Source organism: Ignisphaera sp. (assembly GCA_038735125.1).
GTDB lineage: Archaea > Thermoproteota > Thermoprotei_A > Sulfolobales > Ignisphaeraceae > Ignisphaera.
Genome location: JAVYNU010000003.1, coordinates 115,344 through 168,295 on the forward strand (window position 1 = coordinate 115,344; position 52,952 = coordinate 168,295).

Sequence of the window (52,952 nt, forward strand, 5' to 3'; positions counted from 1 at the left end):
CATCTTAGCATTTTAATCTTTTTCTCTCCTTCCATCACCCTCTTTAATGAGATGTCTACTTCTATCTTTGTAGGCTTCTTTTCTACTCTAATTACCTTGCCTACAACAACTTGTTTTTCTTTCAAAATCTCTCTGATATCTTTAACGTACTTTGTGCTTATCTCACTCCATGGAATAAAGGCTTCAAGATTTTCATACTCTAGCAGATCAGCGTAAGCCCCATAATCAAATACTTTCTTTACTTGGGCCACAACTAGCTCTCCTACCTCTGGCACACCTTTTCTTCTAAAAGGCAAGCTCATAAAGGTTCTGCCCTCTTTATAATGAAAATATATTACATGTGGCTATACAAAAACATTTTGTGCTTGGATTATCCTAAAATCCTGACTATCTCAGCATTAACCAATTTAGCTTTTCCTCCAGTAGGCTGAACTATCACTGAGCCACATACTAGGCATCTTACAGGAAAAGTTGCATGATCAAACACTGGTTGTTCGTTTCCACAAACATTACACTTTACTCTTATAAATTTACTCCGTGGTTCTGGAATTAGAATCCTCCTTTTTTTGGCCATGCGGTACCCTCACCCATGCTTCTCAGCTAGCTCTGCTCTTTTTAGTCTTATACCTTCTCTATGTATTGTGTATCCACATTTAGAACACTTAAGCTTTAGCACAACTTTTTTCGTGACCTTGGCGAATCGCTTTTGTTCCGGCTTTCTCTTTGAGCCATATCCTTCTTGCTTTCTAAGATACCTTCTTTGCCCCTGTGCCAATGTTCTTCTTTTACCATGCTTGTATATAGCAACACTATGTTCTGTGTGTGTCTTGCACTTCGGACAATATGTTATTATAACTTTTGGTATTTTCACTGTAATCACATCAACCCAGTTGTTTCTTCTATTACCCATTTTTTGCAGGATTTATAAGCAATGTTGTTAGAATAAGTCAATTACTTTCACAAAACCAAGTATTGAAAGAAGTACAGCCTCACCTATAGGTAGAGGTATTATGTAACCCGGTAACGCTAGCGAAAATCTGATTTGACACGGTTTTAATATTTTGCATAATACAGCCCCATCTGATAACAATAATGTGTTTTGCAAGATGTTATTAAAGCTATCTAGAGTTTCTTTCAACTTCTTTAAGAAAGAACCAAAAATGTCTGTATCTATCTGCAAATCACCTCCTACAGCATTAGTTACGGCCAATAAAGATGCTGTGGACAATATCATTGACACGTTTTTATCAAATTCAATACACAGATCTTTTAATTCTGCATATTGATTTTCATTGCACCATATCTTCATATCTAAAGTCAGTTTATTTATCGTTTCAAAAATGGCATAAATATCCTTAGAACTTATCTTCTCATTATTTAATATAGCATCAAAAATCTTTTTGATTTTCTCATATAATTCTGAGTACATAGCTCAGCTATCGCCTTATTGACACAAGTTCTGCTACATTTTTAAATACGAGATACGAGGCATATGGGTACTCCGTAACTATGATATCCCCTTTTCTTGCTTTAAATTCTCTATCTATTATTCTTAATTGAGGTAAATCCACTAATACCCGTAACTGAAGTAGCTCACTACCACTACTAATTGAAACATTATACGAATCCAGCTCAAACTCAGATACATTTCTAATCAAAAAAGCTTTCCAGCCTGTCTTTCCATTTACACTATTTGGAGCTCTAACAAGATGTGAAATATCTATGGTAACTTTAGAATCTATTGGAATATATAATTCATTAAGTATTTCCTCAATCCACTTTGATATAATTTCTGATACTTGTACTAGTTTAGAATAATCAATTTTTTCGCTATAGCCCATTAAAAAACTTTTTATGTTCTCGTCAGAAACCCTTTTCAATAGGTGTAATGCTATTCTTCTTCTTAAACCACCATCAGTAGCTCTTGGTAATATATATCCTAGCTCTTTTCGCTCTCTAGCACTACCCATATACATATTTACAACATATTTTCTATCAAAATCATTTAGCGTTATATATGAAACTATTTCTCTTCTCGCTTCTGAGTCCATTCTATCGAATGGCTGAGACAACTCAACAATTAGGTGGAATCCTCTATTTCCAGAAAAACTCGCTTTATAAGTTAAAAATCCAAAATCATTCTCAATAATGTCTATAAGCTTAAGCAGATAGCTATGTGCTTTTTCAACGCAAGTCCTGTCCACATGCTCAAATTTTTTAAGTTCTAGATGGCAATATGGACATTCTTTTTCATCACTTTTTGCTATATATCCACACCTAGGGCAGAATCTAAAATCTATAACATACTTACTGCAATCCGGAATATCGTTTGAATCTATATCGAATACTAAGTCACTACCAATCCATCCTTTTTCAGACATTTCATTATTACCTGGGTAGAGGTATTTTGCTGATGAATAATATAGATGACGGGGAACATTTACTAATATGTATTCTCTAAGTTGCGTTGACGAGTCAAATGATAAATGACGAACATAGTAATCTGCATCAAAAGGCTGTAAAGCAATCTCCCTGAATGGAAGGTCTTGGGGGAGTTCTAGAGAAGCCATCCTATAGTATTCTCTAATTTTTTCCTTAAAAAAATCCAGTACCACACCTCTTCTTTGACTCAATTAACATCACGTTTTTGTTTTATTACATTATTACTCCATTCTTGGAGCAATGAAAACCTTTAATATGGCTCCTCCAATCATGTCTAAATCTATCTCGCAAGGTATTTCAGGTGCTAATTTAATTGTAGTAGTTTCTGCAAGCTTCGTTAACTGTGTCAATGTTGAGATATATTCCATGGAATATGAATTAACAAATTCTTCAACATCTTCAGCTATTTGATAATCTATCAAAGTACCCGTAGACACATTAAATAGGAATTCTACCTCACCAAGCTCTGTAGAAGCCATTAATGCTAGACCATCTTTTAATGCTTTGATCTTCGCTACCTCACCCATATCCTCCAGTATTGATAAAGCCACTGAGAGTGCTGGGCCAAGGATTTTAGCAACAACTTTGAATTCTAGAGATAGTTCAGGTATTTCCTCATATGATGACGATATAAGTGGTAATATAAAGGTTCTTTGTGTGCCACCTTTAGAAATGAGAGAAAGGCTTAGTCTACTACCATCGCTATATAGCGCAAGCTTATCTGATTTAGATGCTCTTCTAAGTATTTTCGAAACACCCTCTAGATTTAGAAACAATACCTCATCTTTTTCAACGACATATTCTTCAAAGGCGGTGGGAGGAATGCTGAAATCCACAAGCATTACCCGACTTGGATCCATAGCCCTTATTCTAACACCCTCATTAGGACTGACCTTCATACCTACAACCTCTAAATAGTCTGCAAGTGTTCTTAAAACATACCTCCAAATCCTAGCATCTCCAAACACAAATCTAATGGTTGTAGCGCTACTCAATTTTTCCACCAATAATAAAGCTGAATACTTTTTAGACAAAATATAAATGATGCGCTTAAATGAGCGCCTTGAGTTATAGGCATTTTAAACCCTTTGTCTTTCCTAATTCAAGAGCTTTTTTATTGAGCACAATTTTGCATTTATACTCTCCATGTTCTTCATCTATACGTCTACAAGTAATAGCTATCAAATCATTTCCTATATCTGATATGATGTCTAACATGTTCTTTAAAGGGTTTACAGCTATACATATAACTGGGTTGTTGGATCCAGGACCTAGTATTTCAATTTTTTGCGTATCCTCATCAAATAATAGAATTAGCTTATCCCCTTCTTCAATATCTAGCAGTAGTCTTAAAGTGGATGGTATTGTTATCCTACCCTTTGAATCAACCTTTACAACATCAGCGTGCATCAAGTCACCGTTGTTCATGCTCTGGGCGCTATCCAGACCTCTACCCTGCCTCCACCAGTTATCTCAAAAGCTATCTTCAAAGGCTTGTCTGCCCCAAATGCAATACTGCATTCCTCTGCAAGAGTAAGAAGCTTTGCAACAGCCTTTAAATGTTCAACACTATACCTAGCAATACTGCTACCCACTGAAGATTCTAGGTATGTTAATGGTTGAAACTGTTTTAATATAGTTTCATATGACCCTAGATCACCATGAGCTGTAACTTTTATCCCATTTAGCTCTGACGAATATATAAACGAGGCCTCCTCACCCAAAATACTGATATCCTTTATAACGGATATTAGCTCATCTGCTGGAAGGTTTGCTGACACTTCAAGTTCTACATTCAATGATCCTATTCTCTCGAAATTAATCTCAGATAGAGGAACTGCATATTCTCTTTCTAAATTACTTCTAACGTTAAAAACCTTAACCTTTAGTTCTCTACCACCGGCCATATACTCAAACGATACCTTATCCCTTTTTGTAGCCCTTCTTAGCGATTTGACAAACTCATCTCTATCAGCAATAATTTTTATCTCTTCACTAACGCTATACTCTTCAAATGCTGATGACGGAATTGAAAATATGATCATGGATACCTTATCGGGTGAAAGCGCCTCAATCGAGAACTGGTCTAATGATACCACAATCGGTATTTGATCAACAATGCCTTTCAAAGCTTGCGCCACATTCTTTATTACCGCTCCAACAGGATATGTAATTCTTGCACTCATGGTGCTACCTCAAACAAAAATTTTACCTTTTCAAATCTATAAAATTATCGGCCTAAAATCTCTAAGGCGATTACATATGAAAATCAGGGTCTTTACAATACTTGGCGGATATACAGCATTAGAGATTGATGCAAATAAAGCACCAGAGTTGCTTAATAAACTTAGAGATGTGCTTGGTAAAGGAGGAGAAGATGTAGAGGATACTATAAGAATGATACAACACTTTGACACCTTCTACAATGTTATGCAAAAAAAGTTTAAAGATTTCCTAACACCTAAAAAAAATGTTAGCGAACTATTGAAAGGAAATGTACTAGTAGACAAAATAAAGCTTGTTAAAAAAGACAATAGCAAAACAATTGTAATAGTTTTTGATAGATCTATAAGCAGAGAAATGATTAAAAATGCCTTAAATAACCTTGGCTATGAATACGACGAATACTGAACTTTGCATACTTTTAACTCTGTAGCTACAAAATGTACAACAAATTCCAACACTGTTTATGCCTCCATAACCAAAAAATAAATGTATAAGATCTTATATCATATGCTCATTATACCTATTATCTTGATTAAAGACTTTTAGTATAGTTAAGCAGATGATTCACCTATTCTTTTCTTTTTCTTCTACCCCGCTTCTTAGTGGTCTCGACTTGCATTTGAGGTTGCTGGATAATTGCATCTATAATCTTTTTTGCATCCTCAAATGTGATCTCTCCCTTAACTAGCCTATCCCATGTTTCTGAACGAAGAATGAACATCTCTAGTTCTTGAGGTGAAAAAGCTACGTATTCTACCTCTTCACTTTCGGCATATATTTCGCTAGACTCTTCTTCGAGAGCTTCTCTTCCTTCCTGAGTTTCTGACGAAATTATTTCTTCTTCCATTTATACACCCTCATTAAGAGGTGACAAACTTATTCAAACATTTACATGTTAAAAGCTTTTATAGCAAAACTCTATATGAATAGTTAAGAGAGTTATAGAGCTAATCAATTTTGCGTTATATATTTACGCATTTTTATTCTAAGCTGTGCTACACTGCCTCAATATGATGAATAATGTAACTGAGGCAAGAATGACTATAACTATGAAAACATTTAGAATATCTGATGCTAACAATTTGGCTTCAATTGTTAATGCAAATAGGGTAAGCATAGCTAAGATGTTGAATATTAGTATTCTTCTTGATAAACTACTTTCGACACAGATTTTCATAGTACTACCCTCAGCCTAGCTGTTCCACCTATTGCCTTGGCCAGCCCTATTGAAATCGAAATAAGCAATGACATATACAAAGCTGCACCAATAATATCCACATATATGACACGAATCAGCTCATCAAAGATTCCAGGAAGATTATTATAATTCATGATCCTAGATTGAGCAATATAAATATAGCTTTCACTTGGTTCAAGCTTTTCATACGCACTCTGTTCTAAGTTTATCACTACCTTATGTAATCCCTCAGGAATATTTATCACATATGTCTTTCCAAATAAATCAAACCAATTCCACTTATACTTGATATATCTATCTACATCCTCAATGGCCTCTGAATCTATATTCAATGACTTTATGTTATAGGCATCAACTATAGAAATATACAAATCGAATTTTTGGTGAGAAACAAAATAAACCTCTACATAGTTTTCAGTAAAAATAGTTACATTTACATGATCTGGAAATGGTGCAACATGTAAAGCTACACCCTTTCTATAATCTATTAATCCTAGAACCCTTAAATTCAGTCTACATAAAAATGGTACAGAACCTTGACTTGAACTTCTGCATAGGCTAAATATTGAAACATTAGTTATATTTGTGTAGAACATGTGACCACATACATCAAAATATATAGTTACATTCCCTCTATAATCAGTTAATATTGCGTAAACACCAGAATATGTTGGTAGTGGTGCGATGTATTCACCATTATATTCTAAGCCTATGAAGCCTTGTGAAATAACATGGTCATCCATGTTAACTATAGAGCCATATACAATAAAATCACCTGGATTAGAAGATGCGGGAAATATTAATGTCTTAACAAACTGTAGGTATAGTGGTAGAGCAGAATTAAATACTAATGCAAATGCTATGAGAAAAGCTCCTGCTCCTCGAGCTACTCTAAATGGTATTGCCATTAGAGCTAAGCCCAATGACAATAGAACCCAAAAAGAATATTTAACAAAAACTGATAGGCTATACATAACTAATAACGTATAGAGCGAGGCCGTAATGCTATTGATGACCATTGAAATAAGCCTGGCCATCCCTGATAAAAACATTGTCTTAGCCAATAAATCTCTGAAGAGACCCAGCGTAAGCAAAACATATACTCTACCAACAATAGTTGCCTTTATGTACGATAAGAAGAAATCCCAATCTCCACCCAATACACTTTGGATAATACTAGCCAGCGCTGTTATTGAGGACAAACTAAACAGCAGCACCATTACATAAAGGGCGTCTGCAATTAGCCTTGGGGCCCATCGTTTCAAACCAGTTAGGGGTATAGGAAGGGCATAAATAAGCACACCAATATAAAATGTCAGAATTGATAAATAGTAAGCTACTAGCAACAGGTACAACGCATACCCCTACGTTTCTAGCTGAATACATTAAAATGGCTCCAAAAATAATTCATGGAAGCTGAGGTGATGGTGGAGGAGGAAGAGCGTTGCCTATATAAGACGCTATATACGTTATAAGCCAGAATATTGTTGTTCCTACTGCTACCCAAAACGCGCCCCATACAGCATCCTCAATAAGCCCCTGTCCAATTTTTCTGACTCTTCCCATGGGTATCGGAGCTCCTTTTATTGCCCATCCTATTAACCATGTAAGGAAAAATAAAAGCCAAGCTACCACAACGGTTTTGCTAATCAAATCTTTTATCAATGTTATAATGTCCATTTCTTATCCCGCTATATTTAGAAACCTTATAAAATGTTTCTTGAGAACTAATATGAGTCAATCCCAATACTTCCTTGTTCTTAAAAACCTCTCCTCATATTCCAAGATATTCTGTATAAGCGTATTCATGTCAAAAGCTTTTGATAACACTTTTTTCGAATTTTCAATCCCAATCCCAATACCTTGTAATGCTATTAAGAAGGCTAGGCCATATTCCATTAACATGTTGGCTATCTCAGCAGATTTTTCAAGTACCTTTCGTTCTTCAATATTCAGTTTATCTAATTCAGCAACATTTCTAGCCTTAGAGATCGCTTTTCTCAACACATTTACTTCATCATCATTCTCCACAACTGTTATAGCTTTAGAACCGCAAAAAGGACATGAGATGGGGCATTTAAAAGGGTTATCAGTTTTACATATGTTATCTAGATGTGCATTAATGTTAATTTCAAATAATTTGTTGCATATCATACAAAACGCTTTGACACTTTTGTTTAGAAGCCTTCGCTTTGCAAGTTCTAATATTAACTCTTTTGATAATGCAGAGCTTCTAATTATGTACCTTAATGAGCCAAGTTGCGTGATTTCCTGTAAAAAAGGAGATGGCTTTTTGACAACAATTATCCTAATTTTCAAGCCTCTTTTCATTGAGTCTATAAACTTTCCAACCTCTTCAATATCGATTTTCTCTACAAGTAATTCTCTAACAGTTTCATTAACAAGAATTGGCGTTGCCATTAGACTACTAACTATTCTTTTTATTTCCTTGATATCACTGTTCTTTGATATTATCCCCATCTTTCTTGCAACATTGATAAGATTTCTCTTGAATATAGAGGTTTTTTTCAGCTCTTCAACTATAAAATCCCTTATTAAACCCTTTTCATGAATATCAAGAAGTGTGCTCAAAACTCTTTTAACGTCATTGACATTAATAGGCGAATCTATGAGCACTACAGTACCAAGTTGATGTGATTTATATGTATTCCCTATTCTCAGATATTCTCTTAGGATTTTTGATATAAGTATCGAGAAAGCTTCTGAAGCTTTCGAGCCTAAGCATGTATAGATGGCTAGAAGAGTTTTGTTTTCATTAGGTATTCTCAGAAGTTCTATTGTAAGAACCCTATCATTTGGATAAACTTTGCAGATAGCTTCTCTATTTGCTAATAGGAATTCTTTAAGATCTTTGTCTACATTATATAAGCTTAAAAGATGTTCTATACAGCTAGGTTCATTACATGTACAGAAACGTCTAAGAAAAGAACAAACTTCTCTCGAGACCTTTCTATCAACTGGAATATTCTCTCCAACCCACCTAGGTAGTACAATCTCTGCAAGTTCTGTATATGGAGCTAGCCAAACAGTTTTCTCATCAAACTCTACACTGATAACTTTCCAAGGCCTGCCAGCCAACACTATAATGTCGCCCTCATTGCATGTTGCTATAAAATCTTCGTCTAATGATGCCACAACTTTGTGATCTATTATTGACTTTGCTAAATACCGTGTAGTATCTGGTATCATGTTGGTTGTAACATAGTATATGTAGCCCCTCTTCGTACTCTGGCAACGCATTGAATTACCATTGTCAGTGCATTTCACAAGACCAATTTCATTTAGAAACGATATAATTTCCTCTATATTATCCAGTGTTATATCCTCAAAGAGTGGTGATTTCTTAACAAGTCTGAAAAAATCGTCTATATCAATTGAATCTCTTTCTATAGCCATACCCACAAACTGGTGGGCCAAAACATCCAAGCTGTTGAAATGCATTTCTATACGTTCTAGATCCCCCCTTTGAAGCCTCTTCGCAATAATAAGAGATTCTACAATTTCTGAAATTATTGGTGGATTAAGTATTATCCCTTTAGATATGCCCTCTTCTCTATGCCCTGCACGACCAACACGTTGCATAAGCTTAGTAACTTGCCTGGGCGACAGATATTGTATCACATAGTCTACTGTTCCAATGTCTATTCCTAGTTCGAGACTTGATGTTGCAACAACAAGTTTTAGGGAACCACTCTTAAAATTCTTCTCTACATATTCTCTTTCAATCCTAGATAACGATCCATGATGCAACCCAACAACATTTTCACTGAGTTTCTTATTCATTCTAAGCATAAATCCTAGTTCTTCTGCAGCTGTCCTAGTATTTGTGAAAACCAATACTTGTCTATAGAGAGCTGAGTCGGCAACCTCAGCAATTTTATCAACTACTTTTTCTGTACTGAAGATCCCACCTTGGTAGCTCTTATCTGTTAGCCCAACTGTTACATCATAAATCTTTTGTGTTTTCGATAAAGCGACATCGAAAGATCTATGTGAAAAGATGATGTTGCCGATGTAATTTACATCAAACTCATTTATTGAGGCTGACAAGGCTATTCTTCTAATATGTCTACTTAGCATCTCATCTAATCTCTCAAGAGATAGGAAAAGTTCTACACCTCTTTCATCATTTATTATCTCTTGTAGTTCATCAACAATAACTGCGTAAAGATTTGCTAAATGTTTCTTCAAATCATTTTTTATAAGCAATATTTGAAAGCTTTCTGGTGTGGTGAGAAGAATATTTGGAGGATTCTTCATAATTCTTTTTCTAATTCCATATGATGTATCGCCATGCCACACATCTACGCTACATCCAAATACTGCACAAATATTTTCTAATCTCGATTTAATATCCCTATTCAAGGCTCTTAACGGTGTAATATAGATCATTGCAATAGATGAATTTCCATTCAAAAAACCTTTTCTAGATAGTTTAACTAGGAGAGGCACTATAACGGCTTCTGTTTTTCCTGATCCCGTAGGGGCAACCACTATTAAATCTCTGTCGTGTTCCATAATTTTGGAAAAAGTTTTTCTTTGAATATCTGTTGGATATGCAAAGCCTACTTGCGAAAACCAATAAAGCACATCCTCCACATTGTTTTTCATATTTATTGAAACCTTGGTTATATACTATATTTTTGTTCTGCAAACAGCATATATATTTTTGGTTAAAGCTTTAATAGTTGCTGAGTGTTGTATCATGAGAGAAGGGAATAATTCTAAACTCACATATTTTCATGTATACACAACAATTCTAGGTGTTGTACTCTTGCAACTCTATTCTATGCTATTAAACAATCCAAATTTAAGTATATTCACATATTTAGCTTTTCACGGCTTTAAAGTTGATAGCATACAAAATTACATCATCGACTCTTATTTAATTACTGCTAGTCGCTTTCAAAAAATACTTGTATTTGTTATTGCATCTATCATACTAATGTCTGTAGATGTAGTAAGGGTGCTCAAATATAACGGTCAACATCAGCTTCTGCTGGAGGTGCTCCTATACTTCATCTTCACAGGTGATGTTGTATCAACACTAGTGCTATTCATTATAGTTGCTTCACTATTGAGAATCTTAAAACCATTTTTTAACGCACATAGGATAGAAAAAGAAAGTGTCAACAACGTCAACAATAAATTATTATTGTCAGACCTATTCATAGCCGTTGGTACAACAATAATAATTTTGTGCCTAGAGATTTTGTTCTTCAGATTCATAACACTGCTTACAACAATAGTATATCTGACATTATTTACCATAATTGCTTTGGCGAAATTTTATCAGCTATCAATTTCATATTTTCTGGAGATTTTATTGATATCAATTCCGCCTTTTGGATTGGTGATTCTTATATAAATTCTAAGAGGTTCTGTTGTTACTTAACCTCTACGATCTCTATCTTATGCCATGAAGTGAGTGGAGCAAGCTCTTTTATCAATTCTTCTACGTGTTTCCTAATCTCTTCTATGTTAGCATAAACAATAAGATCTATATAGTAAAACCTTTCAATAATATTGCTATGACGAATGTTAAAACTACATACACCTCCTTTGCAAATATTATTCAATTTTTCTGAGATATAACTTAATTGATTCTCATCGTTAATTAATAAAAACATGTTTATTCTTTTTACAGCTTTTGATGACATTAATATGAATCCTCATAAGCTTTGTGATTCAGGTAGGGGGATCCTGTCATCATTTTTCAGTACTCGGCCGTTACATCATTTTAATCCGATCTCATAAACGCTATCGTGAAAGCCTTTCTATGATGTCAAGTGCTCTGTATTCTGGTGCTAACTTAATATAAGCCTTTTTATAACCGTCTCTATCAATTAAGGTATTTACCTTTACCACTTTTACATTAAGTGTTTTTTCAATGTATTCCTTTATTTCCTTTTTATTAGTATCTCTATATACTTTCACAGTTATATAATTGTATTTTTCAGCTAGTAAATATGCCTTTTCTGTTGTAACAACATCCATAATTATATTTTTCTTATTTATGTCCTGACTCATGGTTTCTCCGCCACATATAGTCTTGAAAGTGTATCCAATGCTCTCTGAGTTATAATAGCAAGCCTACCTGGCATTGCACCAGGCGCTAGCTTGCATATATCTAGGGTTTCTGGAGTAAGGTAATCTACTCCTGGCAGATTTCTAATGGCTTTAACAACAGGGGATTGAAGAGATGAAATTATGAACAATATGCTTTTGGGCTCCTTATATCTTCTCCCCCTCATTTTACCTCTCCCACTTCTGATCCTTATATTACCTTGCGCCTTTTCAATATTTTGCCAAAGACCGACTTTCATCAAGTATTCTCTAACTTCTTTAGATGAGCTAATATTTTCAAATTCGTTGACCACGATTATTGGTAGTGACTGTATTTGCTGAGGAATTGTATATCCTCTAGAAAAAACATAACTAGGATTTGCCAGCGCAGATAATGCTGAGATAATTGCAATTTTCATTTCTTTTTTATTTATCTCTTCGCGAATTCTCTTTAATGTTGTTGGTGCAAATTGTCTCCTTCCGCCAACAACATTAGGAGCGAAAACAGCTCTTCCATTATCTAATCTAGGAACTCTTGCTACACTGTGTCCTATACCCCACGATTCTCCAACTCTTCTCTTGCCAGCCAGAGGATCTCTACCCTTTGGTTGAAGTCTTGCTGTTAGAGATGATATAACTGCTCTTCTGATCAGATCTATTCTAGTAGGATAACTAAAGATCAGAGGAAGCTCAACTCTATCAACAACATTTCCATTCAGGTCTAATAGGGTACCATATCTCTTTTCAATGGGGTATACAATTACGAATTTACTTGCCATATCCCTCAACCCATAATCTTACTTTCTAGGCTTACATAAACAATTTTTGGTGGAGCAGAAGGAACCCATCTAGGTGGTCTAATGGGCCATCTTAGAATGAGAGGTCTCTTGGGAACACCTACACAGCTACCCCATATCATTATCCATTTCGATTTGACTACACCATAATGTGGAAAACCACCCGCAGGAGTTATAGCATAACCATCATCTCCCATAGCGATAATCCTCTTATTGAATTCCGTCCTACGGTGGAACCCCATTTGACCAGCTTGTGGCACCTCAGACATGGCACCAATAGTTGGGCTTCTACTTCCAATTCTTCTACTTCCTTTTCTATGTTTATGCCACTTTGGCAACTCTTTTACGCCAAATCTTTTAATAACCCCTTGGAACCCTTTGCCCTTTGTCACACCTATAATATCAATGAATTGCCCAGGACTAAAAACTGTATCAATACCAATGCTCTTTCCCAGCATGTCTATTGCATATGAGACCCTTTGATTAATGTCTCCTCCACCTATGGCAACCTCTATTAGATCAGGCGTCTTTTTACTCAAACCTCCAACAGACTTAACATCTGCTGCAAGAACAACTGATACTCGTTTTATTAAAGAGATGTTATTCTTTATCCACTCTATTCTTTCATTAACATTTGTTGATGGCCTATACGTTGGTATTCTTCGCCATATTTCTATTTCCTTGGGAGGTTCTATCCATACATCCTTTAAAAGCCCTAAACCGCCATATTCATTAACACCATATACTCTCATAGCTATTGGAACCATCTGTGGTGTTTCAATAATTGTTACTGGCACAAAGATTTCTTTACCTTGCGTAGGTGTTCCTGGTCTATCGTCCACTAGTATAACATGCGTCATTCCAACTTTATAACCTAGAAAACCCAAAAGTTTTGGTGTATCTGTTTGTAGTATTGGCCAGCTTTTCACTCTTGGAATAATCTCAGAGGCCCTTTTTCTAGGTCTTACACCAAGACTTCCGCGCTTAGGAGCGCTTGTTTTTCTATGTGCCACCCATTTTCACCTCTTCATAGATAGCATTACCCTTGCTTCTTTTCTTTTTCTTTCTTCGGCTTCTTACTCCTCTCCTCTTGCTGCGAACTACTAGATTTAACGATAAATAGCGTTGTCTTTTGCTTACCGCCCATTTTCATAAACCTCGCTGTTAAACCTGATAGCCTAGCTAATCATTGCAAGAAAAGCAATTTTAGGATCTCTGTTAATAAGTTTTTATTAAAGCAATAACACAATCACAGCACGGTCTGATATCTACTTATAAACTGTGTTTTAAATCACAAATTTACACTGACAGGGTGCTAAAATAATATGAGTAAGCAGTGCTGGGAGTTGCCTGTAGAATGGAAAAAATTTAGATATAGAGGAAGAAGTTTAGAGGAATTGATAGATATGCCTATGGACGATCTTGTAAAGATATTAAATGCTAGAGCTCGAAGAAGTTTATCAAGAGGTTTTTCACCTAGGCACAGAAGACTCCTTGAAAAAATTATTGAAGCTAGACAAAGACTCATTAACGAATGCAAAGAAACGGTTATCAAAACCCATGTGAGAGACATGATAATTTTGCCTATTATGGTTGGACTGACAATATCTGTTCATAATGGTAAGGAATTCGTTCCTGTTAAAATAACCCCTGAAATGATAGGACACTACCTGGGAGAATTTGCACCAACAACAAAACAAGTAAAGCATGGCGAGCCTGGCTTAAAAGCGACAAGAAGCACACTATTTGTTGCACTCAAGTAAATATTATCTATGAGTGGATTAAATAGGGTATGAGGCATGGGTAAAAGAATATTAGTTCAGAGAATGGGTAGAGGAACATCAACATTCAGAAGCCCAAAGCATATAAAACTAGCGCCAGTTAAATATCCACATATTCCTTTAACCAATACCGTGAAAGGCATTGTTGTTGATATTTTGCATGAGCCTGGTAGAAGTGCTCCTGTAGCATTGATAAAACTTGAAAACGGTGAAGAGTTCTATAATGTTGCTATAGAGGGTTTGAGAGTTGGGCAAATAATTGAAATAGGGCCTAACGCAAGTCCATCCAATGGCAATATTCTTCCGCTGAGAAACATACCAGAGGGTGCAAGAATATGTAATATAGAGTTAAGACCCTTTGACGGAGGCAAGCTTGTGAGGAGTGGTGGTTCTTACGCCATATTAACAGGCAAGACATCAACACATGCAATAATTACTCTACCAAGCGGGAAACAAAAATCAATTCTACTTGATGCAAGAGCAACAATAGGTGTTGTAGCTGGTGGTGGTAGACTTGAGAAGCCCCTATTAAAGGCAGGCAACGCTTATTACAAATGGAAGGTAAAAGCGAGGAAGTGGCCTCGTGTAAGAGGTGTTGCTATGAATGCTGTTGACCATCCACATGGTGGTGGCTCGCACCAAAGCGAGTCAAAGCCTACTACAGTATCGAGAAGAGCTCCACCAGGTAGAAAGGTTGGGCATATTGCGGCTAAAAGAACAGGTAGAAAGAAAGGAGCCCACTAGTTTTAAAGTCCATAGTATCTCTTAAGTATTCTCTCAATTGATTCATAACCACTACCCACATTTTCTAAAACTTTTATTCTATAGTCATATTCAGCCTCTATATCATCTCTAGCAAGACGTTTAGCAAGCCTTTTAATAATATAGCTCTTCAAAATAGAGTCACCTTTATCCATGTCATATATCTCTCTCCATTCATCACCCACCCTCTCATATATTTTCCAAATCCTCCTTTCAACATTGTATCCTTTACGAACTCTTGAGATGAATATCATTAGGGCTGTATTTAGTGAAAGCATAGTGTATAGATCTTCTGGTAGAAGGCCTCTTATTGCCAGTTCATATTCGTCTGGGGTAGAGGCGTGAAAAGTTGTTGCAGAGCCCGATCCAGAGGCAATGGCTCTTACAAGGGCAATTATTTCACGACCTCTAACCTCTCCTACAACTAGAATATCGGGCCTATAGCGTAGAGCTGTAAAGCATCTTTGCAGCAATTCATCTGAGTCCTCGCCATGGAACTGTATAAATCTAGGTCTTAGAGGAAGTTTAACTTCTGGAACATCTTGAACCACCACTATCTTCCAATTTGGATTTGATAATTGTAGAAAAGCGTTTAGCATTGTTGTTTTTCCACTGCCACTTCCACCAGCAATAACATAGAAAAGCTTAGCATCATTAATTAGCCATATTAATGATGCTATATTATAGTTTAAAACACCTTGTCTAACCAATTTCACAACATCTATTGGAACCTCAGGCAATTTTCTAATACTAAATGTTGGACTAGGACTGACAGGGTCACCTATAGTTGTAGCAATTCTAAAACCTTCTGGAAGTGTACCATGCAACTCTGGCTTTGCATACGAAATTGCTTTACCACATCTTATAGCAAGTTTATCTATATAGCTTTTAGCTTCTTCCTCGCTTTGGAATTGTATGTTAGTTACAAGTGCTTCATATGATAAAAAATCTCTATGCACAACAGTTATAGGTTTTCTCCAATCAGATAGCTCTACATCCTCAATATTATCATCTTTTAACACAACATCTAAAACGCCGTATCCCTTACTGTCCCTGATGATATAGTACATTAACGCATCATAATATTTTTGGACAATTTCGTTAAGACCGATCTGAGAGGCAGTTCTATTAACAGCTTTTCTAACATCTTCCAACGACTCTAAATTAAAATATGATGTGTATAGATATTCCATAATTCTATTATATGCATTGAAAAGAGCTTCATCAACAAAGGGCTCATTTATAAGATATCTTGCAACACCAGATTTATCAACGCATATTACAACCTCAGCCATCCCTACATTGTATTTCTTTAAAACCTCTAAGCAAAATTCATCAATGTTATCAATTCTCAGGTACCTAAGACTTTTTCTAATGGGACTAACTGATTTGTTCCAACTGAAAATATTATAAACCTTCTCCAAAAAATTCACGCGCTAACCCCTAAGAAAAAACAATCTAATTAAGTGAACTTGTATCTAAAGTTCATTAAACTAGAATTACGTAACAAAAACTTTATAACCCCATATCCATATATCAAAATCTATTGAGTAGCCGGGTCGTCTAGCGGCCAAGGATGCGGGGCTTTGGCCCCCGTGACCGGGGTTCGAATCCCCGCCCGGCTACCAATAAAAAGTAATGATGATCAGAGGGTCTTTTGAGTGTTCTCGATGAAGAAAGCCGGAAATGCTGAGCTATCTCAAAATTTCATTAACTAGCTATGAGGGTCTCAGACAAATTGTGGGTGCTCTATTAAATGTCAGTATCATCTAGGATCCCCCTTTTAAAAAGAATTGCAGAGAGAGTTGCTGGACCTGGTTTTGCAAATGCAATTTGGAAAAGGATTGAAATAATAGGGGATGTTGCAATAATTAGAAAGTCTTTCGAGGTCTCAACAGAGCTATATAAGGTAATTGGCGAAGAAATCTTGCGTGAAATCCCCTATGTGAAGAGTGTTTGGCTTGCCACATCACCTGTGCAAGGCTTTGAAAGAGTCAGAGAATACATCCATCTTGCTGGGGAGAGAAAAAGTGAAACCATGTATAGAGAACATGGATGTGTATTTAAAATAGACTTTACTAAGGTGTATATATCGCCAGTCCTAGGATTTGATCATATCAGAATTGCGAAAAAAGTCAAAGATGGTGAGAAAATATTGAATATGTTTGCTGGTTTTGGACCCTATAGCATAATAGTATCTAAGCATGCTAAACCAACTTATGTTATCTCAATAGATCTCAACGAATTTGCTGTACACTATGCTAGAATAAATATTGAGATAAATAAAGTTGGAGTATTTAATGAGATTATTCACGGTGATGCATTAACAATTACACCTTCGTTAAATGAAAAATTTGATAGAATTTTAATGCCTTATCCAGATGCATTCAAAGATGCATTCAAAGTCGCATTGAATGCTGTAAAAATCGATGGTTATCTACATCCACATCTATTTGTAGAGGCATCAAACAAGCGAGAGGCCTTGCACAGAGCCTATGACACTGTTTCTGTATATGCACAGTCCCTTGGAGCAATTGTAGAGTCCCTTGGAGGACATGTTATTAGAGGTGTTGCACCTAGGAAATATCATGTAACCGTGGACGTCGTTGTAAAGTCGAAACCTAAGAACGCTTTATAATGCCTAAAAAGCCGGTCAGCGGGGGCAGGAATAGATTCTCTTCATCCTTCTGCATTAATGCCGGCCCAGTTTCATCACCTGTTCTTTAATATTCATCATTATTATTAACTTATAAATGCTTAATATAATGAGATTTTTAATTGCTGGTAACGAAGTAATCTTGCAGAAAGATATTTCCCTAAAAATATGTATAAGTAGTTTAAATCAGGTGACTAGAGATGTGTTTACAAGCTTTAAATGACATTAATATGAATGTCAATATTGTTACTAGCGAATTCAAGAAGATGTTTAGTACAGAGCCCGAGGTTATCGTATCTGCCCCTGGTCGTTTAGATTTTCTAAATACGCATCAAGATTACAAAGGTTTGTCTGTAGTTTCTGTAGGGATAAATCTAAGAACATATGTCGCTGGGAAAAAAACTGATGAAAAATCCGTCGAGGTTTATTCAGGTAATTTGCTTGATGAAAATGCTGAATACTTTGATAAAATAGAGCTGACAAACCTTGAAATACTGCCAAAACAAAAATGGTTTGGAAACTACCTGAGAGCTGCTCTTATAGCGCTTACGCAAAGAGGATACAAAGTTGGTGGTTTTAAGGCTTGGATTAGAAGCTGGGTGCCGATCGCCTCTGGGCTAGGAAGTAGTGGAACTTTGCTCGTGGCATTTATAGGATTTTTAAATGAACTCTTTAATCTAGGTCTTACTATAAAAGAGGTTGCTGAGCTTGCATATGTTACAGAGCACGATGTTTTAGGTATTCCATGTGGAAGGCTCGACCAATATGGTGCTGCATTCGGCAATGTATCAATAATTGAAACTATCCCACCATATAATGTGGAGTCGATATCATTTAATGAAGGAGTCTTCGCTGTAATTGATAGTGGTATTAGACACAGCACAGCTGATATACATCCCAAAAGACAAAAAGAGATAGAGATAGGCCTAGAAAAGCTTATGTCTATAGCACCAGATGATTTAAGAAAATTGCTTGGGTATAAGTATTGGGAGCCAAAATGGAGCTCTTTAACTATTGAACAGCTTCAGCCCTATTTGTATGAATTAGATGAGAAGATAAGGAATAGAATACTATATACAATTAAAGCACATAATTCAACTATGTTAGCAGTAAAGGTTCTTAAAGGGTACAAACCCACCTCTACAGAAGTTGCGAAAGCACTTGAAATAGATTATGAAAGTGCAAAAAAACTTGCTGAAAAAGGTAAGATAGATATAATAGGCTATATAATGACCTATCAACACAACCTGCTTAGTAGCTTATACGATGTAAGCCTGCCAGAAATAGATAAAATTGTTGAAGAATTCATTAACAATGGTGCCTCGGGTGCAAAACTTTCTGGTGCTGGGCTTGGAGGTTGTGTAATAGCATTATTTAAAGATGTTGAAACAGCTCACAAAGCGTTGAGTAAAATGCTTTCCAAAGGTATTGGGACTAGAGGATGGGTTGTAAAGGTGGATAGAGGAGTTATACGACACAGGTGAGACCTTGTGCCCAGCAATGATGAGGAGCTCGTCATGGAACTTCGATGGGATCCCACATTAGGAGAGTGGGTAATGGTATCAAACATTAGAAGTGCAAGACCGTGGCAACCAACATCTTTTTGCCCTTTCTGTCCAGGAACCCCTGAAACTGGATATAACTGGAGGGCTCTCATATTAGAAAATAGATTTCCTATGCTGACTGAAAACCCTCCAAATCCTACAGAACATCGGTTCTACAAAACGGCTAAAGCAAATGGAAAATGCTATGTTGTTGTAGAAACACCACAACATGACTTAGATGATTTAAGTGATTTGCCCAAGGAACAAATAGAATATGTAATCAAGCTTGTCATTGAGAAACAAAAAGAGGAGATGAAAAAAGACTATGCAGAATATTTTCTATGGTTCAGAAACAAAGGTAGAGAAATAGGAGTGTCGCTAACACATCCACATAGCCAAATATATGTGACACCATTCGTACCCACGAGAGTGCTTAGAGAAATAGAAAATGCTAGGAAATATTGGGAGGGAAACAAAAGATGCTTGTTTTGCGATATACTAAGGACAGAGCTGGAAGACAATATGAGGATTATCTTGGAAAACCCCAGTTGGACTGCATTCATGCCATTCTATTCACATTGGCCATTCGAGATACATATATATCCGAGAAGACACCTACAGTTGTTAACACAACTATCACAAAATGAAATAGCAGACCTTGCAAATATCCTAAAGTATAGCTTATGTGGCTTGAAGAGGCTCTTCTTTAAACCAATGCCATATATTATGGTGGTCCATCAAAGCCCTCTAAAAGGAGAATACAGCTTTTATCATTTGCACATCGAGATATACGGGATGCTACGCGACGAAAACAAACTGAAATATGCAGCAGGAATGGAAACCGGAGGTGGAAACTTCACCTTCGATTCTGTGCCAGAGAGAAACGCATTAAAATTAAAGAAAAAGGTTTCAGAATGCTTCAAGATCTAAATCATAAGCAAATACATTTTTATAAAAAAATATTGGTTCACGTAATTTAATTGAGTTCTTCGCCTTTATGCTACAGCTCTTGCGAGCTCCTCCACAACACTTTCTGCTTCTTCTTTTGACTTAGCTTCTACAACATGTGTTCTATCAGGCAAGACAACAACTGTATAGTTCTTGAACTTGACTATGTATACAGGTCCCTTATCCAGAACCTCTGACAACTCCGCACCAAGCTGGGGATTCTTGAAGACTCTGAGTAGCTTTGCAACACTTGAATATCTAAGTGCCTTTATCCCTTTGCTCAAAAATGCTGTCTCATCTTTGACATGAATTACCTTGTCAACCCTAACCATAACCCTACACCTCAGAGTCTCTACACCTCTAAAGAGGGTTATAAACTTTACGGAATAATACATTTCTGAGCCCTCTACCCAAAGAAAAATTTATTCCAAAAATCGTGTATCATATGAATGCCCACATTTCATTTTCATACATGATTGCATGCAAATCACGTTCATAATATGTAAGATGTGGGTATGGGTTGAGGGTATGGTTCATGAATCGCTATCGTTATGGCGATTTAGTTTATTAAAGCGGTTTTAGTTTTGAGCCATTCAATTTATAAGGTAACAACAAATAACCATGTTTTTTGGTGCTTCTTTTGAATCCATCAATAGAAAAACTGTTTATAGATTACATCCATTCTGTACTTGGGTCAGAGATAGAGGAATTGATGTATATAAAACCCGGTGAGATAGTTCTGAGGAATAATAGGTACTGTAATTTATTTGAACATAAACATGTTGTTTATTGGCACAATTTCCTAATCAATGTTTTTCACTCAAAATATACATTGAAAAACTATGCTTTGATCTTGCCTTGTAGTAGTGTAAAGCCATATAGGGTGTCTCCCATCCATCGCATGGTAGATAAATATCTAAGTGCATATGGCATTCAAAATATGGTTCAGGTTTACATACTTTCAGAGCCTATGATATTGGTTCCTCGAGAGCTTGACATATATTACCCGTTTGCCAACTATGATTATCCACCCAAAGAACTTGGCTTTGAATATAGAGACAAGTTTGCGGATATTCTCTCCATTGTTTTAGAAAAACTGAAGAACCATAAATATATACTGGCATTTCTGCCTAAGCACCACAGGGGCATTCTTAACGACGCGCTAAAGAAATGCGGATATTGTATAAACATAGAGTTTTTTGACTATGGGAAGAAGGCGTTTCGACAAACCAGATATGTTATTGAATATCTTAATAACGTTATTCGAAAAGATTTTGATCTAAAACTAAAATGATTGGTTAGCGATTTGCTCTATAGGAACAGATGACCGCTACTAATCCTTCTTCTCAGTTTTGCTCTCTATCAAATCGCTGTAGTATTGCCTTAGAAGTCTTTTAATATCTACGACAGGCATGAATGTTTTGTATGTATTGTAAGCTATTTCGTAGTATCTATCCTTATCACTTTCATAGATATTTATTATTTTTTCCAATTTCTTCACAAAATCTGTATAGTCATCCTCATCTATTTTTCTAGCCTCTTCAGAGTCTATATCTATGAAATGCTGGAGTTCCTTTCCAAAGAACCAGCCATCGAAGTTGTCCTCTATAAGCTCTAGGCTAGCCCCATCTCTAGACGATAGCGTTGGCACCCCATTGATCCCTGCTTTCATCATGCTTGTGCCACTTGCTTCCCAACAACTAAATGGTGTGAATAGCAAAAGGTCTGATGACGATAAGGCATAGTATGCAAATTCTATTCCATAACTTGGATGGTAGAAGAAGTTGTTAGCAACTTTAGCGAATCTTGCAAAGGTTATTGCTATCTCTCTTCCCCATGTATCACTTGGATGCGGTTTTCCAGACACAACAATGAATATCCTGTCTTTGAGATCGCCATTTTCTTCCATAAGCCATTCGATGAAATATGGCCTCTTATATTTCGTTATCCGTCTAACCCATGATACAACCATTCTGTCCCCAACTGACTTACCTGAAAGGGCTTTTATAATGGATTTGAACCCCTCTTTGAATTGTTCATGTATTTTTGCAAGCCTCTCCACAGAATCTATTTCCTTTTCCACCCTCTGCCACCTCTCAATATCTATTGCATTGGTTACATAACTCATTTTGTTAATGTACTTCGGAAAGAACATTTTCGTCACCTCAAAATGTTTTCTAGAAACTGTAAAGACCTTTTCAGCCATCTCCATGGCTGCTTCTGTCATCGTCCTAACATTTGGGAGCGATATTCCAAGAATCTCTTCAGCCTCTTTACACAGCTTTGGATGGCCCCATGGACCTGGGGTATGAGTTACAAACCTTGTTTTAATCTCTTTTGGCAAAAGATATGGAAGCAACGCTAAATGAGCTTCTTGAACATCTACAACATGTATTTGAACATCCTTGGCTATCTTCTTTATTATCTCAGCAGAGATGGCAGCCGCAACAATGTAGTAGGTGCATTCATCAACGTGATGCCTATACAAGTATCTGAATAATCTAGCAGCTGACAGTGGCTTCTTAACTCTGTACAATATAGCCTTTGCAGAGCCGTAGACATATTCAAAGAGATCTGCCTCAGCCAGTAGCCTTCCATCGGTTCTCCTAGCCTCTATAGAGCCAATATATCTCAACTTAGACAAAAAAGACATACTATGTCTATGTCTAACCTCGACAAACAATCTAGTCCTATTCACAGAATCCCAATCAACATAACCACTAGGATAAAACGGTACAATAGAAATATATGGCAAGCCAAGTCTTGCAGCCCCATAGAATTTATCAGCTTCTAAAACACCCAAACCACCAGCATAGTTAGCTGAACCATCTAATGCAATCTCCATAGCAACACTTACAATAGTTCTTTGCATCTCGTAATACCCACCACAATCTTTGAATGGCCTAAGCTTAAAAGACGTGGATCTGATTAACGAATAGAGTATAGATTTAAAGCAATAAAATCTAAAAACCACATAAAACAAGTCGATAGAAGGGCCCGTAGCTTAGCTTGGATAAAGCGCCGGCCTGCGGAGCCGGAGACCCGGGGTTCAAATCCCCGCGGGCCCGCCACAACAACCTCGATCTTCTCTAACAGATCGATGTATTCATCGCCATAGTACCCTTAGTAAATTGCAACTAGTTACATTATAAAGCTTTTTATGTTTAATTATTTTAATAAAATATATATATTTTTTAGTGTTACTCTACATGGTGCTACCTTTGAACTACATTGAAGATTACGTAGATCTAGGTTACAGGTTTAAGATATTTTATCGTTGTGTAACCCCAGATAAACCAAGTGATATTCTTGTGGTTTGGCTTCATGGCTATACAGCGCATAGCGGTTCATATCTGCACGTAGCTAAAGAGCTAGCTACGTATGGATATAGTGTGTGTATGTATGATCAGAGAGGGCATGGAAAAACTGCACAAGACAATGAAAGAGGTTATGTAGAGTCCTTCGAAGATTTTCTTGCAGATCTAGAGCGATTTGCTTTCTTTGCTAAAGAGAGGTTTGGTGCAGAGAAAACCGTTTTAGTGGGGCATAGCATGGGCGGCTTAGTGGTGCTACTTTATTCAGGAAAGTATGGAAGAGTAGGTGATGCTGTCGTAGGTGTAGCTCCAGCTGTTTTAATCCCGGTAAAAATGAGCGCAAGAATAGTTGTTACTCTTATGTCTATTTTTACACCAAGGAAAAGAATCAAGCTACCTTTTACCCCTGAGCAAGTGGCAGAACTCTCTAAGAGATTAGATAAAGAGCTTGTCGAAATCATGACTAAAGATGAATTAGCACTTAGAGATACAACAGCCAGGCTTTTAAGTGAGATTTGGAGAGCATCTAGAGAATTCTGGAAATACGTTGACAGAATACGCATACCGGTTCTACTCATACATGGCAGCGAAGACGATGTAATACCCATTGAAGCCAGCAAACAAACATACAGCAAACTAAGAACAAACATCAAGGCGCTGAAGATATACGAAGGCAAAGGACATTCAATAGTACATGAAACTGGATGGAGAGACTGCATTAAAGATATTGCTGAATGGATAAGAACAACCTTAAAGCAAACCCGAAGCAGTTTTATCTAAGAGATACCAATGAATAAGGTTAAACTCCTTAAACCGATTTCCACCCCATAAAATCCCTACTACAGCCAATAAATAGCTAATAACAAGAACATTAGCATTCCTTGAATAACTATCTTCATCAATTAAATCATTGTATAACACTGATTTTGGTATAAAACTTAATTCTATGCTAGACATACAACAAATTCGTTGTATAGAATTTTACTATATTCAGAATTCAGATATTTTGAGGAGGTTTTCTTACTATGTTTAACCTAATTTAAAGAATATTCTTTTGATCATCTATTACAGAATTCCTGACAAAAAACTATGATATCAATTTCTTTTTAATTCGAATTCGCTATCATGAAGACAATTAAACTAAGCTTATTTTTATGTCAATCTCATTTTGTTAACGATGCCTATTGCTAGTGCTTAATAACAGGTTTTGTCCATCCACCTTTCCTAATCCATGCATAAGAAATCGTTCCTCCAAGTAATTCGGATAAAGCTATGGCTATCCAAATCCCGGTTACCCCCATCCCCAAGGCGACGGATAACAACCACCCAACACCTATCCTTATTACCCAAAACCTCATTATATTCACCACCGTAGGAACTACTGTATGCCCCGAGCCTCTTCCCACCGACATACCTAGAAAAGAGAGCATCATTAAGGGAAGTACCCACGATATTATTGTTATAAGTCTCTCCGTCTCAGTTGATACCATAGGATCTGTTGTGAAAATAGAGATTAGGTGGTTCCTAGCAAAGAATACCAGGGTGGCCCCCATGAAGATCACTGCCATCAGTGTATGAGCAGCTGTTAAAGCTACTCTACGGGCTCTTTTCGCGTCTCCTGCTCCAAGACATTGTCCTACCATAATGCTTATAGACATTGTAAACCCTCTAAACACAGAATTAGCGATATCCATAACCATGAACCCTATGGTAAAAGCTGTTGCAGCTATAGCCCCAAAGGTGTTAACCAAAGCTTGTTGAAAGGTGAATGCAAGTCCATCAGAGATGGTCATAATAATAACAGGTACCCCCACTTTAAAGCTAAGGGTGATCCACTCCTCATCTATGCTATACACAAGTCTTATCCTAGTCTCTGGATACCGTTTCCCTATAAGAGAAAACAAAAGCAGTCCACTAAAAAGCCTTGTTATGACAGTGGCTATTGCAGCGCCTTCGGCACCCATAGGTGGGATGATGCCTAGACCCACAATAAATAATGGATCGAGTACAGCATTTAAAAGAGCTCCAATTCCCATGACTATAGCTGGCGTACGTACATCTCCAAAAGATTGCACTATAGTCGATAGAGCTGCACTTACGCCAAAGCCTATGATATCTAACGCTATGACCTTAGTGTAGCCCAGCACATCCTGAAGCATCTCTGTTGGAACCTTCATTAGGTATACAAATATATTGTATCTCATAATTTCATAGACAATAAACAATAGAAAGGAAATGAATAAACATAGTGTAAAAAGTTTTGATGTTGTTTCGCTAACCTTGTTATAGAGTTTAGCTCCAACGTATTGCGATAGTATTGCTAGGTTAGCATTTGTAATACCTATTAATATAGAGACAAATACTAGGAAAATAGGCCAGGCCTGTCTAGGTGCTGCTAAAGCGTAGGTGCTGTACCTGCTAAGCCAATAAGCATCTGTCAAATTATATGCTAACATTATGATGTCGGTGAGCATTAGGGGAAGTCCTAGTTTTAGCATATTTTAGCATAGTAGATAGAATGGGGCCTGATACTATTACCTCTCTGTATCCCTCAATACTATATGATGCCATCTCCTTAAACCTTTTTAGATATGATGAGATAGACTAAGGGGTCAGAATAAAAGCTCTCTTAAGTTAGCAGTAAGCTGTAGTATCACCCACACCTGGATTTTGTTAAGAATATTTTATAGTCAAAGCCTATAATTCAGCGCTGTTGTACTCTTATGAGTAGATTCAAAAACAAAGTTTATGTTGTAACAGGTGGAGTAAGGGGTGTAGGAGTAGCTATAGCTTATAAGCTTAGGATATAAGAGCGCGATGTCGCTATATTTGATACGGTGGTATAAACTTAATCAGCCTCTAAAGGCGATTTAATTGCTCTTATACATCCACCTGCTGTTTCGCTTGTTAAATTCGATATAAGGGTTTTAGCTATGGCACCCAGCTGAATTGATACCTCAGCTTGATAGATACTTCTAACGATCAAAACAACTCCTTTACCTTTAGACTAGGCATTAACATCTTACAAGTAGAGTAAGAAGACTAGAGGATGGCATCTCTAGTAGCGTTTTAACATCCGATTAAGTATCGTGGCACGATAACCTTGATTTAAATGCTTATCCTATATCGATCTTCTTTCAAAGCTTTAAAATGATCTATTATAGCGTCTAGTGAATTTCTTTGCAATCTTCTAAGACCTATGACTGAAGCTACATAAAGTAACGCTCCTAGCACTTGTCTTACGCCAAAGGGTGCTTTTGCTACAAGGTGTTTTGATAAAGATTTGATCTTTTTGATGGCATCATATACTGCTAGGGCTATGAGCTCCAAATTTCTTGTACTAACTATTTTATGTGTTCCTGCCATATCCCTTGCTTTTCTTAGACTTCCAGAGGGTATGAATGGCAATGGGAATACAAAGACATTGTAATGCTCTAGCCTCTCTACAAGTCTCATATTCATTTCTATATCCTCTTCAGTCTCTTGCGGAAGATTCACTATTATTGTTGCACATATCCACCAGCCCGAGTCGTTTAATAGATTAACAGCTTCTTCCACTATCTTCGGCCACTCCTCATAATTGAAAGGCTTTGGCTTACCAGGAGCAATAATTTTTATTATTCTTGGGCTGCCACTCTCTATACCCATCTGAATTATTGCTGGGTTTCTGTCACTAAGCCCCAGCATACCACCAACAGTCTTCACTAATTTAGGGTTTGACAAGGCTGTTGATGCTGTTACAAAATCTATTGAAATGCTATCTATTTCCGGTATCTTTGTAATAGTGTTTAACAGGTTTAGAACCTTGTCCTCATTTGGCAATAGAGATGTTGAGCCATACCTTAGAAAATCCTCTGAATGTAGCGTTATGTTTCTTTCGCCTCCTTCAATGTTAACAGCTATCTCTTTAAGTATTTTGTCCATCGGTATTGACCTAAACATTAGTAGTGTAGGGTTGCAAAATAAACACCCCCTTCCACACCCTCTCGTAACCTCTACAAGACCTCTAGAAGGAGTTTTTATAACAGGTATCTTGTCTACAGGTACTGGTGGACCCTTCACATAGCCTGGAATTTCCCCACCTTCCAGAGCTACTCTAAAAATTTTTGGCGCGACAAGCTCTCCCTCGCCCTCAACAATACAATCTATGCCAAGCCTATGCTGGAGCCCACTATCAATTATCTCCCAAACACCTTGGCCTCCAACAATAACCTTTATTCTATTCCTATACTTCTTCACAGCATCACTATTAAATATCTTCATAGTTGCCCAAGACATATAAGATTGCAAACGAGTTTCAACCCCCATCAAACTTAAAACAACACGCAGTAGCGCTGTCCCATAGTTTATGCCCAAGGGATCTAGAACTCCGATGCCCAAAACCCTTGTCTCAGGCCCTATAGCCTCATCCAACCTCCTAGGATCGACAATAGCCACATCACTTCTCGAAAAACCATTATCAATCAGAGAAGCCTCGATCTTACACAAACCATATTGACTTGTCCTCATCCTGCCATGTTCCCCACTTAAAGTAGGAAAAATTATGTTTCCTAGGAAACTAGGAAAAACATCCATTGGCAACCCTGATGAAAAACCTAGGTATGTATGGTGGTATGTGCTCACAAGAGATTCATCGCCAGTGAGAACAATTTTAAAACCCTTGAACATGCTCATAGAAACCACCGTTAAATTGGGAAAGAATAAATAACTGAATCATTTTAAACATATTCTTCAACACCCTATTAAACTTAACAAGAAAATTATTCATACAGTAATATATGTAAAAACAGCCTTTGTGAAGAAAAACACACCTTCAACATTTATGTTGAACACTTTTTCTCAATATTCTTCAGTCATAAATAGAGGCAATTTGAAGAGGTATGTTCTAGGAGAACATCTATGCTACAAACCTTTCAACTGCTCGAGAAACACCTTTGTTCTAAGCCTCAATAACACTATCCACATTGTATTCGATGCGCACCCAACACAAAATCCTCCATGTACTTGAATATCTACTACAAAACATCTAAAACATAAAAGTTTGGTGTAAAAGCATTTCCCCTCCCACAGTACTTCTAGTTACTTTTCAATAGTTTTAATTCTGTGAGAGTGCTGGCCCTTGGTGTGGGTTGAAGCTGGTGAACCCACACCTCATGGGGCCTTGTCGAGCCCAACGCCACGGACCCCATCTGCGGATTGAACCTCATCGCATTGCATCTCATCGCTAGCAGAAAAATAAAAGTATTTAAATCTATCGTTAAATCTGCAACAGCCTTTGAGGCTTAGTCGTTGAATAAAGTGAGTTCCTTGGAGCCGCCGGCGGGATTTGAACCCGCGGCCACCGGCTTACGAGGCCGGCGCTCTACCGGGCTGAGCTACGGCGGCCCAAACACTATCTATTTTGGTGTGGTTTAAATTGTTTGCTTATATTAGCTAGTTGCCAGTTTTTTGAATGGTATGGGAGATTCCTTTACTTTGTATTCGCTTATATAACCTACTTTGAACTGGTCTGAACCCTTTTCTATGGCAATGTTCAGAGAATTCATGATGTTTTGCGTTATGTTTGGCATTACTGGGTGTAGAAGTAATGTAGCTAGTCTTATAGACTCTAGTGCTGTGTATATCGTTGGCTGTGGATTCTCTTGTTTCCAAGGCTCTTTTCTGTTTAGATAAGCGTTTGTTTCATGTGCTATGTCAAGGGCTGTTTTTACTGCTTCTGCTATATCTATCTTGTTGTAATGTTCTATCGCTTTTTGAACAAATTCTTCAATCTTTTTAGCATGTTCATGGTCTATGTCAATCCTTACAACACCACCAAATAGTTTTATGGCTAGACTTGTAACTCTCCTAACGAGGTTGCCGTAGTTATTGACTAGATCCCCATTGTATATCGAGTCATATATCTCCCAAGAAACTTCAGAATCCTTCTCGTAGTTAGCTATTCTAGCTATTATAAATCTAACTGCATCTGAGCTTCCATACCTTTTAATCATATCATCAATAGATGTTACATTACCTGTAGACTTGCCCATCTTCACTCCTTTAACAGTTAGAAAACCGTGAACGACAAGCTTCTTTGACGGTGGTAAATCTAGCATTGATAATAGTGAAAACCACACCGCTGTGTGAAACCATAGAATGTCTTTGCCTATAAACTGTATGGAGTTTTTCCATAGAGCCTCGAAACGCTTCTCATCTTTACCAAAACCTGCTCCTGTTAGGTAGTTGAGGAGAGCATCTATCCATACATAAACTGTGAATCGATTGTCAAATGGCAGAATTATACCCCAGCTAACCCTCTCCTTAGGTCTTGAAATCGATAAATCTTGTAAACCCTCTAACTCAATCTTGGATGCAACCTCTTCTGCATATTGCCTTGGGTATACAACCTCCCCTTCCCTCAATATCTTCAACACCTTATCTCTAAATTGCGATAACCTCAAGAAGTACGTTTCTTCTTCAACAAATTCTAAAGGTTTTCTATGTATAGGACAATAAGGAGTGTTGTTCTCAATAACATATTCTTTCTCACTATAGTATCTCTCACAAGCAGTACAATACCAACCCTTGTACACACCACGATATATATATCCCTTCTCATTTAGCAAACGCAGCACATTACTTACAAGAGATTCGTGATCCCCATCAGTTGTTCTAATGAATCTACTGAAACCTATGTTTAGTTTACTCCAATATTCTTTGAAAACAGCCGACATCTCATCAACAAAAGCTTTTGGTGATACTCCTCTCTTCTCAGCTTCTCTCTGCAACTTAGCCCCATGCTCATCAGTTCCCGTTAAAAAGAAAACATCGTAGCCTAGTAGACCATACCATCTACTAGTAATATCTGCCAACACAGTTGTGTATGCATGTCCTAAATGAGGCTTATCATTAGGATAATATATTGGTGTAGTAATATAAATATGCTTAGAGCTCAAAAAAACCACCCATCAACTTTAGCGTGAAAGACTAAACAAAATAAAAGCTATAGAGAAAATAAGGTGTTGGAGCAAACTTTAATTCAGTATTTTGGTGAAAGCGCATAAGACCTAATATTGACTTACTAGACATGCCATAGCTTCTACAGCAAATGTTTTGGATGTGAACATAGCTTCGAGAAGCTGAGGAAGGTATACTCAAGAAAGTTAGACTAGCATTTACAGCGATATATGTATCTTGCATCTAATCTGCTAGCTACCCTATCCACAGGTTTAATCCAGAGGCTCTTACACCTTGCCAACTGTTAACTGTTTTCCTCACTACTTCCAGCCCTTCAACACTCAATCTATCTACACACAGATCTGTCGAAGTAAAGAAACTCTGAAAATACATGTCGACTACATCAAGGAATACCATACATCAGAGATACTGGTGCATGGTATGCGTACAGATTAGAGAATATAGTTGTAGCTAAGCCTAGAATTGCAAATCTGGATCCAAACAATGCTGAAATCAAGTTCAGGTACATATACAACTTCACCCGAAGCTACATCGAAACACCTTTTAGTGCTCATGATTGATATGCCAAATCAGCTGACATCAACTAGAATTATGGGGTCAACGTATGAATTTATTTGGTGGGGCCGCGGGGATTTGAACCCCGGACCACGGGGGCCCAAGCCCCGCATTCTACCAAGCTAAACTACGGCCCCTATTACCTTTTCAATAGTCTAAGGGTTTTAAACTGTTGTGTTTAAATGGGTTATTTATTTGCCTTAGATGTTATGCTGCAGTATTTACTTCCTGTATTTTTATAATATTTATTGCTGCGTCTTTTTCTATTGGTTCATAGCTTGTCGATTCTATAGAAGTTGCTATTGATGCATATACTGCATTTAATGCTATTTCAATTGCATCCTTCGCTGATTCGACCTCAATTTGTGTTCCAATAACTATCTTAAATATTTTTTGTGCTACCATCTTTGCCTCTTCATAATCATATCTTCTATAGCTCACTATCAGTAACTTTAATAAATCGATTAGCTGTTCTTTTTCGAAATCTGTTAACATGGTTAAGGTTCTTACATAATTTGCGAAAGATGATAGTGTTGAATATCTTATTTTTACACCTAAAAACGATGATATTTCATATAATGCTTGTAGTGCTTCTGGAGCGCATTCATCTTCTTTTTCATCGCCTATTGCATAAATGCATATTTCTATATCATCTAATCTAAAAATTGGGTAAGGCAATACAAATACACCAAAGATATTATCATCTGGGTAACATATTTATTAGGTTGGAACCCAATATTAGAATTGATTAGTGCCGCCGGCGGGACTTGAACCCGCGACCACCGGATCTCCCAACCCGCCTAGCATATGAGTCCGGCGCTCTACCGGGCTGAGCTACGGCGGCCCAAGATAGTTTATTTGTTAAGACTTTATAAGCCTTAGACACATATCGCTACAAATTAACTGTTCCTCAGCCCTTCTAAGCATCATCATATTTACTCAGCAAGGCCACCACACTCATCACACTATATAAGGTTTTGCAACAAACCTAATTTAGGCGTATCTTAAAACAGAGTTTTCTTGGCGAAAAACTTGAAAGATTGTAGCAAAGACCTCATCAGCATTGCTAAGAGCTCGGGAGCTCCATTTACTATCGAGGTTGTGAAGTCAATTGCTAGAATATGTAATGAAGATCCTTATGAGCTTTGGTACGAGATCTTGGGTAAGGCTATTGTAATGAATGCTACACCAACTACTACGGTCTCTACAAGCGAAAAGAAGATTGCTGAAGGTCCTTGCTGGCGTTGTGAAGCATGTGGCAAGACATTTAGCGATGCAAGGCATCTCGTTAATCATATAACATATTTCGTTAGGCAGAGAGACAAGGCTCATATAGAGCTCTATCAAAAGATTAAGAAACTTGAAAGTGAAAAAGGTAAAACATTTACAGAAATAGCCTTAGAGATCCTCAAGTGCCCATAGGACAGCGCCTAAAACTATTTAAATACTTTGTCAAATCCTTTTTGCTAAGGCTCAGGTTGGTTTTATGTATGATATCTACAAAGAATTTTCATATTATGGGGAAAGATGCTACAAGGAGTTTCCTAGTCTATATAATAAGCATAGAATATATGTAGTAGCCTTGGTAATAGCACTTCTAGTAGCTTCTCTAGTTATTGGCTGGAACTATTACGATATAATGTGGTGGGTCTCCTGGTACAGAATTGTGGAGAAATATGGATTTCAATCAATATTCTCCATATATAAATTGTGCGGAACGCCTTCATGCAAAGCTCCCTATCCGCCTATAGCTGTGATAACATTTATTTTTGTCTATGCTTTAGCAATGCTAGCACCATATCAAGCCAGGTACATGATATTAAAGCTTGTGCTAGTCGTCATACCAGCTTACATAATATTCAGGATTATTAAGAGGCATAGAGGACTTGAAATAGCTATGTTATGGTTACTGAGCTTACCATTTCTTCAAATTCTATTCGCACTCCAATTCGATGTTCTTCTAGCTCTCTTCATACTTCTTTCAACTCTTTATACATGGAGCGGAAAATATCGCAAAGCCGCAGTATCAACAGCTATAGCAACACTAATAAAACCAATAGCTGCTGTTGTAGCGCCACTGCATATGATCTTCATATATAAGAAGAACGGGGCAAAAAAAGCACTTGAATACGCTATCATAGCGATAGTAACCGGAATTGCTATCATAGCGCCATTTGTGTTTGCATCTGGTAAGAGCTTTATAGAGAATGTTGTGAGCTTTCATGCATCGAGGCCCCCACAAGATGCTTCGCCATGGGCCATAGCAACATTTGTACTAGAATCCAACATCAATGTGTATAATAATTTCCTAGACAATTTTTGGATGATACCATTTCTAATAGCCTATTTATCAACGGTTTTAGGGCTCTTCATAGTCTTGAGACAAAAGCCTTATGTTTCGCTAAGATTCTTAGCCATATCAACCTCAATATTACTTCTACTGATTATCACATTTGGCAAGATTGGAAACACCAACTATATAGTTTGGATTGTACCTACATCGATAATGGCATTTGAGTGCCCATATCTAAAGAAATTCTATGTCGTAACATCCTTAATAGTATTACTAGTCTCTATACCGATGACTGGTATACTTCTTTACCTAGCCCCCGCTGTAAGCGATAAACCAACATTTATGGCCGAGGATATCGATTATTGGGATGCACGCACACTATTTATGCAGTCAATTAATTACTATATTATCTATGCTATTAGCATAGCTCAGCAATACTCCCTATCACCTATTATGATAATTGTCCCAAGCGATGTTCTAGACTCCATTGCATATATCGCATTATTGATTGACTTTAGGAAGGTTCTTCTTGTATCGCTTGTAATAGTTGCACAAGTGCTTTTAATGCTACTGCTGATCATGCACTTTAGATCTTTGTATGGTGAGACATTATGCTAAGAGTTGGTGTAATAGGTGTTGGTAGATGGGGTAAAAATCATGTAAGGATACTGAAAGAGCTGGAGAAAGAAGGTAAAGTGAAGCTAGAAGCTGTATGTGATGTTAGAGATGATACCGTGACAAACATTAGAAACGAATTTAGAGTACCAATAGCGAAAACAGACTATAGAGAGATTCTTCGGCATGTAGATGCCGTAGTTATTTCAACATCCATAGATTCTTTATCTAAGGTCGCAGAAGATGTTTTAACTGAGGGTGTGCATGCCCTCATAGAGAAGCCTGTTGCAATGAACTCGAATGATGCTATAAAACTTTGGAGAATAGCCCAATCAAATAACGTTATAGCAGCTCCTGGCATGATAATGCGGTTTGACAACACAGTTAACAAGCTTAAGGAGCTCTTGAAAAGCGAAAATGTAGCCTACATAGTATTTAAAAGACTATCTAAAAGACCCCCCAATATGCTTTCCTACCCTATACTATTGGATCTTGGTATACATGATATAGATCTATGCAGGTATTTGACTGACAGTGAAATAAGTGAGGTTATTAAAGCACAAAAAATCAAGTTGATGCATGATGAGATTTTATTTGCATCTTTAAAAACCACGCGCAATATCTATTGCATTATACATATAGATGGTGTCTCCTCTCGTAAAATTCGTGAGATTGATGTTATAACAGAAAGACCTTTCATAAGAGCTGATACCATTAAGAATCAAATTCTTTATTACAACCCATTGAACATAGGTGAGGAAGAAAGGATAATTCAAGTGGAGTATTACGAGCCATTAAGAAGAGAACTGGAATGGTTTGTAAATACTGTAAAGCAGAAACCAGCTAATTATAGTCCGAGTCTATATGATGCCGTGGAAAATCTTAGAGTAATTGAAGCCATAGTAGCAAAAGCCTAAAGTCTTTTAGCGAAACTGCTCAATTATTCTGTCTCAACCCACATGTAGCCACAGTTAGAGCACTTAAACGTCTTAATTATGGAGTCAGAGCTCTCAGCAGAAGAAACTTGTTTTCTCCAATAATAAACACCTCTTCTACCGCAGTGAGGACATGAAATAGACTCGTCAAATACTGCCATAGGCGGAACATCTAACATTACTCCCTCTCTCCTCTCAATATATTTTGTGAATACAGTAGTCTTTTTCATGCTCAAAGGAAGGCCACCTTCCAAAACCTTTTTATAACCACATTTAACACAGATAAGCATTGAAATACCCTCTACATTCTTTACAACCATAACAGTGCCACATTTCGGACAGAAATACATTTTAATCACTAAAACAACATCTTTCAGTAAGAATTCTGGCTTAACTAGGATATATGTTTAATTATTACAAATTTGATTAATAAACAAATTAATATCATAATAATACAAACTTTGTGTAACCATCAATATTGTAATCACATTATAGCACAACATTATTCTACATTAAATACTTATCAGCAATTTCTGAAGCACATTAATGGAAGCATTAGACACTAGAAACGAATTTCATTTAACCTAATTCATTGATAAAACTCAGCACTCAAGACCCCTATCATCTTGTCAACCCCGCTAAATGCTCATCATCCTTTGTTCAAGAGTTTTATTCTCAACAAAACATTAAGATTATATTAATTAATGTATTTAATATAGCAGTAAATATAGGTTTGGGCTACCATGCGACTTTTGAGAAATTCTGAGATAGATGCCATTGTATCTAGATCTGATATTGTTATAGAGATTGTTGAGGCTAGAAATCCTTTAGAGACTAAAAGCAGGATTATAGAAAGTGTAGCTAGGAAAAAAGAGAGAAGGTATATTCTGGTTTTGAATAAATGTGATCTTGTGCCAAGATATGTTTGTGGAGAGTGGATTGACTATTTCAGAGAGCTTGGAATTAGCGCACTTTGCACATCGTCCATCAAAAGAATTGGCATAAAAGAACTGAAGCACATGCTCATAAATTTTGCTGGAAATAAAAAAACAATTAATGTATCCGTATTTGGCTTGCCTAAGGTTGGCAAGTCATCTCTAATAAATGCTTTAAAGGGTAAGGACTCGGCGCTAACAAGTCCATATCCAGGATCCTGGGGGTATACAAAAGGTATAACCTTATACAAGATTCTGCCAGGCATATACCTAATTGATACCCCTGGTTTTGTCCCACCAGATGCAAAAGGATTCGAGGTGTTGATAAGAAGTAGGCCTATAGACCTCATACCAAATCCCATAGCGATAGCAAAAGAGATTATAACCAAGATAATGTACTTTAACCCCATTTCTATTGAAATAGTATATGGATTGGCAACGACAGATTATTTGAAGCTACTAGAGCATATAGCTATTAAAAGAGGGTGGTTCTACAAAACAACAAAAGAACCGAATATTGATGAAGCTGCAAAGACCGTGATAAGAGATTATCTGAACGGTAAGCTCACGTTCTATTTACATCCCCCTACAAGAGACTTTATCGACTCTCGCTAAAATCCTTCTATAGTATCTTTCATCCAATTGAAACTCCCTCATAAGCCTTTTCACCACATCTTCCAAAGCCTCATCTCTTTTACATATTTTTGAGGCTTCATAAACCACTCTATAAATCTTGTCATCAATCCCCATAGCATCTATAATAGCGTCCTCTATGGTTTTGTTGGCAAATCTAACACTCAAGATTATCTCTATAATCTTGTTTATTTCTTTTGGAACACCTACAACGCTACCCTTATACGCTATCGACTTCCTCTCGGCATCCAATTCTCCTATTACACTTGCTCCATACGTGGCAAATGGTCTTGGAAACATGTCGTCTACGAGTAGCCCAATCAAAAATACATCGCTGTTCATCACATCATCTTCGGTAAGCTTGTCAGGTGCGTATGGATCTAAGACTATGGCTTTACGGCTTTTTAGAAGATCGTGCGGAAACTCGTTAAGCACTTTGATAGCATTTTTAAATGAGTTTAGCAATACCATTATCTCGTGGGGAGGGAAAATAAGTAGAACATTCAAATCAGTCAAGTACTGCCTGATAATGTTTACAGACATTAGCAACTGCTTCAAAGCTTTCTTCTTCTCATATTCGTGGTGAAGTTCCCAAAAAAGTGCATCAAATAATATGATGGGTCTTCTTGGATAAATCTCAACAAATCTGTTCAAAAAATAATCTGTGATGTCATCGCCATGACAATAGCTCTTAGCGTCTTTTACAACAAGGCTAAAAAAATGTGAGCTCCTTGATGTTCTAGCTATTGTTATACCTTTGTAGAAACCTATAACTCTGCCTGCATTGCTTTCTCTACACAGTTTCGCTTTACCAATAATTATGTTATTTGCTATTTCATTTAAAATTTCATAGCTGTGCACCCTTCTGCCACGATGTTTTTCAATTATTTTTCTATATGTCAACAAGTCTATAGCTAATCCATCAGCTTCAAGGCTATTAACAATCTGTGCAACCACATCGGCTACAATTTGTGTCATTAGCGTGTCATATAACTTAATTCAAAACTCAGACTAAAAATCCTTCTTTGTTCTAAGCTGTAGCTACATTTGCTTCTACAGAATTGCTTGCTAGTGCGCTACCCTCTGTATTTATCACTTGACCTGCGTCTGAGCCAGACTCGACTGTGAAGGTAAAGCTCTTGTTACTTAAAAGAATGTCTAGAAGTTTTTTCCCTGTTTCAGAAAGCCTATAGATTTTATAGTTGCCTCTGATGTAAACAACCTCAACTATGTTTAGAGCCTCTAAGATATGGAATGATGCTAAGACCTCGTATCTAGGTAAACCAGTTGCAGCTATTACATCACTTGGTGATGCTATTCTATCTTTTAATGCGTTTAGTATCGTCAACAGCTTTTCCCGGGGGGTCAAAAACAATTCACCGATATCCTCATTATTTCGCAAAGGGTATTATAAGGAGGCAGACTAATCGTAATGTACATTACTTTAACCCCTCCTATTAATAGGGATCTATGAAACATATTGCCATTATAGAACTTGGCGAATCTGTTATAACCAGGTCGTGCAGGCTCACATTGTACTCTCATAAATGGAATTTGGTTAGGGTATTTGATCAAAACTTAGTTTCACATCCACATATTGTATTTTATTCTGATCTTCTACTCTTTTCAAATGCACCATTTATATGCAGATATGGTGATAAAGCTAGGGTGTATAGCATTGTACTGGACAAAAAGAGTGAAGGCTTTCAACTAGACTTGAAAGAATATAGCAGAATCCTGACATACACAGAAGATAGCAGCATCTTATTGTCACCCAGGGGAAACATGGCTAAGATTCTTCAATTTCGAAACAATGGAACAGTAAATGAATATGACGTTGAAAAACCCTATTACATCTTGCCACAAGGGGATCACAGTTATGTTGTAAAGAACCGAGATATTCTTGCTGTCGCCAAGAATCCTACAACAATGGACGAGATAACACAATGCAAAAATGTATTCTATCAAGATTCCAGCAATTACAAGGTATTACAATGTGTGTCAGATGATGAAAATATTTTCATAGTTAGCGATGGATTGTATGGGTATTCTATTCAGTATAAAAAGAGTGGATTCATCATAGAAAGCGCTAACATGGGTTTAAACACCATAGTGTTTAACTCTCCGAGGATGTCACTACTAGTTCATGTTTCTAAAAAAGAGGAAAACATCTATGAAACTCCCTTTAAATTAGATGATGCACTATTCATTGACGATGATGCTTGTCTTGGGAGAATCAACAATAAACTTGTTCTGTATAACCCTAACAGAGATTCGCTAAGAATTCTAGCAAGAGTCGATAGAAGAGCCAACATATACAATGATGTTTTACATGGCTACATAGCTCTAAAAAATGATAGTGGAATAGAGCTAATCGACATAAACAACAATTCGCTGATCTCTATAAAAGCATCTGCAAAAGACATTGTATTAATAGATTCCAATCTGATTTTACTAAACAAGAACAGAATCATTGTATACAGCATAGAGACAACTGACAAAAAGATCCGCTTAGAGAAACTTCGCGATAGCCCAACAACCCTTGTACACTGCATCGCTACTGATTCTAATAACATTTTATGTATAGATGTATTGGGCAGACTCATTAAATTGAATGTGAGATACCTTCTCAATTCTAGGCCAAAAATTCGTGAACTCCGTAGCGGCAAAGACGTTGCAGTAATGCTAAGGCCTTTTTCGCCTGGCTATCCTATAAAATTTTGGCCAGGAGGTAATCTACACTTTGAATTAAGGCATCTTGATGCATACTCTACGATAGTATTAATCAAGGATGGTTTAAAAGATAAAACAATTCTCACGACAACAGCAAATGGAATTGTGGATTCCCTGGAAAAAACCCTAAAAATCAGCAGAGAGAAACATGAAGTAGACACCCAGAAAGCCTTGATTTTTGACCTTGTAACAGTCTTAAATGGTATCCCACTTGTCTGTAATGAGGACTTGCGTAAAAGTCTCATGGAATGCCTCAAAAAATTGTTGCCTCAGGAAAACCATAAAAATACGATGTTAACATGCTTTGCTGATGCCACCAGAACAGAGGATTCTTTAAAGCATTACCAGATGGTGTTTATCAATAAAGCTAGATACATCACTATTAATCCTAAGATAGAGGCTGAAACAAATTCCTTGTGTCTAACCAACCTTCAAATACCCAATTTAAAGGATATTAATATTGGCATAGAGATTCTATGCGATGACAAGCTGTATGATGTTAGTAACAGCTGTATAAGGATAGACAAATGTAACTACATTAAGGTGTTCGTTTATGCCAAGCCAGCAAAAGATAACTGTATCATTGAGGTGCCGATACGCTATGAAGTCAAGGTCTATACCAAATTCTACGACGGTTCAACTACCATGATGCAACACGGACTTGGATATAGCTTGCTAATTCCTGTGAAATGCTACAACATCAAATCTTCAAACATAGTATACAAGGGTAATCTAATGCTAAAAGTAATGACCAAAAACAAGTGCAGAGATATTGCATTGACGATAATTCTATCCGATAAGCACGTGGTAATCCCCCCAGAAACTGAAAGGGTTGTGGAAACCCCGCTCAATATAGATGATGTTCTCAGAGGTTATAAGGAGCTTGCAATAATTGAGCCCTCCGGCCCCAAATTGATTCTGTTCCCCATAGAGCTTAGTTCTCTGCTTAGTCTTGCCCACAAAACCGCTTTAAAAGTTTCTGCTTTAACTGGGCTGAGAAGATGGGTGGAAAAACCTTAGCAAGTTTCTTCGATCGGATAAAGCTTTTAGAAAATGCTATCGAGACTCTCTATACACTTCCAAGACTATTCTCCAAGAGAATCCACGGAAGGGATTTTAAATGCGAAGAGATTAGAAGAGGAGTTTATAGATGTTATAGCCGTTCAGAGACAAAATTAGTTGCATTGTATAATGTAGAAGATTCCCTTGTCAGGATAGAGGAGATGGAGTACATCGATTTCCTCACCCACCTAAAGAGATATATCAGCACCTTGGCACCTCCAGGCTGCTCACTAGTAACAATATCTAGTGTGGTCCCCTTGAATCCTGATAGCTACTTGTCGAAGATAAACAGCAAACTTCAGATGAAGCTTGTTGAGTTGGAGAGTGACAAAACGAATACCAGGCTCAGAAACTTGATCGAGAGACTCATTGAAATTAGAAAACGCGTTCTTAGTGGAGTGATGCCCATAGAGACTTCAATTCTTGCAGCAGTCATATGTAGAGACACTAAAGCACATGAAGACATGCTTATGAACATACCTCGAATAAGCAAGCAGATCCTAGGTATTTCACTAAAGGGCGTTAGAGACCTTGAGAGAATTAGTCAAATAATCAATTTTCGTTGAGGGCAAACATAAAACAACTTTACTAGATTCATTCGCTTATATAATGCCTCTTACCTTATCGCCGTCACAAACCACGGACTACAAAAATAGCAATAGTGATGTATATGTAGGTGTGGATCTAGTTTTCGGTAAGAGAGTGTCTTGGAATGTTGAGGCGTCTCCATCGCAACATATATTAGTTGTTGGTCCAACAGGTTCAGGAAAAAGCGTTGCTGTTTCAGTACTGGCATCAAGACTTAGCAGAAAATTCGGTGCCCCAATAACAGTCTTTGACATTAAAAATGAATATGAGGATTACATGAAGCTTCTTCTAAATAGATCCTTCAATGTGTGGGACGTTGTACACAGTCCCATACCTCTATGTACTTGTAACGATGAAAGTAACGCCATCTACTATGATGTGCAATTGTTCGTAAGCACAGTGAATAGTATTTTTAAAATGCCTTCGTATACTAGAGAACAGCTATACGATGCTCTTGTGAGGCTATGCAAACAATGCAACGAGGTTACACTAGAAGAAGCTGTACCAAGTTATCTTCTTATAGATGAATATGAATCTCTTAGCACATTATTCAGTATCTTCAAGGTCTATGAATCGCCGCATAATGTATTAAACATGCTCTTGGAAAGAGACGTGATCATAGATCTTCACAAGATATTTCTTCTAGATAAAAAAGCCTCTGCAATAACAATACTCTATATAGTGAAGCAGATATTGAAAAAGTCTAGGGTGTTTTTTGAAAGTAGAGTCAATAGAGTAGTGGTTCTAGACGAGCTGTGGCATTTAACGCATCATGCCATTGACGAATTTATGAATGTTCTTGTAAGGTATAGCCGAGGCTTTGGAATCTCTCTTGCAATGGCGACACAAAACATTGATGATCTGAAACCATATACAGACTCCATAATAGAGAGCTGTGGAATGTTACTAGCACTCTCATCAGCTTCGCAAAGCTATTGGCTAAAACTTGCAAAATATCTCAACCTTAGTAGAAAAGGCATAGAAAATGCTATGAGATTCTCAAACCGAGGCACAGGCGTGCTAAGGATATACCCACATGAAAAACCTTTGCACGTTTATATAGATCCCTTTGATGAGTGAACCTCTCTATTTCTCTATCCCAAGTTCTTCATAGATCTCCTTAGGTGCTATAAGCCTTGCACCACGGCTTGCCTCATGCCTCTTCTTGAGCTCTCTCTCCTTCTGCTTCTTCTTCCACTTGTACTTGTGTGTTCCCCTAAGACCTCTAACAGCCAGCAACCCTCTCATCTTTCTGCCAGCAGAGGTCTTGCCCCTGAAGACCCTGCCACGCTGACTTGGATTCGCTATCCAGTTTATGTCGGGGTCACTTAGTATCGCTGGGTGGTGTGGGTCTACAAGAATCACTTCATAGTATTTGTATAAACCATCTTCGCCAACATAGTAGCTATTGAGAACCTCTAGATTCCTATACTTTCTAGCTGCCCTCTCCTCTGCTATAAGTTGCAGATTCTTTCTAGGCGAATGGCCATATATGCCCATTCTCTTTGGTCTCCTACCAGAGTTTGGACGCGGTTTTCTTAGACCACCTTTTCTAACTCTAACCCTAACTACGACGAATCCTGGCTTAGCTTTATATCCAAGTCTTCTGGCTCTGTCTATCCTAGTAGGCTTCTCAACCCTTACTATCGATGGCTGTCTCCTCCACTCGATTAGCCTCATCTTCATTAGCTGCCCATGTTCACCTTCGTATGGTTTTTTCCATGCAAGAGCCATGTAACGATACATCGATTGTGCCACTAAAGCCACCCTTTTTCTCTACAGCTTTTACACTGTCTATCGATAACTAGTTTTAAGCAGTAATGAAAATTAGTGCCATGGGAAGGTTTTATGCCTATACCAAAAATCTATATAGGGCTACTGGGAAAGACAAATGTCGGCAAATCAACGTTCTTCTCCGCAGCCACACTTGTCCCCACAAAGATTGAGAACAGACCTTTTGTGACCTTAGAGCCCAATACAGCAATCGCATATGTTAGAAGAACTTGTGTCCACAAAGAGCTTGGCCTCTCAAAATGCAGTCCAGTATCTTCTCTGTGCATCAATGGCGAGAGGTTTATCCCTATAATTCTAGTTGATTTGCCTGGCCTGGTTAAAGATGCTCACAAGGGCAGAGGGCTTGGAAACAAGTTCCTCGATGCAATCAGACAGGCAGACGCCCTTATACACGTTATTGATGTGTCTGGCTCTACAGATGAGGATGGAAGGCCTGTGAAGCCTGGGTATAGAGATCCCATAGAGGATGTCATAGAAATTGAGAGGGAATATGATGAGTGGATGTATGGAATAATATCCAAGGACTGGCCACGACTGGCAAGAGCATTGGACACCATGAATCAGAGCCAAGTGATCGACACCTTGGCCCAGAGGCTCTCTGGACTATCTATAACAAGGACTCATGTAGCTAAAGCCCTTGCTGCCACGGGTTTAGAGAACTCCAAGCCATCGTCTTGGAGAGAAGAAGAGCTTAGAATGTTTATGAAGACTCTTAGAGAGATTGCCAAACCCATTATTATCGCTGCAAACAAAATCGATGTTCCAGAGGCTAGAGAACTCTACAAAAACCTTGTCAAAAGATTGCCAAACAGGATAATAGTGCCTGTTACAGCACTTGGAGAGCTAATGCTTAGAAGATTTGCTGAAAAAGGCTATGTCGAGTACCTTCCAGGAGACCCAGACTTTGTGATAAAGGATAGGTCTGCTTTCACACAACAGCAACTGAAGGGCTTAGAACTTTTGAGGGAGATAATGAAAGAGATTGGCGGTACCGGGGTTCAGAAAGCATTGAATAGCGTGGTTTTCGACGGCCTCAACAAAATTGTTGTCTATCCAGTCGAGGATGAGAATAGGTATACTGATAGCAAGGGAAATGTTCTCCCAGATGCATACCTAGTTACCAAGGGCTCTAAAGCCATAGACCTTGCATACCTAGTTCACACCGACCTCGGCAAAAGATTTCTCTACGCAATAAACGCCAAAACCAAACAAAGAATAGGTAAAGACTATGAGCTTAAAGACGGGGATGTGATAAAAATTGTTGCAACTGTGTAGTGGGTATATATGCAAGAAAGCGATAAGAGAAAAGCCCTGTTAACAGAAATCACATTGACAACGCTGTGCCACGCTACCGAGGATTGCAACAAGGTTAAACAAGCATTGCTTAACCTCGTCCCACAGGATATAGCATCCTCAGCACAGCTACTTGCAGACACCATGAAGGGATTCTACGGCAACATCATCACAAGATTTGAGCTCAGAGCCCACGGCAATGATGCGCAAAAGGTTTTGGAGCATCTTGCAAAGCTTCTAAGCGAAAGCGATAGGAGATATATTATAAGCTCCCTTGAGATCAGATACGATAGGAAATCGAACAAAGTGTTTATTAGAATAGATAAGCAGAGCGCCTATCTCAAAACGCCATTTGTTTCCGAAGGCGACGACATCGTAAAAATCGTTTTGTCGTTTTCCATGCTAAGATCCTTGGATAGTGTTAGAGAGGTTCTAGAGGAGATATTCTTTGGCCCAAAGAAGTAAGGCAAACATGCTTGTATTGTTTGATTCGTGCGAAGACATTAAAAAGTACATTGATTCCGATGCCAATGCTGGGTTGATTGGCTTGGAAGAAAAGTTCTTTGAAAAATGCAGAGACATGCTTCCATTAATAGACGAAAACAATGTTGTTTTAGTGCCGAGGAGCTTGAAGCCTGTAAGCAGAAAATCTATTCCACATGAGTCTAGCATAGGAGGGGCTATAACATCTTACATACCATTTGATACACAGTCAGCCCGCACACTAGCAAAAATTCGAAGACCTAGCATCATCCTAATCACGCCCGGCACCTTGAAATATGTAGACGAGGCTCAGATAAACTTTATGAGGCAATCACATGAGCGAAAATTTCTAGAGGTTGCACTAGGGCATTTCGTAAAGATGCTTGGAGAGAATGGAAAGGGGTATGCACAGGTGGAGAGGGCGTTTAGAATCCTTGGAGATGTTATTGAGAGGGCTCTGAAATACGATGTTGGTGTTGTTGTTTCTGGTGCTGTAGAGCCTTATCCCAAAACGCTTTTCACTAGCCACCTCGACTTAATACTTTTTTCGATTGGCTTTTCAAAAAGAGAGAGGCGGATGGTGCTAGAGGTCTACCCCTTTGAGATGCTGAAAACAATGTTTGGTGGCTAAGCATTGGAGGTGCTACTCCTCATAGCCATTGCGCTGTCTTTGGCGTCGCTAGTCACATCCATTGTCTGTGCATATAAGGTTAGGAAATATGTTTCAACGCTTCTAGACGAGCTTTCCCTATCGTTGCTCACAAGGAGAAAGAGTAGGAGGGTGAAGAGATATGTTCTGCTAAAGTTTGTGTGCAGCGATAAAACAGATTTGAAGAGTTTTGTAAACGGGCTTGAAAAGATTGTGGCAAGGTTTCTTGGAGAACTAGACAAAATCGACTGTGGCATAACTGTTGCATCTGTTTCAACAGCTTCTAGAAGAGCCATCATAAGGGTTACTGGAGACTATAGATGTGTGAAAAGAGTCTTGGTAGCGCTGTCCATTCAGCACATATTATTTGACAGCTGTATAGTCGTTCCTCTGAGAACCTCGGGTCTACTATCAAGGCTAAGAAAAATGCTCTAACATCCTAATGCTAGGACCTCAGAATTGTTACTATACTCTCCAAGAACTTTACAGCCTCCTCAAACTCCTCCCTGCCCCTCTGAGACAACCTGTATAGAGTCTCACCACCAGATTTTACAGTCTCTAGAAGCCCCTCTCTAGCCATTCTATAAACAACACTGTATATAGTTATAGTCGATGCCTTTATCCCCATATCATTCCTCAATATTTTCACAATGTCGTAGCCCCTCAAAGGCTCTCTATTCATCAGCGCCTTTGCGACGTATATCCACAGCGTTTCCACAGTCAGCTTCCTCTTCAACCTCCTCACAGCTTTTGACTCCATAGAGTCTTGCACCTGTTTTTCAAGAGCCGGTCGCTTGTACGAGATCTATAATTAAGGTTTATATATCTCTCTGTTTATATATCTCTGCAGAAATATTTGCGGCGAGAAATATGGTTAGAGTTGGAATTGTTGGCGTTGGAAACATTGCAGCAATGTTTATCCAGGCAGTAGAGTATTATAGGAGACATGAGAAAGAAGATGGGCTGATACACCGCATAATCAGAAATTACAGAGTATATGATATCAGATTCGCATACGCTATCGACGTCTCCAAAAACAAGGTTGGCAAAGACCTCTCCGAAGCCATATTCGCCAAGCCAAACCAGGTTCCAAAGTACATCGATGTGCCTAGAACAGGCGTTGTTGTCAGAATGGGTAGGGTTCTAGACGGTGTTGCAGAGCACATGAGAGAGGATTTTGAGCCCGCCAACGAGCCCGAGCCAAGCCTCCACGAAATTGCAAAAGAGCTCGAGGAAAACAACGTCGATGTTCTCGTGAATCTTCTTCCAGTTGGAAGTGCACAGGCATCTAGATTCTATGCAGAGGCAGCGGCAAAAGCTGGTGTAGCATTTGTTAACTGTATTCCCGAGTTCATAGCCAGCGACCCAGCATACAGCAAAATGTTTGAGGAGAACAACACCCTCGTTCTAGGCGATGACATAAAGGGGCAACTAGGCTCAACAATAGTTCACAGAGCCCTTGCAAGCCTAGTCGCTATGAGGGGCGGAGAAATCGTCGAATCCTACCAGCTCAACGTCGGTGGAAACACAGACTTCAAGAACATGCTCGATCATAGCAGGCTCCACAGCAAGAAGATAAGCAAGACAATGGCTGTCGCATCCACGCAGCCAGACCCTGAGAAAATATTGGAAAATCTCTTTGCAGGTCCAAGCGGCTACATACCATTCCTCGGAAACACCAAGGTCGCATACATATACATGAAGGTGCTCGGCTTCATGGGGCTCCCAATAACAATAGATTTGAAGCTAACAGTAGACGACAAGGCAATGGCCTCTGCAATCCTAGCAGATGTTGTTAGACTGGCAAAGGCGTTAAGAGACAAGGGTGTTAAGGGAAGCCCGGACTGGGCATCAGCATTCTACTTCAAGTACCCGCCAAAACAGGCTAAAAGCGATGAGGAGGCTCTACTCAACCTCTATCTAAAGCTCGAAGAGCTTGGAATAGACATAGAGCCTAAGAGACTCTACCTGTGGAACTATCTAAAACAAAAGCAATAGGCTTATTACACCACCAAGCCTTTTCCACTTTCTGCAACAACTAGAAGAGATGATGATGCCGCTCCAAACAGTTTGCTAGACACAATATGAAGACCCCGCGACGAACTGATCAAACCACCGCCTAGAGGATATCGCAATGCTATTACCTGTTGCTTCAATTGTGTGAGAAGTCTATGCTATAGACAATCGATGGAAGTGTGCCGTGTATCACCCTAAGCCTCTCTATACGGGCATCGTCAAACCCTGCCAAAACCCTCTCCGCCACCTTGGTTGCCGATGTTATGAATACGATCTTTCTAAAGCTGTTCTCCCTCAGAACAGCAATAGCTTTTCTATATAGCTTCTCAAGACCACCCGGCTTCATCCTATAGCCATATGGAGGGTTGAACACAGCTATATCCATTTCAACTCCAAACTCGTGCTCCAAACCCCTAATCTTCGGTGTGATCTCTACCATATCCCCAGCTATGAATATTGTAGAGTCGTCTACACCAGCATTCTTCGCATTTATTACAGCGCCCTCCACAAACCTCGGATTTATGTCCACCCCTATGTGTATCCTCTCCCACTCAACCAAGCTCTTCATACACAGCTTATCTATTTCGTCTACCACCTGTGGGAAAAGCCTGTCCAGCATGCCGAGGTCTATACTCCTCCTCGCTATACATGGGATCTCCACACCCTTACTAGCTAAAGCAGCTTCAATAGCCACTGTTCCCCCACCGCACATAGGGTCGTACAGCCCATCCCCAGGTCTCCAACCTGCTATTCTAAGCATTGCAGATGCTATTGTACTTTTTAACGCTGCTGGATGGCTGAAAACCCTATACCTTCTTCTGTGGAGAGATTCTCTCGTAAGTGAAATGGCCACAACTAGTCTACTCCCATTGAGCTCTACATAGATCTCAACATCAGGCTCATCAAGATTCACCCTAAGCCTAACGCCCTTCGCCTGCATATAGCCATCTATCACAGCCTGCCCCGCCACCCTACCTATATCAATACTCGTAAAACTGTGTTCACCAATTCTCTCAGGCCTTATTGCAAAGGATTGGCTAGGCTCTAAAAACAATGTGAAGTCTATGCCCCTAACAATCTTGTATATCTCATCAAGTGTAGAGACGTTTTCTGCAGACTCTACGATATAATATATGTTGTTTGCAATACGAGAACGAAAAACATTCACAATGTTAGCCCTATCAACATCTATGAATACCCTGCCACTCGACTTTTCAAGTATATTAACGTTAGCAAGCTCCTTGAGCTCCTCAGCCAGAACCCCCTCAAAGCCCGTATCAGACGTAACCAAAAGCCTCAAGAGACCCACCACAGCTTGTCAGACAGCCACCGCAACCTCATCACTCGGTAGCGGTCGGGATTGACATCATCCAAAAGCTATTTGCTCCAACAAGACTAATAAATGTGTTGCCCAGCTGATCTATCTACATGAGACTATTCTTGTGCCCACAACCTCCCCCGAGAGGATCCTCTCGAAGTTCCCAGAGTCAAATCCGTTGAAAACAACAACCTCTATACAACTTCTTTTAATGACCTGCACAGCTATGGGATCCAAAAGCTCGTAGCCTCCAGCCTCAAACCTCTGGCTCATAACCTGTCCAAGCACATCTATAGATATGCTATCAAATCTCTTTGCATCTGGAAACCTCTTCGGATCTTTATCATATACTCCATCCACATCAGTTGCATAAAGCATTCTCCTAATCCCAAGCGTCTCAGCAACCACAGCTGCAACAGCAGCTGTTGACTGCCCTGGCTGAAGACCGCCAACAACAACGACTTTGCCAGTGCTCCAAGCCCTCTGCACATCCTCTATACTCCTAGGTATGGGAACATATGCGTAGTCCCCAAGCGCATATGCAAGCAAAAGCGCATTGATGCGCGCAATCTCGATTCCAATCATATCTGCTTGTGCATTATTCAGCCTCAATGCTCTTGCACATCTTATGTATGTCCTAGCCTGCTGCCCACCACCAACAACGACAGCAATCCTCCTGCCACTATCAACAGCTCTTATAATAGCTTGCACATACCTCTCGATAAGCTCTGGGCTATCTGGATTCACAATCTTTCCAGATAGCTTTAACAAGACCTTTTCTCCAGCCATATCACACACATCCACATACTTCTAGAGTTGCATACCTCTATAGGAATATAAAAGCTTTGAGATCTGGAGAAACCATTCAGATGACTATCTACATGATCTATACACCATACCATATAATCAAAGCCAATACCATTGTATCGATGATTTTCATACATATAATACAATCTCGTAATGCAACTACGAATAAATTTGTCTGTGCATTGTTCGATACACTAGTATATCGACTAGATTAGTAGCTAATACTCAAAGATCATTCAATTGCTTTACAAAAAATTCATTCAATTGAAATGACATAGCCTCTGGCCTTGGGGTCTGAAGCAAGATTTATCAAACGGGTTATAGCCCAAGACGTTAAAATATCTAAATAAGCCGAATATTATGAGAATTACTGACATAATGAAGTGTTATGATGATCAATATTGAAATATGTACACTATCTGTATTGAAATAAAGCGAACCAGTTGGTGTATAGGTAAGTCGATCAGCTAGTATACCTAGTAGCTAGTTATCCAGCTGGCTTCAGAACCATCTCAACTAGTTTGGAACACTAAACGCTTTGGGCTAACAGCGTGGTATCTAACACTTATAAATTAGCATTTTTGAGACATTTGTTTTGCAACTGGATTTGATAAGGAATTGATTGGAGCTGTTCATACAATGTTTCCAATTTTGAGATAGAGGAAAACAGCGTATATACACCTCATGCAGCATATAGACTCTATTGGGTTTCATCAGCCTATGGAGTGTCGTAAAACTGCTTAACTTTACTGGCTGAAAGTTAAGCACCACTTAACTACACCATCAACCAGTAAAGACCCTACGAAACCCACAAACATTCTTCACAGACTCTCATCAGCTTCATCAAGCTTAAGGAGAATTATGAGTCCAAGGCAGTGTCTTCAGAGTTACTTACACCTAAATCAAGCTATATACACATTTGACCGTGGACCAATTTTCATTAAAAGATATATACATTAACTTGCTAGCTTCATATATAGAATAAGAAATAGCCATGTAAGAATAATTATATTGTGGATGACTTTGTATGAACACAGGCTCGGGGCAAAGCACTGCCTTGCAGAGCTATGTTTTTGGTGATGAGGTTCTGGATCAGTTACTTGCAGGGGGTATAGAGCCAGGATCTCTAGTGCTGGTTCTCGGACATCCAGGTGCGGGGAAGTCAACTTTTGCTGCTCGTATAGTCTTCGAGAATATTATGAGATACAACATAAAAGGTGTTTATCTAGGCTTTGCTGAGACCAAGGCCAAGTTCTACTCCTATATGAAAAGATTCAACATGGATCTAGAGCTAGCAGAGAAGAAGCAACTGTTTGAATTTGTGCAAATGCTAACTATGAGTGGGAAAGACCTTCTAGACTTTACCGTTTCAACTTTAGGTCAGAAGGTTCTTGGAGAGGGATACTCAATTGCTGTTGTAGACTCGATAACACCAATACTAAATGTTATGACAACAGATGAGGCTAGAGCATTTTTGCATTCAACACTTTACAACCTGGTGTCTAATACCAACGCCCTTCTCATCTTGATTGCAGATCTCCCGTTTGCTGTAGAGACGGTTGATTTGAGGGGTCTTGAGTTCATAGCTGATGCTGTATTTGTTTTTAAGACAAGGATTGAAAAAGGATTGATACACAGGTTCATGGAGATTAGAAAGTTTAGGGGAAAACCCATTCCAATGGCCGAAATACCGTTCTCCATAGAGGATGGCAGAGGCGTGAGAATGTTGCTATCGCCAGCAATGCTACAACCGCCATACACAGCCTCTGTAACGAGCTACAGCGATGAGTGTAGCAATTTAGTTTGGAGAGGGCTTACTTCTGGAAGTTACGTAGGTGTGATAGCAACGTGCAATATTATACCACGAACATTCTGGGCACTTCTAACAAGAATTATCTATAGCTATGGGGTAAACTATGGAATTGTATCATTTAGAGACTCTCCAGAGAACATAAGGAGTATTATACGCAATATTGCTAACCTCATGAAAATACCACCAAGTCACATTTTGAACAAGGCAACATTCATTGAAAGTGTGAACCCTGTAACATACTCAACACAGCAACTAGAGACCATTCTGCGCAATTACATTGATAGCAATATCCAGATCCTTGTATTAGATGGAGCTGAATCTCTATATCTGTACTACGACCCTGTACTCGTTGATAGAATGCTCAAATCCCTATCAATGCATGTCAAATCCAGCTTGGCGATAATGTTCGAACTTGTGAATAACATATATACACAGATGCAGCCAATGCGATACGACATTATACACAAGGTTTTATGTGATCAAGAGAAGCTTCTACACAGCGTCACAAGCACAAGAGTGCCAACAACTGGTTTAAGTGCATCGAGCTACATAACAAATGTATATGATGATGTCCTAGCTAAATGCATTGAAACACTATCCTTTACCGTTCCATCAAATCCTCAAAGCGGCTGAAAATAATGCCAGATGTGTATTACGAAGTTGAAGACTCTGAGATATACATAGTTAGAAGAGAGCAAAAAGATCCTCTTGCCCTACTGGGCATAACCTGGATTGGCTTCGAGTATCGCAGCCACGTTGTAGGAGGGCTCCATATTAGAAACTGGCTTGTGATACTGCAAACGGTGAAAGATCTTGGCTTCAATGCGATAAGAATACCATTTTGCCCTGCCTCTGTCAAGCCGAGGATTTTTCCACATGCTCGCTCAATAAACTATGCCCTTAACCCAGATCTCCTAGGTTTGGACTCTCCTACAATACTTGAGAAGATAATTGCAAAAGCAGCTGAGCTTGGCCTCTATGTGCTTCTGAGCTTCCACAACATCAGCTGTGTTGTTATGGAACCTCTTTGGTACACACCCTTATTTAGTGAAGAGGATTTTATATCCACTTGGGTTTCGGTTGCAAAGAGATATGGGAGATACTGGAATGTCATAGGTGCAGAACTTTTCAATAATCCGCATGGTGTAAGCCCTAGACAGAGGTACTACACAAGAGGAGACTCAGCCACTTGGGGTATTGGCAACACCAAAACAGATTGGAACTTAGCTGCTGAGAGAGTGGGCAAAGCAATCTTGGAGGTTGCTCCCCACTGGCTGATAGTTGTCAAGGGTACTCACTACACGAATCCCAAATCAGATGATGTGGAGTACTACCCAGACTCTTTGTATTGGGGCGAGAACCTCAGAGCAGTGAAAGACTATCCAGTTAATCTACCGAGAAACAAGCTGATGTACGGGGTAAACACCTATGGCCCTGACATGTACGTCCAAGACTATTTCAACGACCCGAGCATATTTCCAGAGAAACTCCATGTCATATGGGATCAGAACTGGGGCTACGTCAAGAAGCAGCTGCGATATCCCATAATAATAACTGAATTTGGCGGCAAATGTGGCGATGGTGATCCCAGGGATGCTGTGTGGCATGAGAAATTCATTGAGTATCTGATTAAGAATGACTTTTGCCAGTGGTTCTACCTAGCGCTGAACCCCGAGCATGTTGAAACAGGCGGTCTTCTGAAAAACGATTGGAGA

The 52,952-nt window shown here is 38.4% G+C and carries 57 protein-coding genes and 5 tRNA genes (1 of these 62 only partly in view); 25 read left to right on the forward strand and 37 right to left on the reverse strand.

The features are described from left to right. The 8 genes from QW284_05195 to QW284_05230 form a co-directional block, all read right to left on the reverse strand. A protein-coding gene (locus QW284_05195) for a translation initiation factor IF-2 subunit alpha (GenBank protein MEM0339064.1) crosses the window boundary here: on the reverse strand, positions 1 to 302 show its beginning. The gene continues 517 nt to the left of window position 1, outside the view; 302 of the gene's 819 nt are visible here — the first part of the coding sequence; it begins with the start codon at positions 300 to 302; its stop codon lies beyond the left edge, outside the window. A gap of 68 nt (positions 303 to 370) precedes the next feature. Further along, positions 371 to 574, reverse strand: a complete 204-nt coding sequence (locus tag QW284_05200) for a 30S ribosomal protein S27e (protein MEM0339065.1) — start codon at positions 572 to 574, stop codon at positions 371 to 373. Between the two features lie 9 nt (positions 575 to 583). After that, the gene (locus tag QW284_05205; protein ID MEM0339066.1) at positions 584 to 871 is read right to left on the reverse strand and encodes a 50S ribosomal protein L44e; all 288 of its coding nucleotides are present in this window, start codon (positions 869 to 871) and stop codon (positions 584 to 586) included. Positions 872 to 937: 66 nt separating this feature from the next. After that, positions 938 to 1,429, reverse strand: a complete 492-nt coding sequence (locus QW284_05210) for a hypothetical protein (GenBank protein ID MEM0339067.1) — start codon at positions 1,427 to 1,429, stop codon at positions 938 to 940. Between the two features lie 7 nt (positions 1,430 to 1,436). Then, positions 1,437 to 2,633, reverse strand: coding sequence for a DNA primase small subunit domain-containing protein (locus QW284_05215; protein ID MEM0339068.1), 1,197 nt, complete (start codon positions 2,631 to 2,633; stop codon positions 1,437 to 1,439). A gap of 30 nt (positions 2,634 to 2,663) precedes the next feature. Then, the gene (locus QW284_05220; protein MEM0339069.1) at positions 2,664 to 3,437 is read right to left on the reverse strand and encodes a hypothetical protein; all 774 of its coding nucleotides are present in this window, start codon (positions 3,435 to 3,437) and stop codon (positions 2,664 to 2,666) included. 73 nt (positions 3,438 to 3,510) lie between these two features. Continuing rightward, a complete protein-coding gene (locus QW284_05225; GenBank protein ID MEM0339070.1) occupies positions 3,511 to 3,852 on the reverse strand; it encodes an AbrB/MazE/SpoVT family DNA-binding domain-containing protein in 342 nt (113 codons plus the stop codon). Positions 3,853 to 3,866: 14 nt separating this feature from the next. Then, positions 3,867 to 4,628 carry a hypothetical protein gene (locus QW284_05230; GenBank protein MEM0339071.1) on the reverse strand — a complete coding sequence of 254 codons (762 nt, stop codon included), beginning with the start codon at positions 4,626 to 4,628 and terminating at the stop codon, positions 3,867 to 3,869. Between the two features lie 76 nt (positions 4,629 to 4,704). Between QW284_05230 and QW284_05235 the strand changes: the two genes are divergently transcribed. After that, positions 4,705 to 5,073, forward strand: coding sequence for a hypothetical protein (locus QW284_05235; GenBank protein ID MEM0339072.1), 369 nt, complete (start codon positions 4,705 to 4,707; stop codon positions 5,071 to 5,073). 163 nt (positions 5,074 to 5,236) lie between these two features. Here the strand turns inward: QW284_05235 and QW284_05240 are convergent, their stop codons facing one another. The 5 genes from QW284_05240 to QW284_05260 form a co-directional block, all read right to left on the reverse strand. Further along, complete coding sequence (locus QW284_05240; protein ID MEM0339073.1) at positions 5,237 to 5,515, reverse strand: hypothetical protein; 279 nt, start codon at positions 5,513 to 5,515, stop codon at positions 5,237 to 5,239. A gap of 138 nt (positions 5,516 to 5,653) precedes the next feature. Further along, positions 5,654 to 5,845, reverse strand: a complete 192-nt coding sequence (locus QW284_05245) for a hypothetical protein (protein MEM0339074.1) — start codon at positions 5,843 to 5,845, stop codon at positions 5,654 to 5,656. Beyond that, on the reverse strand, positions 5,842 to 7,068 hold the full coding sequence (locus QW284_05250; GenBank protein MEM0339075.1) for a hypothetical protein: 1,227 nt from the start codon (positions 7,066 to 7,068) through the stop codon (positions 5,842 to 5,844). Before QW284_05250 ends, QW284_05245 begins: the two co-directional genes overlap by 4 nt. Positions 7,069 to 7,273: 205 nt before the next feature. Further along, positions 7,274 to 7,546 (reverse strand): DNA import protein CedA1, encoded by a 273-nt coding sequence (gene cedA1, locus QW284_05255; protein MEM0339076.1) that lies wholly within the window; start codon positions 7,544 to 7,546, stop codon positions 7,274 to 7,276. Between the two features lie 57 nt (positions 7,547 to 7,603). Then, positions 7,604 to 10,498 carry a DEAD/DEAH box helicase gene (locus QW284_05260; protein ID MEM0339077.1) on the reverse strand — a complete coding sequence of 965 codons (2,895 nt, stop codon included), beginning with the start codon at positions 10,496 to 10,498 and terminating at the stop codon, positions 7,604 to 7,606. 94 nt (positions 10,499 to 10,592) lie between these two features. Between QW284_05260 and QW284_05265 the strand changes: the two genes are divergently transcribed. Then, positions 10,593 to 11,255 carry a hypothetical protein gene (locus QW284_05265; GenBank protein ID MEM0339078.1) on the forward strand — a complete coding sequence of 221 codons (663 nt, stop codon included), beginning with the start codon at positions 10,593 to 10,595 and terminating at the stop codon, positions 11,253 to 11,255. 19 nt (positions 11,256 to 11,274) lie between these two features. On the opposite strand, the gene QW284_05270 is transcribed toward QW284_05265, so the two are convergent. The 4 genes from QW284_05270 to QW284_05285 form a co-directional block, all read right to left on the reverse strand. Continuing rightward, the gene (locus tag QW284_05270) at positions 11,275 to 11,547 is read right to left on the reverse strand and encodes a hypothetical protein (GenBank protein ID MEM0339079.1); all 273 of its coding nucleotides are present in this window, start codon (positions 11,545 to 11,547) and stop codon (positions 11,275 to 11,277) included. 100 nt (positions 11,548 to 11,647) lie between these two features. Next, positions 11,648 to 11,917 (reverse strand): 50S ribosomal protein L23, encoded by a 270-nt coding sequence (rplW, locus tag QW284_05275; GenBank protein ID MEM0339080.1) that lies wholly within the window; start codon positions 11,915 to 11,917, stop codon positions 11,648 to 11,650. Further along, positions 11,914 to 12,732 carry a 50S ribosomal protein L4 gene (rpl4p, locus tag QW284_05280; protein MEM0339081.1) on the reverse strand — a complete coding sequence of 273 codons (819 nt, stop codon included), beginning with the start codon at positions 12,730 to 12,732 and terminating at the stop codon, positions 11,914 to 11,916. Before rpl4p ends, rplW begins: the two co-directional genes overlap by 4 nt. A gap of 5 nt (positions 12,733 to 12,737) precedes the next feature. Further along, positions 12,738 to 13,763: a 50S ribosomal protein L3 gene (locus tag QW284_05285; GenBank protein MEM0339082.1), complete on the reverse strand. Its 1,026-nt coding sequence runs from the start codon at positions 13,761 to 13,763 to the stop codon at positions 12,738 to 12,740. 312 nt (positions 13,764 to 14,075) lie between these two features. Between QW284_05285 and QW284_05290 the strand changes: the two genes are divergently transcribed. Both QW284_05290 and QW284_05295 read left to right on the forward strand, forming a co-directional pair. Continuing rightward, complete coding sequence (locus QW284_05290) at positions 14,076 to 14,513, forward strand: 30S ribosomal protein S19 (GenBank protein MEM0339083.1); 438 nt, start codon at positions 14,076 to 14,078, stop codon at positions 14,511 to 14,513. A 36-nt stretch (positions 14,514 to 14,549) separates the two neighbouring features. Beyond that, positions 14,550 to 15,275: a 50S ribosomal protein L2 gene (locus QW284_05295; protein ID MEM0339084.1), complete on the forward strand. Its 726-nt coding sequence runs from the start codon at positions 14,550 to 14,552 to the stop codon at positions 15,273 to 15,275. A gap of 2 nt (positions 15,276 to 15,277) precedes the next feature. Here the strand turns inward: QW284_05295 and QW284_05300 are convergent, their stop codons facing one another. After that, positions 15,278 to 16,726: a type II/IV secretion system ATPase subunit gene (locus QW284_05300; protein ID MEM0339085.1), complete on the reverse strand. Its 1,449-nt coding sequence runs from the start codon at positions 16,724 to 16,726 to the stop codon at positions 15,278 to 15,280. A gap of 119 nt (positions 16,727 to 16,845) precedes the next feature. Between QW284_05300 and QW284_05305 the strand changes: the two genes are divergently transcribed. The 4 genes from QW284_05305 to galT all read left to right on the forward strand — a co-directional run bounded on the left by QW284_05305 (position 16,846) and on the right by galT (position 20,423). Further along, positions 16,846 to 16,921: transfer RNA gene (locus QW284_05305), tRNA-Gln, on the forward strand. A 128-nt stretch (positions 16,922 to 17,049) separates the two neighbouring features. Beyond that, entirely contained in the window at positions 17,050 to 17,931 is an 882-nt protein-coding gene (locus QW284_05310) for a class I SAM-dependent methyltransferase family protein (protein MEM0339086.1), read from the forward strand. Positions 17,932 to 18,149: 218 nt separating this feature from the next. Beyond that, positions 18,150 to 19,433 (forward strand): galactokinase family protein, encoded by a 1,284-nt coding sequence (locus tag QW284_05315; protein ID MEM0339087.1) that lies wholly within the window; start codon positions 18,150 to 18,152, stop codon positions 19,431 to 19,433. A 6-nt stretch (positions 19,434 to 19,439) separates the two neighbouring features. After that, positions 19,440 to 20,423: a galactose-1-phosphate uridylyltransferase gene (galT, locus tag QW284_05320; protein MEM0339088.1), complete on the forward strand. Its 984-nt coding sequence runs from the start codon at positions 19,440 to 19,442 to the stop codon at positions 20,421 to 20,423. Positions 20,424 to 20,488: 65 nt separating this feature from the next. On the opposite strand, the gene QW284_05325 is transcribed toward galT, so the two are convergent. Beyond that, positions 20,489 to 20,773 (reverse strand): hypothetical protein, encoded by a 285-nt coding sequence (locus QW284_05325; protein ID MEM0339089.1) that lies wholly within the window; start codon positions 20,771 to 20,773, stop codon positions 20,489 to 20,491. Between the two features lie 308 nt (positions 20,774 to 21,081). Between QW284_05325 and QW284_05330 the strand changes: the two genes are divergently transcribed. Beyond that, complete coding sequence (locus QW284_05330; protein ID MEM0339090.1) at positions 21,082 to 21,735, forward strand: DUF5591 domain-containing protein; 654 nt, start codon at positions 21,082 to 21,084, stop codon at positions 21,733 to 21,735. 39 nt (positions 21,736 to 21,774) lie between these two features. Here the strand turns inward: QW284_05330 and QW284_05335 are convergent, their stop codons facing one another. Then, positions 21,775 to 23,313, reverse strand: a complete 1,539-nt coding sequence (locus tag QW284_05335; protein ID MEM0339091.1) for a glycogen/starch/alpha-glucan phosphorylase — start codon at positions 23,311 to 23,313, stop codon at positions 21,775 to 21,777. A gap of 121 nt (positions 23,314 to 23,434) precedes the next feature. Between QW284_05335 and QW284_05340 the strand changes: the two genes are divergently transcribed. Together QW284_05340 and QW284_05345 are read left to right on the forward strand one after the other, a co-directional pair. Continuing rightward, positions 23,435 to 23,512 (forward strand) — tRNA-Arg (locus QW284_05340). A gap of 150 nt (positions 23,513 to 23,662) precedes the next feature. Then, on the forward strand, positions 23,663 to 24,535 hold the full coding sequence (locus QW284_05345; GenBank protein MEM0339092.1) for an alpha/beta hydrolase: 873 nt from the start codon (positions 23,663 to 23,665) through the stop codon (positions 24,533 to 24,535). Between the two features lie 407 nt (positions 24,536 to 24,942). Here QW284_05345 and QW284_05350 read toward each other — a convergent pair whose 3' ends face one another. From QW284_05350 to QW284_05390, 9 genes are all read right to left on the reverse strand, one after another. Further along, positions 24,943 to 26,229: an MATE family efflux transporter gene (locus QW284_05350; GenBank protein ID MEM0339093.1), complete on the reverse strand. Its 1,287-nt coding sequence runs from the start codon at positions 26,227 to 26,229 to the stop codon at positions 24,943 to 24,945. A gap of 374 nt (positions 26,230 to 26,603) precedes the next feature. Then, positions 26,604 to 26,741, reverse strand: a complete 138-nt coding sequence (locus QW284_05355) for a hypothetical protein (protein MEM0339094.1) — start codon at positions 26,739 to 26,741, stop codon at positions 26,604 to 26,606. Between the two features lie 122 nt (positions 26,742 to 26,863). Next, complete coding sequence (locus QW284_05360) at positions 26,864 to 28,429, reverse strand: radical SAM protein (protein ID MEM0339095.1); 1,566 nt, start codon at positions 28,427 to 28,429, stop codon at positions 26,864 to 26,866. Positions 28,430 to 29,063: 634 nt separating this feature from the next. After that, positions 29,064 to 29,140 (reverse strand) — tRNA-Thr (locus QW284_05365). A gap of 44 nt (positions 29,141 to 29,184) precedes the next feature. Beyond that, complete coding sequence (metG, locus tag QW284_05370) at positions 29,185 to 30,693, reverse strand: methionine--tRNA ligase (protein ID MEM0339096.1); 1,509 nt, start codon at positions 30,691 to 30,693, stop codon at positions 29,185 to 29,187. A gap of 404 nt (positions 30,694 to 31,097) precedes the next feature. Beyond that, on the reverse strand, positions 31,098 to 31,223 hold the full coding sequence (locus tag QW284_05375; GenBank protein ID MEM0339097.1) for a hypothetical protein: 126 nt from the start codon (positions 31,221 to 31,223) through the stop codon (positions 31,098 to 31,100). Positions 31,224 to 31,330: 107 nt separating this feature from the next. Continuing rightward, a tRNA-Pro gene (locus QW284_05380) sits at positions 31,331 to 31,407 on the reverse strand. A gap of 70 nt (positions 31,408 to 31,477) precedes the next feature. After that, positions 31,478 to 31,948 (reverse strand): hypothetical protein, encoded by a 471-nt coding sequence (locus tag QW284_05385; GenBank protein ID MEM0339098.1) that lies wholly within the window; start codon positions 31,946 to 31,948, stop codon positions 31,478 to 31,480. Between the two features lie 74 nt (positions 31,949 to 32,022). After that, positions 32,023 to 32,114, reverse strand: a tRNA-Met gene (locus QW284_05390). A gap of 188 nt (positions 32,115 to 32,302) precedes the next feature. Between QW284_05390 and QW284_05395 the strand changes: the two genes are divergently transcribed. The 3 genes from QW284_05395 to QW284_05405 all read left to right on the forward strand — a co-directional run bounded on the left by QW284_05395 (position 32,303) and on the right by QW284_05405 (position 35,095). Next, the gene (locus QW284_05395) at positions 32,303 to 32,692 is read left to right on the forward strand and encodes a hypothetical protein (GenBank protein MEM0339099.1); all 390 of its coding nucleotides are present in this window, start codon (positions 32,303 to 32,305) and stop codon (positions 32,690 to 32,692) included. A gap of 64 nt (positions 32,693 to 32,756) precedes the next feature. Continuing rightward, a complete protein-coding gene (locus QW284_05400; protein ID MEM0339100.1) occupies positions 32,757 to 34,181 on the forward strand; it encodes a glycosyltransferase 87 family protein in 1,425 nt (474 codons plus the stop codon). Further along, a complete protein-coding gene (locus QW284_05405; GenBank protein MEM0339101.1) occupies positions 34,175 to 35,095 on the forward strand; it encodes a Gfo/Idh/MocA family oxidoreductase in 921 nt (306 codons plus the stop codon). The genes QW284_05400 and QW284_05405 overlap by 7 nt, the downstream gene beginning before the upstream one ends. A 23-nt stretch (positions 35,096 to 35,118) precedes the next feature. Here the strand turns inward: QW284_05405 and QW284_05410 are convergent, their stop codons facing one another. After that, a complete protein-coding gene (locus tag QW284_05410; protein ID MEM0339102.1) occupies positions 35,119 to 35,463 on the reverse strand; it encodes a hypothetical protein in 345 nt (114 codons plus the stop codon). A gap of 393 nt (positions 35,464 to 35,856) precedes the next feature. Between QW284_05410 and QW284_05415 the strand changes: the two genes are divergently transcribed. Next, positions 35,857 to 36,663: a GTPase gene (locus QW284_05415; protein ID MEM0339103.1), complete on the forward strand. Its 807-nt coding sequence runs from the start codon at positions 35,857 to 35,859 to the stop codon at positions 36,661 to 36,663. Here the strand turns inward: QW284_05415 and QW284_05420 are convergent. Then, positions 36,625 to 37,659: a hypothetical protein gene (locus tag QW284_05420; GenBank protein MEM0339104.1), complete on the reverse strand. Its 1,035-nt coding sequence runs from the start codon at positions 37,657 to 37,659 to the stop codon at positions 36,625 to 36,627. The genes QW284_05415 and QW284_05420 overlap by 39 nt on opposite strands. Positions 37,660 to 37,711: 52 nt before the next feature. Then, complete coding sequence (locus QW284_05425; GenBank protein ID MEM0339105.1) at positions 37,712 to 38,050, reverse strand: hypothetical protein; 339 nt, start codon at positions 38,048 to 38,050, stop codon at positions 37,712 to 37,714. 101 nt (positions 38,051 to 38,151) lie between these two features. On the opposite strand from QW284_05425, the gene QW284_05430 reads away from it, so the two are divergent. From QW284_05430 to QW284_05440, 3 genes are read left to right on the forward strand one after another with little or no spacing between them, the layout of a single operon-like run. Next, positions 38,152 to 40,434 (forward strand): hypothetical protein, encoded by a 2,283-nt coding sequence (locus QW284_05430; GenBank protein ID MEM0339106.1) that lies wholly within the window; start codon positions 38,152 to 38,154, stop codon positions 40,432 to 40,434. Beyond that, the gene (locus tag QW284_05435; protein ID MEM0339107.1) at positions 40,416 to 41,042 is read left to right on the forward strand and encodes a hypothetical protein; all 627 of its coding nucleotides are present in this window, start codon (positions 40,416 to 40,418) and stop codon (positions 41,040 to 41,042) included. Before QW284_05430 ends, QW284_05435 begins: the two co-directional genes overlap by 19 nt. Positions 41,043 to 41,085: 43 nt before the next feature. Continuing rightward, positions 41,086 to 42,144 carry a DUF87 domain-containing protein gene (locus QW284_05440; protein ID MEM0339108.1) on the forward strand — a complete coding sequence of 353 codons (1,059 nt, stop codon included), beginning with the start codon at positions 41,086 to 41,088 and terminating at the stop codon, positions 42,142 to 42,144. A 6-nt stretch (positions 42,145 to 42,150) separates the two neighbouring features. On the opposite strand, the gene QW284_05445 is transcribed toward QW284_05440, so the two are convergent. After that, a complete protein-coding gene (locus QW284_05445) occupies positions 42,151 to 42,822 on the reverse strand; it encodes a 50S ribosomal protein L15e (protein ID MEM0339109.1) in 672 nt (223 codons plus the stop codon). Positions 42,823 to 42,912: 90 nt separating this feature from the next. Between QW284_05445 and QW284_05450 the strand changes: the two genes are divergently transcribed. The 4 genes from QW284_05450 to QW284_05465 are packed head-to-tail and all read left to right on the forward strand — an operon-like array spanning position 42,913 to position 45,718. Continuing rightward, the gene (locus QW284_05450) at positions 42,913 to 44,133 is read left to right on the forward strand and encodes a redox-regulated ATPase YchF (GenBank protein ID MEM0339110.1); all 1,221 of its coding nucleotides are present in this window, start codon (positions 42,913 to 42,915) and stop codon (positions 44,131 to 44,133) included. Positions 44,134 to 44,142: 9 nt separating this feature from the next. Continuing rightward, positions 44,143 to 44,616 carry an RNA-binding domain-containing protein gene (locus tag QW284_05455; protein ID MEM0339111.1) on the forward strand — a complete coding sequence of 158 codons (474 nt, stop codon included), beginning with the start codon at positions 44,143 to 44,145 and terminating at the stop codon, positions 44,614 to 44,616. Next, positions 44,600 to 45,265 carry a hypothetical protein gene (locus QW284_05460; GenBank protein ID MEM0339112.1) on the forward strand — a complete coding sequence of 222 codons (666 nt, stop codon included), beginning with the start codon at positions 44,600 to 44,602 and terminating at the stop codon, positions 45,263 to 45,265. Before QW284_05455 ends, QW284_05460 begins: the two co-directional genes overlap by 17 nt. A gap of 9 nt (positions 45,266 to 45,274) precedes the next feature. Continuing rightward, positions 45,275 to 45,718, forward strand: coding sequence for an Rpp14/Pop5 family protein (locus QW284_05465; GenBank protein MEM0339113.1), 444 nt, complete (start codon positions 45,275 to 45,277; stop codon positions 45,716 to 45,718). 10 nt (positions 45,719 to 45,728) lie between these two features. Here the strand turns inward: QW284_05465 and QW284_05470 are convergent, their stop codons facing one another. Further along, positions 45,729 to 46,043 carry a PadR family transcriptional regulator gene (locus QW284_05470; protein ID MEM0339114.1) on the reverse strand — a complete coding sequence of 105 codons (315 nt, stop codon included), beginning with the start codon at positions 46,041 to 46,043 and terminating at the stop codon, positions 45,729 to 45,731. A gap of 110 nt (positions 46,044 to 46,153) precedes the next feature. Here QW284_05470 and QW284_05475 point away from each other — a divergent pair, with 110 nt between their 5' ends. Beyond that, entirely contained in the window at positions 46,154 to 47,281 is a 1,128-nt protein-coding gene (locus tag QW284_05475; GenBank protein MEM0339115.1) for an inositol-3-phosphate synthase, read from the forward strand. Positions 47,282 to 47,286: 5 nt separating this feature from the next. On the opposite strand, the gene QW284_05480 is transcribed toward QW284_05475, so the two are convergent. The 3 genes from QW284_05480 to pyrH all read right to left on the reverse strand — a co-directional run bounded on the left by QW284_05480 (position 47,287) and on the right by pyrH (position 49,406). Beyond that, positions 47,287 to 47,418: a hypothetical protein gene (locus tag QW284_05480; protein ID MEM0339116.1), complete on the reverse strand. Its 132-nt coding sequence runs from the start codon at positions 47,416 to 47,418 to the stop codon at positions 47,287 to 47,289. A 17-nt stretch (positions 47,419 to 47,435) separates the two neighbouring features. After that, positions 47,436 to 48,599 (reverse strand): tRNA (guanine(6)-N2)-methyltransferase, encoded by a 1,164-nt coding sequence (trm14, locus tag QW284_05485; GenBank protein ID MEM0339117.1) that lies wholly within the window; start codon positions 48,597 to 48,599, stop codon positions 47,436 to 47,438. 120 nt (positions 48,600 to 48,719) lie between these two features. Beyond that, complete coding sequence (gene pyrH, locus QW284_05490; GenBank protein MEM0339118.1) at positions 48,720 to 49,406, reverse strand: UMP kinase; 687 nt, start codon at positions 49,404 to 49,406, stop codon at positions 48,720 to 48,722. A 1,045-nt stretch (positions 49,407 to 50,451) separates the two neighbouring features. Between pyrH and QW284_05495 the strand changes: the two genes are divergently transcribed. Together QW284_05495 and QW284_05500 are read left to right on the forward strand one after the other, a co-directional pair. Continuing rightward, the gene (locus QW284_05495) at positions 50,452 to 51,870 is read left to right on the forward strand and encodes an ATPase domain-containing protein (protein ID MEM0339119.1); all 1,419 of its coding nucleotides are present in this window, start codon (positions 50,452 to 50,454) and stop codon (positions 51,868 to 51,870) included. Between the two features lie 5 nt (positions 51,871 to 51,875). Next, positions 51,876 to 52,952 (forward strand): glycoside hydrolase family 5 protein (locus QW284_05500; protein ID MEM0339120.1); only part of this gene is annotated, 1,077 nt, incomplete at its 3' end.

Bases quoted from the DNA above. Each gene is read 5' to 3' on its own strand.
- QW284_05295 (MEM0339084.1), top strand. From the start codon at position 14,550: ATGGGTAAAAGAATATTAGTTCAGAGAATGGGTAGAGGAACATCAACA.
- QW284_05225 (MEM0339070.1), bottom strand. From the start codon at position 3,852: ATGCACGCTGATGTTGTAAAGGTTGATTCAAAGGGTAGGATAACAATA.
- QW284_05440 (MEM0339108.1), top strand. From the start codon at position 41,086: ATGCCTCTTACCTTATCGCCGTCACAAACCACGGACTACAAAAATAGC.
- QW284_05200 (MEM0339065.1), bottom strand. From the start codon at position 574: ATGGCCAAAAAAAGGAGGATTCTAATTCCAGAACCACGGAGTAAATTT.
- QW284_05260 (MEM0339077.1), bottom strand. From the start codon at position 10,498: ATGAAAAACAATGTGGAGGATGTGCTTTATTGGTTTTCGCAAGTAGGC.
- QW284_05475 (MEM0339115.1), top strand. From the start codon at position 46,154: ATGGTTAGAGTTGGAATTGTTGGCGTTGGAAACATTGCAGCAATGTTT.
- QW284_05325 (MEM0339089.1), bottom strand. From the start codon at position 20,773: ATGGTTAGGGTTGACAAGGTAATTCATGTCAAAGATGAGACAGCATTT.
- QW284_05430 (MEM0339106.1), top strand. From the start codon at position 38,152: ATGAAACATATTGCCATTATAGAACTTGGCGAATCTGTTATAACCAGG.
- QW284_05310 (MEM0339086.1), top strand. From the start codon at position 17,050: ATGTCAGTATCATCTAGGATCCCCCTTTTAAAAAGAATTGCAGAGAGA.
- QW284_05470 (MEM0339114.1), bottom strand. From the start codon at position 46,043: ATGGAGTCAAAAGCTGTGAGGAGGTTGAAGAGGAAGCTGACTGTGGAA.
- QW284_05420 (MEM0339104.1), bottom strand. From the start codon at position 37,659: ATGACACAAATTGTAGCCGATGTGGTTGCACAGATTGTTAATAGCCTT.
- QW284_05400 (MEM0339100.1), top strand. From the start codon at position 32,757: ATGTATGATATCTACAAAGAATTTTCATATTATGGGGAAAGATGCTAC.
- QW284_05410 (MEM0339102.1), bottom strand. From the start codon at position 35,463: ATGTATTTCTGTCCGAAATGTGGCACTGTTATGGTTGTAAAGAATGTA.
- QW284_05455 (MEM0339111.1), top strand. From the start codon at position 44,143: ATGCAAGAAAGCGATAAGAGAAAAGCCCTGTTAACAGAAATCACATTG.
- QW284_05270 (MEM0339079.1), bottom strand. From the start codon at position 11,547: ATGTCATCAAAAGCTGTAAAAAGAATAAACATGTTTTTATTAATTAAC.
- QW284_05450 (MEM0339110.1), top strand. From the start codon at position 42,913: ATGCCTATACCAAAAATCTATATAGGGCTACTGGGAAAGACAAATGTC.
- QW284_05210 (MEM0339067.1), bottom strand. From the start codon at position 1,429: ATGTACTCAGAATTATATGAGAAAATCAAAAAGATTTTTGATGCTATA.
- rpl4p (MEM0339081.1), bottom strand. From the start codon at position 12,732: ATGGCAAGTAAATTCGTAATTGTATACCCCATTGAAAAGAGATATGGT.
- rplW (MEM0339080.1), bottom strand. From the start codon at position 11,917: ATGAGTCAGGACATAAATAAGAAAAATATAATTATGGATGTTGTTACA.
- QW284_05435 (MEM0339107.1), top strand. From the start codon at position 40,416: ATGGGTGGAAAAACCTTAGCAAGTTTCTTCGATCGGATAAAGCTTTTA.
- QW284_05335 (MEM0339091.1), bottom strand. From the start codon at position 23,313: ATGCAAAGAACTATTGTAAGTGTTGCTATGGAGATTGCATTAGATGGT.
- QW284_05290 (MEM0339083.1), top strand. From the start codon at position 14,076: ATGAGTAAGCAGTGCTGGGAGTTGCCTGTAGAATGGAAAAAATTTAGA.
- cedA1 (MEM0339076.1), bottom strand. From the start codon at position 7,546: ATGGACATTATAACATTGATAAAAGATTTGATTAGCAAAACCGTTGTG.
- pyrH (MEM0339118.1), bottom strand. From the start codon at position 49,406: ATGGCTGGAGAAAAGGTCTTGTTAAAGCTATCTGGAAAGATTGTGAAT.
- QW284_05235 (MEM0339072.1), top strand. From the start codon at position 4,705: ATGAAAATCAGGGTCTTTACAATACTTGGCGGATATACAGCATTAGAG.
- QW284_05495 (MEM0339119.1), top strand. From the start codon at position 50,452: ATGAACACAGGCTCGGGGCAAAGCACTGCCTTGCAGAGCTATGTTTTT.
- QW284_05240 (MEM0339073.1), bottom strand. From the start codon at position 5,515: ATGGAAGAAGAAATAATTTCGTCAGAAACTCAGGAAGGAAGAGAAGCT.
- QW284_05315 (MEM0339087.1), top strand. From the start codon at position 18,150: ATGTGTTTACAAGCTTTAAATGACATTAATATGAATGTCAATATTGTT.
- QW284_05350 (MEM0339093.1), bottom strand. From the start codon at position 26,229: ATGCTCACCGACATCATAATGTTAGCATATAATTTGACAGATGCTTAT.
- QW284_05375 (MEM0339097.1), bottom strand. From the start codon at position 31,223: ATGTACCTGAACTTGATTTCAGCATTGTTTGGATCCAGATTTGCAATT.
- QW284_05265 (MEM0339078.1), top strand. From the start codon at position 10,593: ATGAGAGAAGGGAATAATTCTAAACTCACATATTTTCATGTATACACA.
- QW284_05360 (MEM0339095.1), bottom strand. From the start codon at position 28,429: ATGAGCATGTTCAAGGGTTTTAAAATTGTTCTCACTGGCGATGAATCT.
- QW284_05415 (MEM0339103.1), top strand. From the start codon at position 35,857: ATGCGACTTTTGAGAAATTCTGAGATAGATGCCATTGTATCTAGATCT.
- QW284_05230 (MEM0339071.1), bottom strand. From the start codon at position 4,628: ATGAGTGCAAGAATTACATATCCTGTTGGAGCGGTAATAAAGAATGTG.
- QW284_05405 (MEM0339101.1), top strand. From the start codon at position 34,175: ATGCTAAGAGTTGGTGTAATAGGTGTTGGTAGATGGGGTAAAAATCAT.
- QW284_05245 (MEM0339074.1), bottom strand. From the start codon at position 5,845: ATGAAAATCTGTGTCGAAAGTAGTTTATCAAGAAGAATACTAATATTC.